Here is a 56,704-nt window from a genome sequence, read left to right on the forward strand (position 1 = left end):
GTACACGTCCGGGGTGTCGTCGGCGCGGTGCTGGACCTCGAAGAGCAGCCCCTCCTGCAGCGGGGTCAGCGGCAGGACCTCGGCGGCCGTCACCGTGGACTACCGCAGGAACTGGCGCAGCGCCGCCACCGGGGCCTTCGCCCCACCGGCCGACGGCTCGTCCACCTCGGCGGAGACGTTGCCGACCACCGAGCTCAGGATCTCGCCCGCGCGCACCGCGATGGTGGACAGCAGCGACGAGGACAGACCGTGCGTGTGCTCCGTCCCGCCCTGCAGATAGATGCCGGCCCGGATGCCCGGGGCGGTCTCCACCCGGTAGTCACGGCGGATCCGCAGCCGGCCGTTCTCGTCGGTCGGGCAGAGCCCGGCCAGGTCGCCGAGCAGCGGCCTCGGGTCGACCGGGTCGTAGCCGGTGGCGAAAACGGCCAGGTCTGCCTCGATCTCGACGCGGCGGTCGCTGGTCAGCGAGCGCACCGTGACCGCCACCTGACCGGCCTGCTCCCGCACCTGTTCCACCCGGGAGACGTTCAGCATGGTCAGGCGCTCACGGCCGTTGACCTTCTCCTGGTACGAACGCCGGTACAGCTCCTCGATCAGTTCCCCGTCCACCACCGAGTAGTTGGTGTTGGCGTGATAGTTCAGCAGCATCTGCCGGACCTCGGGCGAGGCGTCGAAGAAGTCGTCCACCGCGGCCGGGTCGAAGATGCGGTTGGCGAAGGGGCTGTCGTCGGCCGGGCTGTAGCCGTACCGCGAGAACACCGACACGATCTCGGCGTCGGCGAACCGCTCGTGCAGGAAGGCCGTCACCTCGGCGGCGCTCTGTCCGGCCCCCACCACCACGAACCGCTTGGCCGAGGCCGCGTCGATCTCCTCGACCCGGTGCAGCAGCTGGTGGTTGTGCCAGACGTGCTCGGAACCGGAGATGCCCTCGGGGAAGCGCGGTCGCAGACCGGTGCCGATCACCACGTTGCGCGCGCGGTAGGTGACCTCGCGGCCGTCGCCGTCGGGAGTGAGCTCGCGGGCGGTGACGTCGACCGCGACCACCTCGCCGTGACTGAGCACCGGCTCGAGCGCGACCACCTCGTGGCCCCAGTCGACCAGGTCGGCCACCCGCGCGGCGGCCCACTCCAGGTAGGCGTGGAACTCCACCCGCAGCGGGAAGAGCGTCTTGTGATTGATGAAGTCGACCAGCCGGCCGCATTCGTGCAGGTAGGCCAGGAAGCTGAACTGGCTGGCCGGATTGCGCAGGGTGACAAGGTCTTTGAGGAACGAGACCTGCATCGTGGCGTCGTCCAGCAGCATGCCACGGTGCCAGCCGAAGGTGGGCTGACGCTCGAAGAACCGCACCGCCACCCGCTCGGCGTCGCCGGCCCCGTCGTTGTGCTCCACCGCCGCGATGGCCAGCGCGAGGTTCGACGGGCCGAACCCGATCCCGATCAGGTCGTAGATCGGACGGTCCGGGTCGTCCACGGTTCCCGTGGCCGATCCGTCGGCAGACAGCGAGGTCATCTAGGTTCCTCCGGGACGCGCCGCGAGCCGGGCGCGTCGTCGCAGTGGGTGCACCGAGCATGGCCGGGCGTAGCGCCCGCATTACTTAGGTGAGGCTACCCTAATCGCTACCCGGAAGACATAGCCGAAGTGAGACAAGCCCGTTCCCCGAAGACCCTTGCCCGCCGACCGGCGCTCGGGTATTCGTGCGGGCTACTTCAGCCGCGGACCGAAGACCGAGTGCACGCCGGGTGAGAACAGCACACTGTCGGGGTTTCTCACTGCCAGGTCGGCGAAACCCGCGGCGCTCAGAATCTGGTCGTCGAACTGCTCCAGCACTGCCCGGTGCAACGGCCAGGTCTTGTGCGCGTTCGGCCAGTAGTAGCCGGACTGGTGCAGCCCCCAGCGCGCGGTCATCCAGTTCTCCGCCTCGGAGGGTGCTTCGACCCGGCCGCCGACCCGCACGGAGATCTTCGAGGTGGCCGTGTGCTGGGCGCCGCCCACTCCCGCGCGGCGCACGGTTGCGCTCGTGGCCAGTTTTCCTGCGTACGGACGTCGGGCGCAGGTATACGTGACCAGGTCACCTTTGCGCTCGTACCCCATGGAGGACCATAAGTACGGCAGTCGTGCGGCGCGGGCGACGAGAACCGGCACCAGACGTTCGGCGTCCAGACTCACGAACACGACCCCGCGCCGTCCTTTGTCGTCCACGGAGTACAGACGGACGTTTGTCTCGAGGAAGTCTCCGAAGTACGGAACGCCCGGCGAACCGAGCAGACCCACGCCGCGCATGCGGAAGGGCACCAGTCCCACGTAGGTCTGCCCCTCGATCACGTCGGGACGGACACCGGGCGGAAGGTAGGGCGCGACCCGCTCCGGATCGACGGCCCAGTGCAGGAACGTCAGGTCGGCCCAGGTCTGGGTGAACACGGTGCGCCCAACCCGGCGCGGGGCCAACGGCGTGACGGCCTCGATGTCCATACCGACGATGCTACGAGCCGGCCCGAAAGACCTCCCGGTGACCCGGCTCCTAGACCGCGATCGTGCCCCGGATCACGGCCACGGCCTCGCCACCGATCCAGTTCTGCTCCCCCAGAGCCACCGAGATCCGCCCGTCCCGGCCCCGGTGCCGGCCCTGGAACGCCTGATACCCGGACCCCAGCGCGATGTCCAGACCACTGAGCTGCACGTGCCGGGCCACGCAGGCGTTGCCGCTGCCGCAGACCGGGTCCTCGGTCAGGCCGTTGCCGTCGTCGAAGAACGAGCGCACGTGCAGGTCACCGGTCTCGTCCACGGCGTAGAGGGTGAAGTCGGGGGTGTGGGCCGCGAGCTCGGCGTAGGCCTGGCGGTCCGGCTCCAGCGAGTTCAGGTCGTCGATCGTGACCCGGGCGGTCAGCCAGCGCGGGCCGATCCCGATGATCGTCGGCTGGTCCGCCTTCACCCCGCCCAGGGTGCGGCGGAACAGCTCCTCGTCCGCGAACGGTTCCTCCGACACCGGTGCCGGGGCCGCGAAAGCCAGGGCACCCCCGTCCAAAAGCCGGAGTTCGACCAGACCGGCGGCACATTCCTGGACCCACGACGAACCCGGCTCGAGCAACCCCGCATCCAGGAGCGCGGCGCAGGTGCCGATGGTCGGGTGCCCGGCGAAGGGCAGTTCCCGGCTGGTGGTGAAGATCCGGGCCCGGTAGCCGGCCTCGGCCGTGGTGGGCGGCAGCACGAACGTGGTCTCGGACAGGTTGGTCCAGTTGGCCAGCCGCTGCATCTGTTCGGTCGACAGCCCTTCGCCGTCGAGGACGACTGCGACCGGATTCCCCCGGCCCGGCTGGGAAGTGAACACGTCGACCTGGGCGAATCTGCGCATGCTCACCACAGTGCCGTCGGCGGTGCTGGGGCGACACGGCCAATCCGGCGTCTCTGGCCTTGTGTCCGTCTTCACCGGCTGCTACTTTACCAATCAGTTGATTAACCAATCGGTGAAGTAAGGAGGGTCGTGGCCACCGACCAGCTCAGCCTGACCTTCGCCGCCCTGGCCGATCCGACCCGGCGGGCGATCCTGGCCCAGCTGATGGAGGGCGAGGCGACCGTGGGCGAACTCGCCGCTCCGCACGACATGACGCTCCCGGCCGTCTCCAAGCACCTGAAGGTGCTGGAGCGGGCCAACCTCATCTCCCGCGGCCGCACGGCGCAGTGGCGTCCGTGCCACCTGGAGGCCCAGCCGCTGCAGGAGGCGACCGGCTGGCTGGAGCGCTACCGGCAGTTCTGGGACGAGAGCTGGACCCGGCTCGACGCCCACCTCAAGGCCCTGCAGAACCCCGACCCGAAGGAGAACACCTGATGCCCACCCGTGAGCTCACCCTGACCCGCACCTTCGACGCGCCGCAGCAGCTGGTCTGGGACGCGTACACGGTTCCCGAGCAGCTCGCCCGCTGGTGGGGCCCGCAGGGCCTGCACACCCCGGTCGAGAAGATCACCGTCGACCTGCGCGAGGGCGGTGCCTTCAACCTGACCATGGTCGACGGCGAGGGCAACGAGTACCCCTCGGAGATGACCATCCGCTCGCTGCGGCCGATCGACGAACTGGTCTACGGCTGGGGCGGCCAGCGCGGGCTGGGCGGTGGCGAGATCACCGTGACCCTCAGCGACGACGGCGGAAAGACCCGGCTGGTGCAGCACTTCGTCGGTGAGGCCACCGACGAGATGTTCCCGATGATGGAGCAGGGCACCAACGAACAGCTCGACAAGCTGGTTGCGCTGCTCTCGTCCTGACCTTCCCGTGTCTTCCTGCCGGGCCGGCTCCTTCCACAGGTCACCGGCCCACAGGAAGGCCGGTTCGTCCACAGGCCGCGATTCTGTGGACAACTTTCGGGGCGGTCTCGGCGACCGGTCCACCCTTGGTCCCAGCGGAAGCTACCGGGGGAAGGACCTTTCGATGACCAACCACGAAATGCAGCGCTACCTCGACCATCTGGCCCAGCTGCCGGACTCGCCCGAGCTGGCCGACCAGGCCGACCGGGCCGAGGCCGGCCCAGGGGCGGCGGGCGTGCCGCAGATCCAGCTGGACGTGGCCTCGGGGGCGGGGCAGCGGCTGCGCCGGGTGCACACCAACGGTCTCTGGTGGGCCGGCCTGCCCGAGCTGTTCATCGATCCCCCGCCCGGCTACCACCCCGGCTCCGACCGCGGCTGGGCCCGCCTGGCGTTCCTGCTCGCCTCCGCCCTGGTCTGCCTCGGGCACGAGCTGCGCCGGGCCGAGAACTTCGAGATCCCGCCGCACCAGGACGTCTTCCACGAAGCACCGGTGCGCTTCTGGCTGGCCGGGGCCGAGCCGCCCGACGATGAACTGATCAGTGCCCTGGGCACACTGGTGCACACGGTGATCCGGGTGGAGTGCTCGCTCTGGGCCACCGAGCCGGACGAGAGCTGCCTGAGTCCGGTGGGCCCGGGCCCCCGCACCGGCTGACCGATGCCCCGCCCGCACCACCCATCGTGGTCGGGCGAACACTCACAGACTGGTACGCACCGCTGCTTCGTGGCATATTCGGGCGCTCGGGGACTGCAGACGCCACACGGCTGGGGGTCGCTAGTGAGGTTCGCTGTCACGCTGCGGGACGGGAGGGCGGCCGGTACCCAGACCGAGGCGCTCGTCGACGCACATCCGGAATCCGCGCTGGCGGCGCTGCTCCCCCACCTGCTGGCGGCGCTCGACGACGACACCGATCCGGCCCAGGCGGGGCGGCTCGCGGTGTGGGTGGACGGGCGGCGGGCCGAGGTGGCCGAGGCCGGGGACACGTTGCGCTCGGCCGGGGTCCGGCCGGGCTGTGTCATCGAGCTGCACGCACACGAGGAGCACCCCACGCCCCCGCCCACCGGGGTGGCCGAGATCCGGGTGGTGAACGGCCCGGGGGCGGGACGGGTGCACCGGCTGGGGCTCGGGCAGACGGTGATCGGTCACGAGGCGCCCGGGCTCGACCTGCCGGATGCGGACCTGCCGGCCGACGCGCTCACGGTGAGCGCCCGGCCGGGCGGTCAGGTGGAGGTGATTCCGGGCGCCGGCAGCACCTTCCGGCTCGACGGGCAGGAACGGGGCGAGCGGTGCGAGTGGCCGCACGGGGTGTACCTGCAGGTCTCGCAGACCGTCCTGGAGCTGACCGCGATCAGTGAGGCGGATGCCGACTTCCAGGCGTTCGAAGGCGGTCTGGGGCTGGAGTTGTTCCGGCACACCCGTTCGGCCCGGCCCCGCAGCGGCGCGCGGTTCGTCCTGCCCGCCCGCCCGGCCGGCGGCCGTTCGGTCCCGGGCCGGGAACAGCGGCGGCTGCTCGACCAGTGGCTGCGGGACCGGGAGAAGACGCGGGAAGAGATCCTGAGCACGCTGGCCCGGGAGACCCGCGAGCGACGGGAGGCCACGCCCGATCCGGCGGTCACGCTGCTGAGCGCGGTCGGGCCGGGACGCCGCCTGTGGGAACGACTTCCGCTCGACGACGACTGGCTGCAACTGCGGCTCGGGCTGGCCCCGCAACCGCCGCGCACGGTCATCGACGACCGCGACTCCGGAGCTCCGCTACGGGGCGGACCCACGCGTTTTCGCACGCAGCCGCCCGAGACCCTGCCCAGTCTGCTCGCCGATGTCCCGGTCACGCTGAACCTGCAGGCGGTCGGTGTGCTCGGCGTGGTCGGCAAACCGTCGGTCGCCTTCGGCACGACACGCTGGTTGCTGGCCCAGTGCGCGGCTTTCCACGCTCCGCGGGAGCTGCGGATCGCCGTGCTCACCGGGCACGACTACGCCGCCCGCCGGCGCTGGGAGTGGGTGTCCCGGCTGCCGCACGCCCGGCCGGACGAGGCCTCGGGGGTGTCGGTGCTGATCGGCAACGACCACGACTCGATCGAGCGGCGGCTGCTGGAACTGGGCAGCCTGATCGACGAGCGCCTGCGGCAGCGCCTGCCCCCGGGCCAGCGGGTGACGGCCTCGCCCGAGGTCGTCGTGGTCTTCGACGGCATCCGCCGGCTGTCCGAGGTGCCGGGCGTGCTGCCCCTGCTGGAAGAGGGCGCCAACGCGGGGGTTCACGCCATCTGCCTGGACGAGGACGAGCAGGCCCTGCCGGAGGTCTGCCGGGCCGTGGTGCTGTGCGACTCCGAGGGCGAGATCGCCTTCCGCCGGGCCCAGTCGCCGGTGCTGGACGGGATCCGGCCGGACCTGGTGGAGGCGGCCTGGGCCGAGAAGCTGTCCCGCTCGGTCGCGGCGGTACGGATGGCTGCGGTCAACCGGCCGCCCGACCCCGCCCCGCCGGCCGAGCCGTACGCCTGGCCGATCGGGTGGGACGACGTCGGTTACCCGGCCCCGTCCCGCCCGCCGACCTCCTGAAGGTCTGTCAGGGCTCCACCACGTTCTGCACCTCGGCCACCGGGATCAGCTCGGTGATCTCGTTGGCCAGCGGCGCGAGGTCACCCCCGCCGCCGTCGGAACCCACCCACTCGGCCGCCCACGCGGTGGACGCCTGCACCGGGTAGCCCCCGGGGTAACCGGTTGAGGCGCGGGTGAACTCGACCGTGCAGGCCCCGTCCTCGTCGAGACCGGGCGCGTACTCGCGCAACGCGACCTCGGGCGGGCAGAGCTTGTGCCCACCGGGCCAGTCGAGGTTGAGGCCGCCGGTGGTGGCGGTGACCTCGGCCCAGACCGGATCTGCGGCCCCGACCACCTCGGCCCGGATGAACCGCTCCCCGGCCTCGCCGCCGACCGCCTCCGGATCGGTGACCCAGAAGAACGTGGGCAGGCCGACCAGCGTGGCGTCGTCGGTGTCGCGGACCTTGGGGTTGCGTTCGATGTCGGGATCGGGGATCTGCAGGTTGTCGCGCGCGGCCTCGGCCAGTTCCTCCGGCGTCACCATCGGCGCGGGGACCGGGGCCCCGGCCCCGAAGGCGCGGTAGAGGAAGATCGACCAGTTGTCGTTCTCGCCGGCGATCGGGTTGTCGTCGCCGTAGTCCTCGGCGCCGAGGCCGTAGTCGACGTAGTCGCGCGGGTCCTTGCAGTAGGCCTTGTACCAGGACAGGTCCTGACCGGCCGCCTCGCGGGCGGCTGCGTCCTCCCAGACCTGGCGGGTGCCGTACTGGTCGAAGATGCCCGGGCTCTGTACGCCCCCGGTCACCCCGTCGTACCAGTCGAGCATGGCGGCCGCGTCCTGGTAGTTGCCGGTGGCCGGCTCCCACCAGCAGACCGGGTGCAGATTCACCGAGATCGTGCTGCCCCCGCCCTCGCCACCGCCCGGGGCGGCATTGCCGCTGAAGTGCACCTGCACCGACACCGAGTACCCCCCGGGCTCGACCTCGCCCGGGGTCTGGTCGGCCCGCGCCCCCGTGGCCGGGGCCAGCACGGCCAGCGGTACCGCGGCCACCGCCACCGCCGCCGCGAGGCGCCGGCCGCTCACTTCTGCCACCCCGAACAAGCCGGGACCTTCTTCTCGGGCCACGACGTGACCCGCCAGACCCCCTGCGCGAACTTCACTTTCATGCTGATCAGCACTCCTCCGGGAGGCGGCACGAGCACATGGCCGTTCTCGTCCACCTCGGCGGTGGAGTCGAAGTGGCAACCGGTCACGGTGGCGAGGTCTCCCCGGACCTTCACCGACGAGACGTTCACGACGAACCGGCCGGTGGAGCGACGGCCGGCGGCCTGCTGACTGAGGGCCCGTTCCCGGGCACTGCTCACCGCCTGGCCGGTGGCGACGGCAGCCAGGCCGTTCTCGTCGACCTGCCAGGTGTTGGACAACTGCACGCGCTGGGCCATGTACCCGACGACCGCCTCGACCGCGCCGCGGGCCTGCCGGGTGCGCGCCTTCACCTTGCCCTTCTCCACCCAGGCACCCTCGCCGGCCACGTCGGCCGGCGTGTAGGTGACAGCAGTGGACGCCGGGCTGGACAACGGGGAAGCGGTGGGTACCGGACCGCTCCCGGTGGGCGACGAGGTCGCGTTCTTCTCGCCCCCGCCCGAGCCGCTCGGGTCGTTCTCGCCGCTCTGGTCTCCGGCCTGGGACTCCGGGCCGGGACCCATCGCTCCGGACGCCTGCCCGGACTGGTATTCGGGCAGGTCGTACGGGTTGTCCGAACCGCACGCGGTGAGGCTCGCGAGGGACAGCACCGCTACCGCGAAGGCTGCGTATACCACGCCTGGAAGGCGCTTCATGCCAGCTCCGGCTCCTTCTGTACTCACAAGTAGGGCTTATCGCCCAGTCGACGCGAATCGCCGCATCAATCGTTTCCTAACCATGACATCCCGATTAGTGCATAAGGTGCCTCAAGATGGCATTATCGTCACGCTTCGTGGAGTGCCCAGAGCATTGGCGTCACGGGTGATCGCGATCAGCACCGAGGCGTGTCGGCTGCGTGATCGGAGCGCCCATCAGACCAGACCGGAAGATCAAGAACAAACCATTCGGTAACGATTCGGGCCGGGTGACCGAGGAGAGCTCTTGAGCACGCAGGAACGCACCGACGTCCGGGGCCGGGACTCGGCCGACGGCCGGTCCGGCGGCCGGCCCGATCCCGCGCGCGGGCGCCCCGCCACCGAGCGGCTGCCACGCCCCCCGGGCACCCGCCGACCCGGCCTGGCCGTGCTCGCGGTGCTCCTCATCGTTCTCGGGGCGGCCGTGGCCGGCCTGCTCGCGCTGCGGCTCGACGAGCGGCAGGACGTGCTGGTGGCGCGCACCAACATCGCGGTCGGGCAGCAGATCACGGCGGAGAACCTGGCCGTGGCCAAGGTGGCCTCGGACGGTGTCGCGGTGATCGCCGCCGACCAGGCCGACCAGGTGATCGGCCGGTTCGCCGGCTCCGAGATCCCCGGCGGGCGGCTGATCGACCCGGGCATGCTGGCCGCCGCCAGCCTGCTGAAGTCGGACAAGGCCGCGGTCGGGGTGCCCCTGGGCACCGGCCGCTACCCGGCCGGCGGGCTCGAGACCGGCGACGTCGTGCAGGTGGTGCGCGCGGTCGAGGGCAAGGGCGAGGAGGTCGCCGCCCGGGCCACGGTGAGCTCGGTGAAGACGTCCGACGACGGGGTCTTCGGTTCCGGCGGGGGCGAGACCTCCACCGTCGTGACCCTCATCGTCGGCCGGGACGAGGCCGTCCAGGTCGCCGCCGCGGCCGCCGCCGACCAGATCAGCCTCGTGCTTCTGGAACGCGGGGCCTCCACGAAGGGCAACTGATGTCGCTGGTCGTCCTCGTCTCCGCCAAGGGCGCGCCGGGCGTCACCACGCTCACCGTCGCCCTCGCCGCCCTGACCCCGGGCGCCGTCGCCGCCGACCTCGACCCGGACGGCGGTGACCTGGCACTGCGCTACCGCCGCCCGGACGGCGCACCGCTCGACGCCGAGACCGGCCTGCTCTCCCTGGTCGCCGGTCTGCGCCGGGACCAGCCCGGCCACCGCTGGCTGCCCACGGCCGCCCTGGGGGGCCCGGGGGCGCCGGGGGCCGACGGTCCGGGCCTGCCCGAGGGGCCGACCCGGCTGGAGGACCACCTGCAGGTCACCGGGGGCGGGCTGGACCTGCTGCTCGGCGTCAACGGCCCCGAGCAGGCCGGGGGTCTGGGCCCGCTGTGGAGCCCGCTGGCCCGGGCCCTGTCGGAGGCCGGGCGCACCGTGTTCGCCGACTGCGGCCGGGTCGGGCCGGCCTCGCCCACCATGCCGGTACTGCACCAGGCGGACGCGGTGATCGTGGTGGCCCGTCCGGAACTGGAGGAGCTGGCGCACCTGAGAGAGCGTCTGCGATTCCTGAACAGTGCAGTGCCAGGGCGGTTTGCGGGGCGTGCGCAGATCGGTGTGGTCCTTGTGGCGCCGGAGCGGGACCGCGCGGTGGCGGGCCGGACCGAGCAGTTGCTGCACTCGTCGGGGGTAGGCGTACCGGTGCTCGGCACGGTGGCGCTCGACCAGAAGGGGGCCGAGGCGCTACGTGGGATGAACCGCAGCCGACTGGCCCGCTCCACCCTGATCCGGTCGGTGCGCTCGCTGCTGCCCTCGGTCAGCCTGCTCGCAGGTTCGATCCCGGAACTGTCCGGCCCGGTCGAGGCTCCCCGCCCCAGCCGATTCACCACCCCACCCCAGACCTCACCCCAGGCTCCGACTCAGCCCCCCGCCCAGTCATCGGCTCAGTCACCCGGCCAGCCCTCGCCCCAGACCCCAGCCGGGAACTCGACCCAGACATCGACGCGGACATCAGCCCGGCCATCCGCGTCCCAGACCGCGAACCCGGCCGGGGCGTCCCCGCTCACCCCAGAGCCGGAGGTGAACCTCTTCGCCGAACCACGAGGCAAGGTCACCGTCCCGCCCGCGATCGCGCCGACCCCGATCCCGGCCACCGCGGCCACGATCAGCGCGACCACCGCCGCAGCGATCAGCCCGGCCCACCAGCCCAGCGAGGTCCACCCGACCAGCGCGGCCCACCGGTTCTCCTCGGCCCACCTCGGCGGCCAGGCCACCTCAACCGGCCCGGCCACCCCAGCCAGCCCGGCCGACCAAACCGACCAAGCCGCACCAGGCAGCCCGGCCCACCTGGCCGGCCAGGCAACCCCGGCCGGCTCGGCCTACCTCAGCACCCCAGCCCACCCGACCGGCCAGATCACCTCGACCAGCCCGGCCCACGAGGCCATCTCGTCCCGACCGAACGACCAGGCCACCCCGACCGAGTCGGCCTACCCGAGCACTCCGGTCCCCCCAACCGGGCAGACCACCTCGACCAGCCCGGCCCACGAAGCCTTTTCGCCCTACCAGACCGGTGATGTCACCACGACCGGCCAGGCCACCTCGATGGGCCAGGCCAGGCCGGATACCCCGGAAAACCTGACGAACCAGCCCCTCGCGGGACACCAGGCCAGCGCGGCCGACCCGTCGGACCAGACCATTGCGGCTCACCAGGCCCTGTCGAGTCATCAAGCCCTTTCAGGCCACCAAGCTCTCTCGGACCCCCCAGCCAGCCCGGCCACCGCAACCGGCCTACCTGCCCCGACCACTGCAGCCACCCCGACAACCGCAGCGACCTCGGACGGCCCGATCACCTCGCCTCCCTCGACCACAGCGGCCCTGGCACCGACCGACGTCGCCGCACACCCACGTCCTCAAATCGTCGAACTGCCCGCCACCGGCACAAGGCCGGCGCCGGAACTGCGCCCAGGCTCCCGGATCGGGGCTCGCCTCGGGAGCCGGAGCGAACGTCGAGCCCGGTCCCGGAACGAAACCACCTCGGAGACCACTGGCGAACAGACACTGCCGCTGCGCAGGCAGAACTCGTTCTTCGGCGACGCCCCACCGGTGGACGAAGACCCGAACCTGCTCCCCCTGACCGTCGCTCCCGGCGTGTACACCCCTGCCCCCGTCGAGCAGCAGCCGGAACCGGAGCCGGAGACCGTCGAGGCTCCCAAGACCACCCCTAGTGTGCGGGGTTTCGCCGGTCTGACCACTCCGCCGATCGCGACCCCGCACACCCCCGAGGCGCCGAGCCCGGCCCCGGACAACGAGGCCCCTGACGAACTGCGTCACACCCGCTCTCGCCGGGCTGCCTTCGGGCGCGACCCGGGCACGCTCCAGACCAGCGAACGTCGCCGGGCCAGGCGTCATGTGATGCCCTCGGAAGAGAACGAGAAGACGCACGGTAGCGCGGACTACGGAAATCAGGCCGGGGAGGGAACGCCGGTCGGGGGCACCTGGCTGCAGGAGCGCAATGCGGGCACCGACACGCCTGAACCGACTCAGGCGAAGCCCGCCAACAACGATGCCCTGGGTTGGGGCTGGGCCAAGGATCAGGGCGAGGGCACGCAGCCGCGGGCCACTCGCAACCTGACCGAGCCACCGGCCCCAGAACCAGCGGCCCCGGAGGACGAGCTCCCCCCGCTCCCCCGCCGCGACCCGAAACTGGCCGAGACCAGGGGTTTCCCGGAACCTTCACCCGAACGGCGGGACAACGGCACCGGCTGGATCCCGCCCGACGTACCGCCTTCCGACCTCCCGCTGCTGCCCTCCTCCGTGCCGACCTCGATGCCCACCCCCGTCTCCGTCTCCTCGGACTCCTCGTCCCTAGGGGCCTCCGAGCCGGCGACCGTGTCGTCGTTGCCGGTCGACCGCACCGACATCCTGCGCGAGATCCGTGACCGGGCCCGGCGTGGAACCGACGGTTCGGGCACCTGGGCCGGACACCTGCGTTCGGCCGGAACGCCCACGGAGAACGAAACATCCACGGACACGCCCAGTGACACCTCTGTGAGCGAAGCGGCCGGCCCGGTCATCGACTCCTCGGTGGAGGCAGCCCCGAAATCGACTGAGGACGACGACCGCGACACCGCAATCGTGCGCCTGGTCCGCGACCCGTACGAGCCGCCCGAGCGCTACGAGGGCGCCGCCGACTCGCCGGAGCCTCCGGAAGGAGGTCGCTGATGGCCATCGACCAACGGGTCGTACGCCGCCTCCGCGAAGAGGTGGCCGACCTCCTGGCCCAGCAGCGCCGCGAGGACGCCCTCACCGGGGCCGCCCCGATGAGCGCCGAGGACGAGCGCCAGTACGCCCGGGCGGTGATCGGCCGGGTGCTGGATCTGCATGCCCGCTCGGAACTCTCGCTGGGCCGCACCCCTCCGGAGGCGGACGAGGAGACCGAGCTCGCCGAGGGCATCCACGCCGCCCTGTTCGGTGTGGGCCGGCTGCAGCCGCTGCTCGACGACCCGCTGGTCGAGAACATCGACATCAACGGCTGTGACCAGGTTTTCGTCGGCTACGCGGACGGCCGGGAGGTGGCGATGCCCCCGGTCGCGGAGTCCGACGACGAGCTGATCGAGCTGGTCCAGTTGCTCGGCGCCTACTCCGGGCTGACCAGCCGCTCGTTCGACGTCGCCAACCCGCAGCTCGACCTGCGCCTGCCGGACGGCTCCCGGCTCTCTGCGGTGATGGGGGTCTGCCCGCGGCCGGCCATCTCGATCCGCCGTTCCCGGCTCTCCCGGGTGACGCTGGACCAGCTGGTGGCCAACGAGTCGCTCACTCCCGAGCTGGCCTCGTTCCTGGCGGCGGCCGTGCTGGCCCGCAAGAACATCATGATCGCGGGCGCCACCAACGCCGGTAAGACCACCATGCTGCGCGCCCTCGCCCACGAGATCCCGGCCACCGAGCGGCTGATCACCGTGGAGCGGTCGCTCGAGCTGGGTCTGGGCGAGTTCGCCGACCTGCACCCGAACGTGGTGCCGCTGGAGGAGCGCCTGCCCAACTCCGAGGGCCAGGGCGCGATCGGGATGGCCGACCTGGTGCGCCGCTCGCTCCGGATGAACCCGAGCCGGGTGATCGTCGGTGAGGTGCTCGGCGACGAGATCGTGACCATGCTGAACGCGATGAGCCAGGGCAACGACGGCTCCCTCTCCACGATCCACGCCAACTCGGCGCTGGAGGTGTTCAACCGGATCTGCACCTACGCGATCCAGTCGGCCGAGCGTCTGCCCACCGAGGCCACGATGATGCTGATCGCCGGGGCGATCGACTTCGTGGTGTTCGTCGAGCGCCGCAACGACTACGCCGAGGGCGGGCGGCTGCGCCGGATCGTGACCAGCGTGCGCGAGGTCAACGGGGTGGACGGCCGGGTGCTCTCGAGCGAGGTGTTCCAGCCCGGCACCGACGGTCGCGCGGTTCCGGCGGCCCCGATCGCCTGCATCGACGAACTGATCGCCGCGGGCTACGACCCGGCCGCGATGAGCAGTGTGCCCGCCCAAGGGGGGTGGCCGGGATGATCCAGGACCTGACCACCGGCCCGGTGGCGGCCGTGATCGCGGCCGGTGCCCTGGCCGGCGCCGGCCTCGCGCTGCTGCTCGACTCGATGCTGCGGCGCGAGCGCCACACCGGGGGCACCGACACCCGCACGCTCTCCGACCGGACCGTGCGCCGGCTGCGCGGTTTCGGCACCCGGCTGCCGATCGCCGTTCTCGCCGGGGTGTTCACCCTGCTGATCACCGCCTGGCCGGTGGCCGCGATCGCCGCCGTGACGATGATCCTGGCCTGGCCCGCGCTGATGGGCGGGGCCCGGCAGGAGCGGCAGCAGGCCGACCGGCTGGAGGCCCTGGCCCTGTGGACGGAGTCGCTGCGGGACACGATCGCCGGTGCGGTCGGTCTGGAGCAGGCGGTGATCGCCACCTCCCGGGCCGCCCCGGCGCCGATCGCCGACGAGATCGTCACCCTGGCCGACCGGTTGCGGGTGCGGGTGCCGCTGCCGACCGCGCTGCACCGGCTGGCCGACGACCTCGACGACGCCAGCGCCGACCTGGTGGTGGCCGCGCTGCTGCTGAACTCGCGGCTGCGCGGGCCCGGGCTGCGGCACGTGCTGACCAGCCTGTCCGAGTCGGTGCGGGCCGAGGTGGAGATGCGGGGCCGGGTCACCGCCGGCCGGGCCGCGACCCGGCGCAGTGTGCAGATCGTGGTCGCGGTGACCCTGCTGTTCGTGCTCGGGCTGCGCACCTTCAACCCGGGCTACGTGCAGCCCTACCAGAGCCCGGCCGGGCAGGTCGTGCTGGCGATCGTGGTGGGCTTCTTCGCCGCGGGCTTCTTCTGGTTGAAACAGCTGGCCGCCTACGACCTTCCGGAACGCTTCATGCACAGCGGCAACGCCACCACCGACCCGATGACCCGGGGGGTGCCCCGATGATCGCGATCGTGCTGGCCGGGGCGCTGGCCGGGACCGGGCTGCTGCTGCTGGTGCTGGCCTTCGCCCGGCCGGCCATGCGCGGGTCCGGTGCGCCGGGCACGCTGGCCGCCCTGGACGCCGAACGCCTCAAGGCCGTCGGCGTCGCCCAGACCCGGACCACCACCAACAGCGGTAGTCGGCTCACCTCGTCCGTAGGCCGTCAGATCCGGCGGCAACTGGAGCTTTCCGGGGTGCGGCTGCCTGCGGGGTTGCGCGCCGACCTCTCCCTGATCGACCGCCCGATCGAGACCCACCTGGCCTACAGCCTGCTCGGCGCGGCGGTCGGCGCGGCCGTGCCGTTCGTCCTCGGCAGCCTGGTGGTCGGGCTCCTCGGCGGGCTGCCGGTGACCACGCCGGTGTTCCTGGGCCTGAGCGGGCTGGTGATCGGCACCTTCCTGCCCACCCTGCAGGCCGGGCAGCGGGCGGCGATCCGGCGGCGCGACTTCCGCCACGTGGTCGGCTCGTTCCTCGATCTGGTGGCGCTGAACCTGTCCGGCGGGCGGGGCGTTCCGGAGGCCCTCAACTCGGCCTCCTCGGTCAGCGACGGCTGGGCGATGGTCCGGCTGCGCGACACCCTGGCCATCGCCCGGCTGCAGGGTGTGACCCCGTGGTCGGCCCTGAGCCGGCTGGGCGAGGAGACCGCGGTGGCGGAGCTGAGCGACCTGGGCGCGGCTCTGGAACTGGTGGCGGACGACGGGGCGAAGGTCCGGGAGTCCCTGGCCGCGCGAGCGGCCTCGATGCGTCGTCGAGAAATGGCCGACGCGGAGGGCCGGGCCCAGGCCCGGTCCCAGTCCATGCTCATCGCCCAGCTCCTGCTGGCGGTGGGCTTCCTGATCTTCCTGATCTACCCGGCGATCGTCCGGGTCCTGAGCGGAACCTGAAGCAACGCGATGAAGGAGACTCCAGATGAAGAGCGGACCTTTCCGCTTCGACCCGGCCACTGCGGCGGGGTACGGGGAGATGGTGATCCGGGGCCGGATCGACGCCGCACGCAGCCGGGTGGTGCGCGGACCGCGCGACCGGGGTGCCTCGGTGGTGGAGTGGGTGGTGATCTCGGCCCTGCTGGTCGGGATCGCCGCGGCCGTGGGCGCCGTGCTGCTGGAGAAGCTGCGGTCGAAGGCCGACAGCATCAACCTCGACGGTGGCACGCCCTAAGCGGTGTCCGGGCCGGCCGGGACCGGGGTGCCAGCACGATCGAGCTGGCGCTGTACATGCCCCTGCTGCTGTTCGTCATCTTCGCCACCGTGCAGGCCGCTCTGCTGTTCCTGGGCAACCAGGCGGCCTCGGCGGCGGCCCGGGAGGCGGCCCGGGTGGCCCGGACCACCCAGGACGCCGGTGCGGCCGAGGCGCGCGGCCGGGCCTACGCGGCGCAGGTGGGCCAGGGCGTGATCGAGGGTGTGACGGTCCAGGTCTCCGCGGTCGGGGCGGACGAGGTGCGGGCGGTGGTGACCGGTCGCGGCGTGCAGGTGGTGCCCGGCATCCCCGGCCTGCGGATCGAGCAGGTCGTGCAGGGACCGGTCGAGGAATTCCGGCCGGACCTGTGAGAATCCGGCTGAGGAACCCGCGCCCGGGCCACCGGTGCGCCGAGACCGGCTCGATGTCGGTCGAGATCGTCCTGATCACCCCTCTGCTGGTGGCCTTCCTGCTGCTGGTGGTGGCGTTCGGCCGGTACGTGGCGGTGCGCGGTGAGGTGGAGGCGGCGAGCCGGGACGCGGTCCGGGCGGCGTCGCTGGAACGTGACCTGGGCTCGGCCCGGGCGGCGGCCACGCAGACCGCGAACGCCTCGCTGGGCGGGCGCTGGACCTGTGAGGCGGTCGGGCTGAGCGGTGAGTTCGTCGCGGGCGGCACGATCGAGACGGAACTGAGCTGCCGGGTACCGGTGGACGACCTGGGACTGCTGGGCCTGCCCGGCACGGTCTCGGTACGCGCCTCCAGCTCGGCGCCGCTGGACATCTACCGGCGCACCGGCGGTGCCCCGTGAGCAGACAGCTTCGGTTCAGCGGTGACGACTCCGGTCAGGCAACGGTTTTCGTGGTGGCGTTCGCGGTGGTGCTGCTCGTGCTGGCCGGACTGGTGGTGGACGGCGGGCTGGCGATCAACGCCCGCCAGCGGGTGACGGACGACGTGGAGCAGGCCGCGCGCGCCGGCGCCCGCGAGATCCAGGTGGACACGCTCCGCGAGAGCGGGACGGTCCTGATCGACCCCGAGGCGGCCCGGGCCGCGGCCGGTGAGTTCCTCGCCGCCCGCGACTACCCGGCCTCCGGGGTGACCATCTCGGCCGACACCGAGCAGGTGGCGGTGCGCGCGACGATCGAGCAGAAGACCGCACTGCTGTCCCTGATCTTCTTCAACAGTTTCACCGTGACCGCCCAGGGCCAGGCCCGGCCCGCGGTGGGCATCACCGGGGAGGGCTTGCCATGACGGCGCATTCCGCGGACCGGGCGGCAACGGGTGCCGGCCGGTTCACCCAGCAGGCGCGGGACTCCGGCCCCGCGCCCCGGCGTTCCCGGGTGGGCGCCGTGTTCTCCGCGCTCGCCCTGCTCGCTCTGGTGGCCGGGGTACCGGTGGGGTTGTACGTGCTCGCCGCCCCGCTGCTGGCCGACGGCAGGCTGTCCGAGGAGCTGACCCTGTCCGGCACCCTGGGCATCGCCCAGGTGCTGGCGGTCCTGGTCGTGGTGGCCGCGCTGGCCTGGCTGCAGTTCGTGATCTGTGTGCTGGTCGAGCTCGGGGCCGCGCTGCGGGGCGGGGTGCTGGCCGCACCGGTGCCGTTGTCCGGGCCGAGCCAGCGGCTGGCCCGCTGGCTGGTCGGCTCGATGCTGCTGGCCGGGGTGATGGCCGGGCAGATGGGGGTGGCGCAGGCGGCGACCCGGCCGGACCTGGGCGCGGCCCGGTCCGACACCGTGGTCTCCAGCCAGCAGGCCACGTACACCGACCCGGACACGTTCTACGTGTTCGACGCCAACACCGCACCGCCCAAGGCGGTCGAGGCCGAACCGGTCAGCCACGTGAGCAACCGGCAACTGACCGCCCGGCAGGCCGCCGCCGAGGCGGCGAACGCCCGGCGCAACGCGGCCCAGGCCGACCGGGGCTCCCCCGTCTCGGCCAGTCAGCTGAGCCGCGACGAGCTGGCTCTGGACGGGCACAAGGTCTACGTGGTGGAGGCGCCGACCGGCCGACACCACGACACGCTCTGGGAGATCGCCGAGCGCCACCTCGGTGACGGCCGGCGCTACCACGAGATCTACCGGCTCAATGAAGGACGTCTGCAGCCGGACGGTCGCACCCTGCACCTTGCGCGGTTGATCCAGCCGGGTTGGCGGCTGATCCTGCCCGAGGACGCGGTCGGGGTGACGCGCTGGGTGGCCGACCGCACCCCGCCGCGCGAGCGAGCCGCAGATCCGACTCCGCAGCAGGACGAAAAGCCCCGGGGGGAAGAGGAAAGCCGAGGCAGCGGGAACAGCAACGGCGGCGCAGCCGGTCCGGCCACATCGACCAACCGCCCGTCCGCCACCCGCACCGCCACCACGGCTCCGTCCAGCACAGCCCCTTCCAGCACGGCCCCGACCAGCACCGCTCCCTCCAGCACGGCCCCGACCAGCACAGCTCCGTCCAACACCGGTTCGGCACCTAGCGTCTCGCCGTCGGCTACTTCACCCACGGGACGCATCGCCAGCGCGGGCGACCCCAATTTCCTTCCCCCGCAACACCCCGGTGTGGCCACGCAGGGCCAGGGCGTCCTACCGAGCGACCCCACTCCGCCCCGAGGCACCTCCACCGCCCGGCCTTCCACGAACACCACAACGACCCCGCCCACCAGCACCGCCCCGCCGACGAACACCGCCACCGGCGCAGCACCCGGTGGCGCCGGCGCGGCCACCACTACCCGCGCCCCCAGCGCAACTGGGCCCAACAGCAGTACCGGCGCACCCTCGTCCTCAAGCAGTTCCAGCACCACCAAGGCCGCCCCACCGACCGCGATGGAGACCACAGCCCCCACACCCCCGGTAGCCACGCCCAGCCAGAGCCTCAGCACCGCAGACGGTTCCGACCTTCCCGCCGAGCTGATCGGTGCCGGCCTGGTCACCGCGGCCCTGCTGGGCACCCTGCTGCTGATCCGCCGCCGTCGGCGGGGTGGGCAGGACCAGCCCGGCGAATTCGAACGGGACACCGAGGTCTGGCTGCGTACCGGTGCCGACGCCGACCGCGGCGCCCTGCTCGACCTCGCCCTCCGGTCGCTGCCCCGGGCCTGCCGTGAGGCCGCCTTACCCCTGCCCCAGGCCTACGGCGCGGTGGTCGACGACGAGGGCCTCGACCTCCTGCTGACCATGGCCCATGCTTCCGCTCCCCCGCCCTGGGCCGCCCTGGACGATGGCTTGCGCTGGCGCCTGACTTACGACGACGCCCAGCATCTGGTGGCCCACGGAGACAGCGCCTATCCGCTGCTGGCCTCGGTCGGCCGTGACCACCTGGGGCGCGACGCACTGATCAACCTGGGGGCGGCGGCCGGACCGGTCGCGGTGATCGGCAGCCCGGGCATGGCCGCCGCCGTGGTCCGCGCCCTGGCCCTCGGTCTGGCCGGGAACCCCTGGTCGCGGGGCATCGAAGTGCTCACCGCCGATCTTCCCCCGGCTCTGCCGGCCATCGCCGCGGGTCGGCTGATTCCCGTCGCCGGCGCGAAAGCCCTTACTGAGCAACTGGAACAAGGGTCGACCCGGATGCCCCGCACCGGCCCCGTCCAGATCCTCACCGGTGGCCCCGCTCCCGGCAGCCGTCCCGAACGAGTGGCCATCTACGGCGCTCCGCTCAACGTGCAGACCGCCTCCCGGCTGCAGACCGTGGTCGCCCGCGGCGCCGACCTGGCCGTCCTGGTCACCGGTGAACTGCCCGGCGCCCGCTGGCGCCTGCAGGTGGACGACTCCGGAGTGCTTACCTGTGACGAACTCTCGCTGCAGGTCACGGCGAACCGACTGGGCGACGGCAGCATCGAGCGCCTGCACACCCTGTTCGTCTCGGCCGGCACCCCCGACCTACCGGTCGCCACCGGACCCGAGGGCGAGCGGGTGGTGAGCGCCGACCTGCCCGAGGGCGTGGTCGAGACCGACGACATCACCTGGTCCCAGTCCACCGTCCGGGTGGCCGTTCTCGGCGAGGTCGAGGTGCACGCCCCCGGGCGGATCGACCCACGCCGCCTGGTGGTGGCCGAGGAGATTTTGGCCTACCTGGCCCTGCACCCGGCCGGTACCCACCCCACGGTGCTCGGCTCGGCGATCTGGCCGCGCGGCGTCACCGCCGACGTGCGCGACGACATGCTGGCCGAGGTCCGGGAGTGGCTGGGGCCGGACGAGTCCGGGCAGCCCCGGCTGCGCGAGGGTTCGGACGGCCGGCTCCGGCTGACCTCCGACGTACCCTGCGACTGGGACGTGCTGCGCACCCTGATCGACCGGGCCGACCGCGCCGGGCAGGCGGGCGACCAGACCCGTGAGCGCGACCTGCTGATCCGGGCGCTGCACCTGGTGCGGGGCCCTCTGGTCGGCGGGATCGCGCACGGCACCTACACCTGGCTGCCCCGCACCGGGGTGGAACGCCAGGCCGAGCACCTGATCCTGGACGCGGCCGGCCGGCTCTGCCGGATCACCTCGGAAGAGGGTGACCACCTGGCCGTGGAGCAGGCCGCGACGGCCGGGCTGCGGGCGGTGCCGCACGCGCAGAACCTGTGGCGCCACATCATTCGCGCCGAGTACGCCCTGGGCGGGCCCGGCCGACTGCACGACGTGGCCGATCACGTCCGCTTCGTCCTGGCCTCCTCCGGGGTGGACATCGAACCCGAGACCGCAACGTTGATCGAGCACCTCGCCGGTAGCGCTCAGACACAGAGTGGCGCCTATTGACCCACGGACCGTGACGGACAGTGACAGACGGGGGAACTTTTCCTGCGAATCGGACACAGTGAACTTTGAACCACTACAGTCCCTTCCGTGCCGACGCCCCGCGCTCTGACGCCTGCCCGCCGACTCCCCCTGATAGCCGCAGTACTGGCCGTGGTCCTGGCCATCGGAGGTTCCGCCTACGCCCTGGGAACGGGCGAGGCCAAGACCACCGCTACCCCCAGCGCGGCCGCCGCCGGCGCGAAAGGTGTGGAGCGGAAGGTGAAGATCGGCGTCTTCCGGGGTACCTCGCCCTGGGAGGTCGACCAGTTCGGCGACTGGCTCGGCCGGGACGTGCACTACGCGGTCGACTACTCCACCCGCACCACCTGGAAGGAGATCGCCGACCCGGAGTGGATGCTGAGCACCTGGGAGGGTTCGCCCTACCGGATGGTCTACGGCGTGGCCATGCTGCCGATCGGCAAGGGCGACAAGTCCACGATCGCCAAGGGTGCCAAGGGCAAGTACAACAAGCACTACCGGGAGCTCGCCAAGAACCTGGTGAAACACGGCCAGGGTGACGCCATTCTGCGTCTGGGCTGGGAGTTCAACCACCCCTCGTACCGCTGGCACCCGACCAGCCAGAAGCAGTTCGTCACCTACTGGCGCAAGATCGTCAAGACCATGCGCTCGGTGCCGGGCGCGTCCGGGCTGCAGTTCGACTGGAACGTCAACAACGGCAACCAGAGCAAGCCGAACTTCGACCCGACCAAGTACTACCCGGGCAACAAGTGGGTGGACTACATCGGCGTCGACATCTACGACATCTCCTGGCCGCACTACCCGTACCCGAAGAACTGCGGGAAGGCCTGCCGCCTGAAGCAGCAGAAGAAGGCCTGGAAACTGGTCACCGGCCAGCAGTACGGCCTGAACTTCTGGGCGGACTTCGCGCGGCGCAAGGGCCGGCCGATGGCCCTGCCGGAGTGGGGCGTCTGGAAGCGCAAGGACGGTCACGGCGGCGCCGACAACCCGTACTACGTCACCCAGATGCACAAGTTCATCAACAACCCGAAGAACAAGGTTGCCTACCACGCCTACTTCGAGTTCAGCGCACCCAGCGGCGACCACCGGCTCTCGGCGATGAAGAACTCGGGTAAGCGGTTCAAGAAGTTGTTCGGCTAGTCAACTGAACCGGCCGTAGCCGGCGACCGTCCGGCTGGCCTTGTACCCCGAGCAGGAGATGGTCGACCGGTAGGCCGGCCGGATCCGCTTGGTCAGCGCCCCCTTCACCGGCGCACTGCTGTCCCGGGTGTTGTTGATCAGCTTCGGGAAGCCGGACAGAGCGGTGCTGACCACCTTGTTCCCGGAACCGCTGACGTGGTTGCCGATCACCGCGGCGTCGTAGTTCTTCACGTACTGGGCCCCGGCCGGGGCCCGCACCACCTGCTGGGCAATCAGGTTGTTGCGGACCTCGACCCGGCGGCTGGCGTATCCCACGATCACGCCGGCCGCCGAGCGGGCGATGGTGTTGCGGCGGATCTTCACGTCGGCCGCCCCGGTGGCCGCGGTCGGGCCGGCCGCCTTCACCGCGGCCCCGTTCTCGGAGTTGAAGATGATGTTCCGCTCGATCACGCCCGGGCCGGAGTTGTAACCCGGCATCAGGTAGATGTTGTGGAAGTTCATGAACGCGCCGCCGACCGCGTCGTTGTCGTGGATGCAGTTGTCGGCGATCCGGTAGGCGCGGGGCATCCCGTTCTTCACCGAGGAACTGACCATGATGTTGGAGACCCCGACGGAGCCCCAGACCTCGGCGTCGACGAACTCCCAGCCGGTGCCGCCGTCGAACTTGACCAGGAACTCCTTGCGCCCACCGGCCGGGTTGTGGGTCACGTTGATGCCCGAGACCTTCCAGTAGTCGGCGTTCTCGAGCTGCAGCGTGCCCTTCAGCAGCACGCGCTCACCCGGCGCGGCCTGCAGCCGGATCGGCGCCCCGGCCCGTCCGGGCCGGGCCCCGTAGCCGGCCGCCCCCACGTAGGTGCCGCCCTTCACCAGGATGGTGTCACCGGGCTCGGCCAGTTTGATCGCCTTGGTGATGGTGGCCAGCGGTTTGTGCGACGAGGCGAGCCGGGTGGTGCCGTCGTGCCCCTCGGGTGCGACCAGGATGGTCTGCCCCAGCACCTTGCTGCCCGCCCGCTCCGCCGCCGGCCTCGCGGCCACGTCGGCGTGCGACGGAAGCGCCAGCAGCGCAGCGGATACGGCGGATGCTGCGGCGACCGTGAAGCCGAGGAACAGGGCGCGAGGGTTGCGTCGGGTCAGCACACCCCTTTGCTCGACCCGATCTGACCCCCGCTTGAGTGACGCCCGAGTAGCCCCGCCCCGAACGGAGCAGTTATCAGAAACCGCGCCGCAGGATCACCAGTGCGCGGTCGTCGCCCTCCTCGGTGCGGATCGCTCCGGTGATGTGGGCGGCGGCGCCCTCCACCCCGCGCGCGATCAGCGGATCGGCCCGTCCCACCAGTCGGTCGATGCCCCGCCCGACGTCGACCCCACGACTCTCCACCAGGCCGTCGGTGAAGAGCATCAGGGCGTCACCGCGTTGCAGCCGTCCGGTGACCGCCGGGTAGACCGCATCCTCGATCACCCCCAGCGCAGGCCCCTGTTCGCCGTCCAGCACCTCCCACCGACCCGATCCGGCGTGGTAGTGCGCGACCGGCGGATGGCCGGCCCCGCTCACCGAGAACAGCCCGGTGGTCAGGTCGACACTGACGTGAACCGCGGTGGCAAAAGCCTCCTCGGTGCCGAACTGGGTGCCCAGGCGCACCACGTGCTGGTTGGCCGCGGCCAGGAAGCCGGCGGCCGGCACGGCGTCGAGCAGGGCGCCCATCGCCCCGGCCAGCAGCAGGGCCCGGGCGCCGGCCTGGTAGCCGTTGCCGGAGACGTCGACCAGCACCACCTCCAGCCGGTCGGGCCGGGGCTGGGCGGTGAGCAGGAAGTCGCCGCTGAAGGAGTCGCCGTAGGCCGGGCGCAGATCGGTGTCGAACCGCCAGCCCTCGGGCAGTCGGGGGCTGACCGACCGGATCAGCATCTCGTTGCGCAGATCGATCAGGACCGCGTCGGCGGTGGAGGCGTCGCGCAGGCCGGAGTCGGCGGCGTCGCGCTCGCGACGCTGGATCCAGCCGAGCAGGACGGCGCCCAGTGAGACGCCGGTGACCGGCACCAGCGACCAGAACTGCTGACCGGTGAGGGCCAGCACGACGGTGACCACCACCCCGATCAGCGCGGCATCCCGTACCAGGTGACGCGGGCGCACCACGGCCGAGCCGAGGATCAGGAAGAGCCCGACGCAGGCGGCCGGCAGCAGGACCGGGGCGTGCTGGGCGACCAGGGCGAAGCCCAGGGCGGCGACGACGTTCAGCCAGATCCGGCCCGGGCCGGGGTAGCTGCCCTCGTCGACCCAGCGACGGGTGGAGGAGGCGACGCGACGGGCCCGGCGGCCCAGGTCGCCCGGTCGCGCGGTGGAGGTCATCGCCGACCGCCGCGGTGCGGGAATGCGAACGGGCCCTTTACCCGGACTTCTGCCCGGACCTTTGGCCGGGCGCCCGGGTGCCGGGACACCAGGCCGTGGTGACCTGGGCCCGGGCAGCCGGGACGAGCCGTGGTTCAGCGTGACCATGCCCCGATCCTAGCCACACTGTAACCACTTGACCACGATGAGTAATCGTGAGGTGTCTGAGGCCCAGTGGGCGTTTCGGGTAGTACTGGCCTACTGGGTGTCGGCCCTACTGGGCGCCGGTCTCGGACTCGGGCAGGGGCGGCAGGACGCCGGTGGTCTCGTACGAGCTGAGCTGGTCGATCCGGCGGGCGTGCCGCGGGTTGCCGCTGAACGGCTCGGCCAGGAACGCCTCGACGAACCCGGTGGCCTCCTCGAGGGAGTGCATCCGGCCGCCGACCGCGATCACGTTGGCGTCGTTGTGCTGACGGCCCAGCTTGGCGGTCTCCAGGCTCCAGGCCAGGGCGGCCCGGACTCCCTTGACCTTGTTCGCCGCGATCTGCTCACCGTTGCCGGAGCCGCCGACGACGACGCACAGGGTGCCCGGCTCGGCCGCCACCGCCTCGGCCGCCCGCAGGCAGAACGGGGGGTAGTCGTCCTCCGGGTCGTACTGGTGCGGCCCGTGGTCGACGATCTCGTGACCGGCCTCGGTGAGGTGCTTGGCCAGATGCTGCTTCAGTTCCAGACCCGCATGGTCGGATCCCAGGTGCACGCGCATGAGGAACAGTCTGGCACTCCCGCCCGGGGGCAGGAGTGCCGGACTGGCCGAAGGCTCAGACGTCGAACTGCGGAGATTCCGTCCGGGTGCGCTTGAGCTCGAAGAAGTAGGGGTTGGAGGCGACCAGCAGGGTGCCGTCCCAGAGCTTGCCGGCCTCCTCGCCGGTGGGCACCCGGGTGATCACCGGCCCGAAGAAGGCGGTGCCGTTGAACGCCACCACCGGGGTGCCGACGTCCTGCCCCACCTTGGTGATGCCCTCGGCGTGGCTGGCCCGCAACTGCTCGTCGTACTCGTCGCTGTCGGCGAACCGGGCCAGCTCGGCGGGCAGGCCCACCTCGGCCAGCGCGGTGGAGATCACTACGGAGTAGTCCTCCTCCTTCTTGTAGTGGATCTGCGCACCCATCGCGTCGTACAGCGCCTTGACGTACTTCTCGCCGTGCAGCTCACGGGCGGCGATGATCACCCGCACCGGGCCCCAGCCCCGGTCCATCAGGTCGCGGTAGACCTGCGGCAGGTCGTCCTTGCCCTCGTTCAGCACCGAAAGGCTCATCACGTGCCAGTTCACGTCGACCGGGCGGACCTTGCCCACCTCGAGGATCCAGCGCGAGGTGGCCCAGGCGAACGGGCAGAGCGGGTCGAACCAGAAGTCGGCGGTGCTGCGTTCGGTCATCGCAAAGGGCTCCTCGACGCGAAGGGCTGTAGTCAGGCGGCTACAACGCGCCCGGTGCCCGATCTCATCCCCGCACACCCGCGCAGCGCCCCGGGGTCCCGGGTGAGAGGATCCGGCTTGAGCAAAATCCGACCGAGGAGGACCCTGTGCCCGGTACGAACCTGACCCGGGACGAGGCGGCCGCCCGCGCCGCCGCGTTCACGGTGCAGTCGTATGACATCGATCTGGACCTGACCACCGGCGCCGAGACCTTCCGCTCCGTCACCACGGTGCGGTTCACCGCCACCGACGAGGCCCCGGGCCTGTTCATCGACCTGATCGCCCCCACGGTGCACGAGGTCGTGCTGAACGGGAACCCGCTCGACGTCGCCGAGGTGGTCAGCACCGCGCGCATCGCGCTGCCGGGTGTGACCGCCGGTGCGAACGAACTGCGCGTGGTCGCCGACGCCGAGTACATGCAGACCGGTGAGGGCCTGCACCGCTTCGTCGACCCGGTCGACGGCGAGACCTACCTCTACACCCAGTTCGAGGTGGCCGACGCCCGGCGGGTTTTCGCCTGCTTCGACCAGCCCGACCTCAAGGCCACCTACACCTGGACGGTGAAGGCGCCCAGCCACTGGCAGGTCGTCACGGTGGCCTCCGCGGTCGAGCCGGAGCCCGCGGCCGAGGGCACCTCGGTGTGGCGGTTCGCCCCCACCGAGCTGATGAGCCCCTACGTCACCGCCCTGGTGGCCGGGCCCTACCACCGCGTCACCGACGAGCTGACCGTGCGCGACGGCCGTACCGTCCCGCTGGGCGTGTTCTGCCGTAAGTCGCTGGCCGAGCACCTCGACGCGGACAACGTCATCGCGATCACCAAGGCCGGGTTCGCCTGGTTCGAGGAGACCTTCGACTGCGACTACCCGTTCCCCAAGTACGACCAGCTCTTCGTCCCCGAGTTCAACGCCGGGGCGATGGAGAACGCGGGCGCGGTGACCATCACCGAGGTCTACGTGTTCCGCTCGCGGGTGCCGCAGGCCCTGATCGAGCGCCGCGCGCTGACCATCCTGCACGAGCTGGCCCACATGTGGTTCGGTGACCTGGTCACCATGCGCTGGTGGGACGACCTGTGGCTGAACGAGTCGTTCGCCGAGTACGCCAGCACCCGCTGCCAGGCCGAGGCCACCGAGTGGGCCACCTCCTGGACCACTTTCAGCAGCGCCGAGAAGTCCTGGGCCTACCGCCAGGACCAGCTCAGCTCCACGCACCCGATCGTGGCCGACATGCGCGACCTCGAGGACGTGGAGGTCAACTTCGACGGGATCACCTACGCCAAGGGCGCCTCGGTGCTCAAGCAGCTGGTGCACTGGGTCGGCCAGGAGGACTTCGACGCCGGGCTGCGCAAGTACTTCAAGACCCACGCCTGGGGCAACACCACGCTGAAGGACCTGCTCGGGCACCTCGAGGAGACCAGCGGCCGCGACCTGGACAGCTGGTCCAAGGCCTGGCTGCAGACCGCCGGGGTGAACACCCTGCGCCCGGTGATCGAGACCGGCGAGGACCGGGTGATCACCCGCTTCGCCATCGCCCAGGAGGCCACCGCGGAGTACCCGCACCTGCGTCCGCACCGGCTCGTGGTCGGTGGCTACGACGTGGTCGAGGGCAAGCTGCGCCGCACCACCCGGATCGAGCTGGACGTCACCGGTGCGCTCACCGAGGTGCCGCAGCTGGTCGGCTCGGCCCGGCCGGACCTGATCCTGATCAACGACGAGGACCTGGCGTACACCAAGATCCGGCTCGACGCCGGGTCGCTGGACACCGCCACCGGGCACCTGGCCCACTTCGAGGACTCCCTGGCCCGCACCCTGATCTGGGGCGCGGCCTGGGACATGACCCGCGACGCGGAGCTGCCCGCCCGCTCGTTCGCCGACCTGGTGCTGGCCAACATCGCCTCGGTCGACGACCCGAGCGTGGCCCAGACCCTGCTGCGCCAGCTCTCGGCCACGCTGGAGTCGTACGTCGCCCCGGAGTTCCGCGAGGCGACCACGGCGGCGGCCGCCGAGAAGCTGTTCGCCCTGCTGAAGACGGCCGAGCCGGGCAGCGACACGCAGTTGCTGCTGGCCCGCTCGTTCGCCGCGCACGCGAGCACGCCGGAGCAGCTGGCCTCGATCCGGGCCCTGCTGTCCGGTGAGCTGAGCATCGACGGGCTGGCCGTGGACACCGAGATGCGCTGGAGCCTGCTGATCGCCCTGGTGGCCGGCGCGGTGGCCGGTGAGGCGGAGATCGACGCCGAGCTGGCCCGGGACGACACGGCCACCGGCCGGGTGCACGCTGCGGCGGCCCGCGCCGCGGTGCCCACGCCGGAGGCCAAGGCGGCCGCGTTCAAGAGCGTGGTGGAGGACGGCGACCTGCCGAACACGGTGCAGCAGGCCGTGATCGGCGGCTTCAACCGGGTGCACGACCGCTCGCTGCTGGCGCCCTACGTGGCACCGTACTTCGCGGCGCTCACCAAGGTCTACGCCGAGCGCACGAGCGAGATGGCGGCCCAGATCGCGACCGGGCTGTACCCCTCGGCGCAGCCGGTGAACCACGTCCTGGCCGCTACCCAGGAGTGGCTGGACGCCTCGGAGGCCGAGCCGGCGCTGCGCCGGCTGGTGGTCGAGGGCCGCGACGCGGTGGAGCGCGCCGGGCGTGCGCAGGAGCGTGACCTGCAGGGCTGAAAAGCGTTGTAAAGCCCACTGCACCAACTGGGGACGTCCGTGGCCGGCCGGCCACGGACGTCCCCAGTTCGGTTCTGGTCGGCTACCCGAACAGTTCGAGGAACCGGTCCTGCGACTGCGGCATGTCGGTGAGCATGTGGTTGCCGTTGTCACCCACGTCGAACTGGAAGTACGCCTGGTAGGCCACGTTGTTCAGTGGATCGTCGATGAACTCGTGCATCCGCTCGATGAAGTACGGGTTGTCGCCGCCGCCGTGCCCGTCGGTCACCGTGCGGTCCCACAACCCCCACTCCGGCAGCGTCAGCGGCTTTCCGTGTTCCGCGGCGAACCGGGACCAGTGCTTCAGGCCGAACTGGGCGTTGTACACGTCGTCCCAGGCCTTCTTCTGGTGCTGCAGGCGGCAGTCCGCGTCGCAGTCGGCCGGGTACGGATAGGTGCCGTCGGCCCAGGAGATGTCGTAGACGTCGGCCCCCACGTAGTCCACGTAGGCGTCACCCGGGTAGAAGACCGCACTGTTGTAGTTGTTCCCGCCGCTGCTGACATTCCAGTCGAACTGCAGGTTCTCGGCCCCGGGCACGGCACGCATGGTCTTGACCACCTGGCGCCAGTAACCGATGAAGTCCTCCCGGTCGTCCGGGTGCCAGCGCCAGGCCCCCAGGTTGAACTCCCAGCCCAGGCGCAGGATCGCATCCTCCTGGCCGTACTCGACCAGGTTCCGGGCGAGCCGGCGGTAGTAGCGGTTGTAGTCCCCGTCGGCCCCGGCGGCCAGGCTCACCTTCAGGTGCTTGGCCTCGGGCAGCATGGCCAGGCCGTAGACGATCCGGTAGTCGTGCTTCTGCCAGGCCTTCAGCTGGTCGTAGGGGTTGGCGATCTCCTTCCAGGTGGAGCGCAGCGAGAAGTCGACCACGTAGTCGACGTCCCGGCCCAGCCAGTCGCCGAACTCCTGCACGTCCTCCGGCGAGGTGCTGCGGAAGACGCCGACTTTCACGTCCTTCTCCACCCCGGTAGCGGTGGGCACCGGCTCATTCGTGATCGGCGCACTCGTAGGCTCGGTCTCGGCCGGCCGCAACACGACGTAGACGCCGGCGCCGACCGCCACGACGACCACCAACAGCAGGGCTACCAATGAAAAAACGCGCTTGGAACTCACGACCTACGCAATCTCCGGTGGGGCCGCGTCGTCGACGGTGATCCGGAACTCCGCGGCGAGCAGGGGGGCCAGCTGGCTCAGCTGGGTGGAACTCACTGTGGTGCCCGCGAGCTGAGAAAGCCCGGTGATCCGGTGCAGTTCGGCGCCGCGCAGGTCGACCTCTTCGAGCTCGGCCCGCTGCACGTCGAGGGTCGGCACCGAGGTCTGCAGGAAGGCCACCGACCGGGCCTTCGCATCGGCCAGGTCGAGTTCCTCGATGGTGCAGCGGGTGAAGGCGACGTCGCGCAGCGTGGCTCCGCGCAGGTTCAGGTAGGTGATCTTGCAGTCGACGAAGTGCACCGAGCCCCAGCTGTTCTCGTACATCTCCGCCGAGCCGATCCGGGACCCCTCGACCCGCACGTCGCGCCAGTCGCCCCGCCCGGCCCGCAGCGAGGGCAGGCGGGCCTGCGAGATCACCGTGTCGCGCAGCCGGGTGGAGCGCAGGTCGGCCTCGTCCACCCCGACGTCGGTGAAACTGCACTCCATCACCACGGCGCCGGACAGGTCGACCGCGTCGGTCTGCAGCCCGGCGAACGCCAGGCCGTCGATCCGGGCACCGGGCTGCAGGTCGGCCTGGTCTCCCGATTCCAGCCCGGTGAGCCGGATCTCGCCGATCCGCGGGCCCGGCTGCCTACTGCGCCGGCGCTGAGAACTCACTCCGGCTCGACCCAGTCGTTCGGGTGCAGCTTGGCGTCGACCGTGCGGATCAGGCTGGTCACCCGGGCCGAGTCCATCAGCTCGTCGAGCAGCACCGGCTGGCCCACCCCGTCGGCCATCGGCACCCGCCAGTTCGGGTACTCGTCGTTGGTGCCGGGCTGGTTGATCGTGCGGCGGTCGCCCACCGCGTCGGCCAGCTGCACCCCGATCAGCCGGGCCGGGGTCATGGTCAGGAACACGTGCAGCGCCTCGACCTTGTCCCGCTCGGTCGGGCCGACCTTGAGCAGGCCGAGCTTGGTCAGCTGGTCGAGCACGGCCTGCCGCTCGGCCGCGTCGATCGCCGCCTCCTGCTCGTAGGGGCGGGTGAGCAGGCCCAGCCGCTCCCGCAGCTCGATGTGCTCACCGGCCAGGTACCCGGCCGTGGGCGGCAGGTCGTGGGTGGTGACGGTGGCCAGGCAGAGCTCGCGCCAGGCGCTGGGCGGCAGCGGCATGCCGTCGCCCTCGTAGTCCCGCTCGAACCACAGGATGCTGGTGCCCAGGACCCCGCGCTCCTTCAGGTACTCGCGGGCCGAGGCCTCGACGTTGCCCAGGTCCTCGCCGATCACGAAGCAGCCCGCGCGGTGCGCCTCCAGGGCGAGCACCCCGATCATCGCCTCGTGGTCGTAGCGCACGTAGGTGCCGTCGGCCGGGGTGTTGCCCTCGGGCACCCACCAGAACCGGAAAAGCCCCAGGATGTGGTCGATCCGGAGGGCGCCGGCATGACGCAGCAGGGTGCGCAGCATGTCCCGGTAGGGCCCGTAGCCCAGCTCGGCCAGCCGGTCGGGCCGCCACGGCGGCTGCGACCAGTCCTGCCCCTGCTGGTTGAACGCGTCCGGCGGGGCGCCCGCCGTGACGCCTCCGGCCAGCACGTCGGCCAGGGCCCAGGCGTCGGCACCGTCGGGGTGCACCCCGACCGCGAGGTCGTGCACCACGCCCACCGACATCCCCGCGTCGCGGGCCACCTCGGCCACCCCGGCCAGCTGCTGGTCCAGGCACCACTGCAGCCACATGTGGAACTCGACCCGGTCGGCCATCTCCTCCCGCACCTGCTTGACCGCCGCACCGCGGGGGTCGTGGAAGTGCGTGGGCCAGTCGGCGGCAGGCAGGCCGTAACGCTCGGCCAGGGCGCTCCAGACCGCGAAGTCCTCCAGCCCCTGCCCCTCGCGCTGGCAGTACGCCTCGAACGCGGCCTGCCGCTCACGGCTGCGCGGGAACTCGAAAACCGTCTGCAGAGCGGTGTTCTTGGCCTCCCAGACGGCGTCGCGGTCGAGTTCGCCCGGGTCGGTGTTCAGCGCCCGCAGCGCCTCGGCCTGCCACTCCAGGATGGCGCGCTCGGTGCTCGGCAGGTAGCCGACCTCGAGGATGTCCTCCACCCGCAGGTAGACCGGGTTGAAGAAGCGCCGGGTGCTGGGCAGGTAGGGCGAGGGCGTCATCGGGGCCACCGGCTCGGCCGCGTGCAGCGGGTTCACCAGCACGAAGTCGGCCCCGCCGGAACGGGCGCTCCAGCCGGTCAGCTCGGCCAGGTCGGCCAGGTCGCCCAGACCCCACGAACGGGACGAGCGCACCGAGTACAGCTGGGTCATGAAGCCCCAGGCCCGGCTGTCGGCCACCGAGGGCGGCAGCTCGATCTGCCGCGGGGTGACGATGTAGGGGCGGAACGCCTCGACCGAACTGGCCGTGGGGTTCTCACTGCCGGGGTAGCGGGCCTGCGGCTGGTAGCGCGCCCAGAGCGTGTGGTAGCCGAGCGGGATGTCGCCCAGCACCACGTAGTTCACCCGCCGCACGGTGTGCCCGTCGAACGTGGCCCGCGCCTCTTCCGGCTGCTCGGCCGCCAGGGGCAGGGTGAGCAGCGTGCCGTCCTCGGTCTCCAGCTTCACCTCGACCCGGTGCAACGGCAGGTCGGAGTCGATGTGCACCGGGATGACGGCCTGGTCGCCCTCGCGCACCACGGTCACGTCCGGCAGCATCTTCTCCCACGGCCGGCGGCGCACCTCCTCCAGCGCCGCCCGCACGTCGTGGCCGGTGCGCACCGGGATGTCCAGCGCCTCCAGCACACCGCAGAGGGTCTTGGTGGACACCGCGACGGTGTTGCCCTGCCAGTCCTTGAACTCGGTGGCCACGCCGAGTGCGGCGGCCAGGTCGGCCAGTTCCTGCGGGGCGGTGGCGGTCAGGTCGAGCCGGCCGTCGACGAGGGCGGGCCGGGTGACGATGTCGTCGTCGTGGTCCGGGTTGTCGTCCGGGCCGGTCCGGCCGCCCAGGGCGATGCCCGCGGGTGGGGTGGGGGCGCTGACGTCGTAGACCGACCCCTCGTCGTCCGGTCCGACGATCGAGTCACGGCTGTCACGGCTGTCACGGGAAGGGCGCTGGTCGGTCACCGTTGTGCTTCCGTCGCGTTCGTCGGGGTCTGCAATGTTTTCGATCGGGCTCTCGCCGGTGAATCCTGCCAGACATCGCGCACGCACGGTGGGGCGCCGCCACGCCCCGTCCCCCTCGATCCTCCGGGCGAGGTCCCCTTACTGTGTGTTCATGAGTTTCCCGGCACTGCGTCTGGACCTGGTCGAGGAGTTGCACGGGCAGCCGGTGGCCGACCCCTACCGCTGGCTCGAAGACGCCTCCGACGAGCGCACCGAGCAGTGGTCGCAGCAGCAGGACGAGATGTTCGGCGCCGCCGCCCAGGACTGGCCGGGGCGCGAGCAGGTGGGCTCCCGCCTGCGCGAACTGCTGGGCGCGGGCGTGGCCGGGGTGCCGATCTGGCGGGGTGAGCGGATCTTCTCGATGCGCCGGGAGCCGGGGCAGGAGCACAGCGTCCTGTACGTGCAGGACGGCCCCGACGCCGAACGTCGCGCCCTGGTGGACCCGGTGGCGATCGACGCGAGCGGCACCACCACGCTGGACGCCTGGCAGCCCGACCGTGAGGGCACCCTGTTGGCCTACCAGCTCTCCGAGGGCGGCACCGAGGAGAGCGTGCTGCGGATCATCGACGTCGCCACCGGCGAACTCGTCGACGGGCCGATCGACCGGGCCCGCTACTCCCCCATCTCCTGGATCCCCGGGGGCCTGCCCGACGAGGAGAACCCCGAGAGCCGGGTCCCTGCCTTCTACTACGTCCGGCGGCTGCCGAAGGAGCAGGTGCCGGCCGGGGAAGAGCAGTACCACCGGCGGATCTGGCTGCACCGCCTGGGTTCCGACCCGGAGAAGGACGTCCAGGTGTTCGGCGAGGGGCACGACGCCCGCACCTACTTCGGCGTGGGGCTCTCCCGCGACGGGCGCTGGCTGATCGTCTCGGCCTCGGTGGGCACCGCCCCGCGCAACGACGCCTGGATCGCCGACCTCAACGCCCCCGGCGCACACGTCTCCCCCGAGTTCACCCCGATCGCCACCGGTCTCGACGCGCAGTTCGGCGCGCACGTCGGGCGGGACGGCCGGCTCTACGTGTTCACCGACCTGGACGCCCCGCGCGGCCGGCTCGCGGTCACCGACCCGAGCACGCCCGGCCCGGAGCACTGGCGCGACCTGATCCCGCAGCACGACGGGGCGGTCCTGCAGGACTACACCGTGCTCGACGGCGAGCAGCTGATCGACAACCCGCTGCTGCTGGCCAAGTGGACACGGCACGCGGTCTCCGAGATCAGCGTGCACGACCTGGACTCGGGTTCGCGCTACCCGGGGGCGTCCGGCACGGTGACGCTCCCTGGCGTCGGTTCGGTGGGAGGCCTGGTCTCCCGGCCCGAAGGCGGGCACGAGTGCTGGTTCAGTTACACCGACCACGTCACCCCGCCGCACGTGTACCGCCTCGACGGTCTGACCGGCCGGCTCGAACTGTTCGCGGCCCCGCCCGGCACCGTCGAGGTGCCGGAGGTGGTCACCCGGCAGATCGAGTACCCCTCGGCCGACGGCACCGTGGTGCGGATGTTCGTGACCTGCCGCGCCGATCTGCTCGACGACCAGGGCGTGCCCTCCTCGCCCCGGCCCACGATCCTCTACGGCTACGGCGGTTTCGGCGTGCCGATGACGCCCGGCTACTCCGCGACCATCCTGGCCTGGGCCGAGGCCGGTGGCGTGTACGCGGTGGCGAGCCTGCGCGGGGGCAGCGAGGAGGGCGAGGACTGGCACCGCGCCGGGATGCTCGGGCACAAGCAGAACGTCTTCGACGACTTCCACGCCGCGGCCGAACACCTGATCGACAACCAGTGGACGTCGGCGAGCCAGTTGGCGATCAGTGGCGGCTCCAACGGTGGCCTGCTGGTCGGGGCCGCGCTGACCCAGCGTCCGGAGCTGTACCGGGCAGTGGTCTGCTCGGCCCCGCTGCTGGACATGGTGCGGTACGAGAAGTTCGGGCTGGGTGCCACCTGGAACGTGGAGTACGGGTCGGCGGACGATCCTGAACAGTTCGGCTGGCTTCTCGCCTACTCGCCGTACCACCAGGTGCGTGAGGGCGTGGACTACCCGGCCACGCTGTTCACCGTCTTCGACGGCGACACCCGGGTCGACCCGCTGCACGCCCGCAAGCTGTGCGCGGCGCTGCAGCACGCCACCAGCGCCGACCCGGGCGAGCGGCCGATCCTGATCCGCCGGGAGAAGAACGTGGGCCACGGTGCCCGGGCGCTGTCCCGGTCGATCGCCCTCTCCACCGACACCATGACGTTCCTGGCCCATCAGACCGGTCTGACTCTCACCTGACCTCACCTGACCTCACCTGACCCGCTGGTCCCCCGATCCACCTATAGAGGCTGTGAACCCCCGACGGTTCGTCCCGAATTCTCCGGAAGCGGGTTTCACCGTCGAGGGTTGCCGCCGCTAGCCTCGGCCGAATGTTCGCCGCTCCACTCGCCGCCGCCTCCGCCCACCTGGGCGCTCTGGTTGCCACGACGACGCCTACCCCGGTCCCGAGCGGTACCGGGGATCCGTCGGCCACCCCGAGCGCCACCGCTACCGCCACCCCGTCCCCCTCACCCACCGGTTCCTCGCTCAGCGAGATCACCGGTGGCCTGCTGAACGCAGCCCAGCAGGGGGCGGCCAGCCAGACGTGCGACCGTGACGACTTCTCGATCTGCGGTGTCACCCTGCGCCTGACCGGCAACGACCGGCTCGGCCAGTGGCTGGACTTCCTGATCGGCGGGCCGCTGCGGGTGGCCTTCATCATCCTGATCGGCTGGCTGGTCCGGAAGATCGTGCACCGGCTGATCGGCCGGCTGTCCGACCGGATCGCGGCCGGCACCACCGCCCCCGGCCAGAGCACCACCGGCGAGGCCGCGGCCGAACATCCTCAGGACGCGGAGGTGCGCCGGGCCGCCCCACCGCCGGTCACCCGCCGCCTGGCCCGGGCCAAGACCCTGGCCCAGGTGCTGCGCAGCATCACCTCGGTGATCATCTTCATCGTCACCGGGCTGACCGTGCTGGGCGAACTCGGCATCAACATCGCACCGCTGCTGGCCGGCGTCAGTGTGATCGGCGTGGCGCTGGGCCTGGGCGCGCAGAGCGTGGTGCGCGACATCCTGGCCGGCATGTTCATGATCCTCGAGGACCAGTACGGCGTGGGTGACTCGGTGAACGTGGGCGAGGCCAGCGGCGTGGTCGAGGCGGTGGGCCTGCGGGTGACCCAGCTGCGCGACATCAACGGCACGGTCTGGTACGTCCGCAACGGCGAGATCCTGTCGGTGGGCAACTCCTCGCAGGGCTGGTCGCGCGCGGTGATCGACGTGAACGTGGGCTTCGAGGAGGACATCGACCGGGTCGAGGAGATCCTCGAGGACATCGCCCTGGACCTGCGGGCCGACCCGCGCTTCGCCGACGTGATCATGGAGGACCCGGAGGTCTGGGGCGTCGAGACGGTGACCCAGGACAGCGTGGTGGTGCGGATGGTGATCAAGACCTATCCGGACCAGGCCCCGCCGGTGGGCCGCGAGATGCGCCGCCGGATCCGGGTGCGCTTCGCCCGCGAGGGCATCTGGCAGCACTCCACCACCCGCACGATGATCGTCAACCAGGGCGAGGCCGTGCCCTCCAGCCGCCCGGACTACGGCAGCGCCGAGGCCACCACCCCGGCCCCGCCGTCCGACGCGGGCAGCCCGACCGCCGGCGATTCCAGCTCCAAGCGGCATCCGGAGGAGCGCGAGCTCGGGCGTTAACTACGCTGAACTGCCATGACGTACGCCGAGCGACCCGCCGCCCGGGCCGGCGTAGTGCTCTGGCGCAGCAGTGCCCCCGCAGAACCGGCCAGGCAGCCGTCCCTGATCCTTCCGGACGGCTGCCTGGATCTGCTTTGGGACGGGAAGACCCTGCGCGTCGCCGGCCCCGACACCAAGGCCCACCTGCACGTACCCCGCGGCGACGAGAACTTCGTGGCACTGAGGTTCGCCGCCGCAACGGGCCCGGCCGCGCTGGGGATCTCGGCCGCCGAGGTGGTCGACCAGTACGTACCACTGGCTGATCTCTGGGGCACGCGACGCGCCTGGCTGCTGGAAGAACAGATCGCCCAGGGCGGAGCAGCAGCACTGGAGCAGTGGCTTCTCACCGCCCCCGCCCCGGCCGACCCCCTGGGCGGCAACGTCTTCCGCATGGCCCAGACCGGCCTGCCAGTGGCGGAAATGGCCGAGCACACCGGTTTCAGCGCCCGCCAGCTACAGCGCCGCAGCAAGGAACTGTTCGGCTACGGCCCCGGCCACCTGCTGCGGGTACTACGCCTGCAACGAGCCCTGGCCCGCGCCCGCGCCGGACAGCCCCTGGCCGGGGTGGCCGCCGACGCGGGCTACTGCGATCAGGCTCATCTCTCCCGCGAGGTGCGGGCCCTCACCGGCCGTACCCCGGGCGAACTGGTCAGCTGAGAGCCGCGAACAGGTCCACCTGGTTGCCGTCCGGATCGCGGACCACCGCATAACGCTGGCCCCACACCGCGTCCCACGGTTTCAGCTGCCCCTCGTACCCCGCGTCCAGCATCGTCTTGAAGGCCTCGTCCACCTCGGCCGGCGAGGCCGCCTCGAAGGCGATCGCCGACTGGGTGGCGCCCCGCTCCGGTCGCTTCCAGTCCGGCTCGAACGAGCGGATCGTCTCCTCGGTGTCGAAGGCGAGCTGAACCCCGCCCCCGATGTCGGCCTGGACGTGCGGCTGGGCCCCGGCCTCGTCCGGGTGCGGCAGGTCCAGGCCGAGCAGCCGGTAGAAGGTCAGGCTGGCCGCCATGTCCGAGACCACGAGTTCGATGACTGCGAGTCGTAGCTTCATGACCTCGACGCTACGACCGCCGGGCCACGCCCGTCTTGGATCCTTCGGACACCACGCCTACTGCCCGATGCGACGGTAGGCGCGCACCCCCAGCGTCGCGAACACCATCACCAGCACCACCTGGCTGACCAGGGCGTAGGGCAGGGAGTGGGTGGCGGCCCAGCCCACTCCCTCGATCTCCTGACCGGTGAACAGCTCCCGGGCCGAGGTCGCCACCGCCGACACCGGGTTCAGCTCGGCCAGCCAGCCCAGCCAGGTGGGCATGGTGCGCGGGTCGATGAACACCGTGGAGAGGAACCCGACCGGCCAAACCAGGATCTGCACCCCCATCAGCGCCTCCGGCGAGCCCGCCTTCACCCCCAGGAAGACCCCCAGCCAGAGCACCGAGAACCGCAGGGTGAGCAGCAGACCGTAGGCCGCGAGCGCGGGCAGGAGCCCGTTCTCCCAGCGCCAGCCCAGGGCGAACCCGGCCAGGCTGAGCGCCGCCAGCTCGACCACCGACGTCATCAGGTCGGCCAGCACCCGGCCCAGCAGCACCGACCCGCCGGAGATGGGCAGCGAGCGGAAGCGGTCGGTCACCGTCTTCGTGGCGTCCGAGGCGAGGGCCGTCATCGTCGCCTCGATGCCGAACATCATGTTCAGCGCCAGCACCCCGGGCAGGACGAAGACGAAGTAGTCGGCGGTGCTGCCCGCCACCGCGCCGCCGAACAACGCCCCCATCATCAGCAGGAGCATCACCGGGAAGAGCAGGGCCACGGCGAACTGGCCGGGCTGCGCCCGCCAGTGCAGCACCGTGCGCCCGGCGATCACCACGGACTCGCGCAGCAGACTGGTGGAGCCGAAAGCGGTTGCCGTGCTCATCAGTTCATCACCCCCAACTGGTTCCCGGCGTCGTGCAGGTGCAGGTACACGTCTTCCAGAGTGGGCTCGCGCAGTTCCCACTTCGGCTCCCCCACCAGCTGTTTCAGGTCCGACGGGGTGCCCCGGGCGATCACCTTCCCCTCCTTCAGGATCACCACGTCGTCGGCCAGCGAGTCGGCCTCCTCGAGATACTGCGTGGTGAGCAGGATCGCCACCCCCTGCTCGGCCATGGCCCGCAACTGCGCCCACAGGTCCCGCCGGGCGTGCGGATCCACCCCGGTGGTCGGCTCGTCCACGAAAAGCACCTGGGGCGTGGTGATCATCGAGGTGGCCAGGTCCATCCGGCGGCGCAGGCCACCGGACAGCTTGCCCACCACCCGGTCACCCACGTCGCTCAGGCCGGCCCGCTCCAGCAGCCCGGCCGCGTGCTCGCGGGCCTCGGTCCGGCTCATCCCGGCCAGCTTCGAGAACAGTTCCAGGTTCTGCCGCCCGGTGAGCACCTCGTCGAGCGCGGCGTACTGCCCCACCAGCCCGATCGATGCGCGGACCTGACCGCCCTGGGTGGCCACGTCGTACCCGGCCACCCGCACCTCCCCCTCGTCCGCCACCAACAGCGTGGTGAGGATCCGGATCATCGTCGTCTTACCGGCCCCGTTCGCCCCCAGCAATGCGCACACCCGCCCGGCCCGGACGGTGAGATCCACCCCGTCCAGCGCCGGCCGTTCGGCCTTGGGGAACTGCTTGCGCACTCCCCGCGCCTCGATCCGGACTTCCGACTCGGTCATCCCCAACCCCTTTCGGTCCGATCCAACGTACATTGTAATTTACAACGTAAGCAAGCCCTTAGGATCATCCCATGGCGAAGCGAGCGGAGCGGAAGGGTGACCCGGTCAAGCTGATCGGCCTGCTCTGGCGCCCCACCGTGGGCAGCGGGCGGTCCGGGCTCACCCCCAAGCGGATCACCGACGCCGCCATCCGCCTGGCCGACGCCGAAGGGCTCGACGCGATCACCCTGCGGCGGGTGGCGGAAGAGCTGGGGGTAAGCGCGATGACGCTGTACCCCTACATCGCGGGCCGGCCCGAGCTGATCGAGCTGATGTTCGACGCGGTGGCCGGTGAGGTCTACGCCGGTATCGAAAGGCCCGCCCAGAAGGCCGACTGGCGCGACCGGGTCCGGCACATGGCCACCGCCAACTGGGAGCACCACCTGCGCCACCCCTGGACGGTGGAGGTGCGGGCCGGTCGGCCGATGCCCGGGCCGGGGGTCACCGGGAAGTACGAGACCGAGCTGACCGCGCTCGACGGCATCGGGCTGACCGATCTCGAGATGGAGTACACGCTCACCTCGCTGCTGGCCACGGTGTCGGCCCTGGCCCGCGAGGAGATCGAGCTGGAGCGCCGGCGGCGTGAGACCGAGCAGAGCGACCTGGACTGGTGGACGGAGGTGTCACCGCTGCTGGCGAAGGTGATGAGCGACCACGACTACCCGGTGGCCGGGCGGGTCGGCAACTCGCTGGGCGAGAGCACTAACCAGTACGCCGATCCGCAGGGGGCCCTGCGGCACACCACCGACCTGATCCTGTCCGGCCTGGCGGCACTGCTCCAGGGCCGATAGGCGACACTGGGGGCATGGCGGAACCGGAGAGCCCCAGCACCACGAACGTGACCTTCTACGAGGCGGTCGGCGGGCGGGAGACGTTCGCGAAGCTGGTTCACACGTTCTACCAGGGCATCGCCCAGGACCCGGTGCTGCGCCCGATGTACCCCGACGAGGACCTGGGCCCGGCCGAGCAGCGCATGCTGATGTTCCTCGAGCAGTACTGGGGCGGCCCGACCACCTACAGCGAGCAGCGCGGCCACCCCCGGCTGCGCATGCGGCACATGCCCTTCCAGGTCAACTCCGACGCCCGCGACCGGTGGCTCAAGCACATGCGCGCCGGGGTGGACAGCCTCGACCTGCCGCCTGCCTACGAGTCGATGCTCTGGGACTACCTGGAGCGGGCCGCCTTCAGCCTGCAGAACACCCCGGACTGACCTGCTGGGCGCGAGACCCCTCAGGACCCCAGGAGCGAAGCCGTCCGGGCCAGCACGTGCCCGCGGGTGGTGCTCAGCCGCCACCACGGCCCCGCCGAGTGGAGCGTTGACGCGTCTTCAATTTCCGGCGAAGCCTCCACCGAAGCCGCGCGGCCCAGGAATCCGAACGTCTCGGCCGCGAAGGCGACCCCGGCGGGCACCGCCGGACCTTGGGAACCCAGCAACGAGCGTCCCCAGACAAGCCCGCGAAGCCGAGCCACTGCCGCGGATCCCGACCCGCTCGGCACCCCCGCCGCGACCTCCTCGATCCCCGCGCGCGCAGCGTCGCGCAGCAGAGCCAGCGGCACCATGCCCTCGAGGTTCCAGCCCGAACGCGGCGGCGCCACCCCCGCCCAGCTGGCGTTGGTGGCCGTGGTGGGTGGGACCGGCAGCTCGATCGGCCTGCCCACGCTGCGCGGGGTGGGCCGGGCGCCGGCCATCAACCGGTCGATCCGCGCGAACCGGTCGCTGAGCGCGCTCAGCGGCACCGTGGCGTCCAGTTCGGTGGGCTCGGCCAGCGACAGCACCCGCAGGGCGAGCACCGTCGGCCCGCCCCCGCCGTGCAGGGCGCAGGCGTACATGGCCAGCACCTCGCCCGCGCCGACCAGGCGGATCGCCCCGCCCTCGTCGATCTGCCGGGCGCGGCCGACGAACGTGCGCAGATCGGAAAGGGTGGCCAGATCAGGCAGCAGCAGGTTCATCGGGGGGCCGCCGCCTTCTCCCGCCGCCGACGCCAGCGGATCGGTTCGTCCAGCCACTCCAGCAGTTTCTTGCGTTCCAGCTCGGCCAGGCGCCGGGGCCTCTGGGCGGCCAGGTCGAAGGCGAACAGCGTGGTCTCGGCCCGGGCGTAGACCACCGGCGGCCCCTCGGGCCCCTCTTCCAGCACCTCGTAGCCCAGTTCGAAGTCGGAGGCCCCGATCCGGGTCACCCACAGGTCGATCGCGACCGGAGCGGCCCGCCAGGTCAGGGGCACGAAGTACTCGATCTCCTGCCGGGCCACCAGCAGCCCGGTGCCGGCCCCGGCCGAGAGCCCGCCCTCCAGGAAGTCCGGCTCGAGCGCGGACACCCGGGCCTCTTCCAGCAGGCGCAGCAGCATCACGTTGTTGACGTGGCCGTACACATCGCTGTCCGACCAGCGCAACGGGACCATTTCTCGGTGGCGAGGCACCCGTCCATCGTCCCTCATCGGCCCGAGTGGCCTGGGTCACACGAAATTGGTGGTCAAGGGGCGCGCCGGGTGACCGATGCAATGACAGCACCCCGGACCGGGTGCCGGGAAGGAGGAGGGGCCTGGCCGGCGCCGGTCCGTGGGTTGCGAAGACCCTTCAGAACATCAGAACGATGGACGACGGCCCGCCTGGGTGGGCGGGTCACCCCGAGGCATCGTCCCCGACCGAGCCCGACACCGAGCCCGACACAGAGCTCGACACCGACACGGCCAGGCGGCCGTGGGTGGACATCTCGGCCAGCCGGGTGATCCCCAGCGGCGCCTGCCCGAACGGCAGCGTCTCGGTCAGCTGCGGGCGCAGCGCCCCGGCGTCCAGCAGCGCGATCAGGTCGGCGTGGGCCCGCTGCACCAGCTCGGGCTCCCGTTCGCGGTAGAGCGCGGAGTTGACGCCCAGCACGGTGAAGTTGGCCGCCCGCACCTGCTCCGGCGCCACCGGGACGGCCTGCTGCGAGGCGAAACCGGCCACCACGATCCGGCCCTCGAAACCGACCAGCCGCCCGGCCTGCTCGAACGTCGGCCCACCGACCGGGTCGAAGACCACCTGCACGCCCTTGCCACCGGTCAGCTCGCGCACCGCGGCCTCGACGTCCTGACGGCTGCGGTCCAGCACCACCTGAGCGCCCAGCCCCCGGACCAGCTTGAACTTCTCCTCCGACCCGACCACCGCGACCACCTTGGCGCCCGCCGCCAGGGCCAGCTGCACCGCCGCGCTGCCCAGGCCGCCCGCCGCCCCGTAGACCAGCACCCACTCGCCCACGTGCACCGAGGCCCGGCGATAGAGCCCCAGCCAGGCGGTCAGGTACGCGATGTGGAAGACCGCCGCGGGTTCGTCGTCCAGCGCGGTGGGGGCGGGGAACACGTCCTGGTCCCGGGCCAGCGCGAACTGGGCCAGCGAACCGCTGGGCAGCGTGGTCTGCCCAACGACCCGCTCGCCCAGCCGGTACTGCGACACACCCGCCCCGACCCCGACGATCTCCCCGCACAGCTCCAGCCCCGGGGTGAAGGGCGGTGGCGGAGCCTGCAGCGAAAGGCCCTGCGCCAGAGCGGCGTCGGTGAGGCCCAGGCCCGCCGCACCGACCTGGACCAGAACCTGCCCGGGGCCGGGTGAGGGCACCGGAACCTCTTCCAGCCGCATCACCGCCGCCGGTTCCCCGGCCGCCGTGACCCGCCAGGCCGGCATGGTGCGGCCGGTACCGCCGGAGGTCTCGGCCAGGGTCTCGGTCCGGGTCTCGGTCAGGGTCGTCGACGCCTCGGTGCTCATCAGATCCTCCGGTCGCACAAGACCCCGGCTGCTGTCCGGGATCGACCGGAACACACTGAACCGCCCGGCTACCCGCCGGGTCAACTGCCCCGGCGGGTAGCGAGCGGCTACTTCGGCCCAGGCCTCTAGCCCAGGCCTCCGGCCAGACCCACGCCGCCGTCGAGGGTCAGCGTCTGCCCGGTGATCCACGAGGCGTCGTCGCTGGCCAGGAACGCCACCGCGGCCGCCACGTCGTCCGGGTGCCCGAGCCGGCCCAGCGGGTACCCCTCGATCACCCGGTCCTCGCGGCCCTCGTACAGCGCCTCGGCGAACTGCGTCTTGACCACGGCCGGAGCCACTGCGTTGACCCGGATCCGGGGCGCCAGTTCCAGCGCCAGCTGCGAGGTGACGTGGATCAGCGCCGCCTTGCTGGCCCCGTACACCCCGATGCCGGGCGACGGCCGCAGCCCGGCGATCGAGGCCACGTTGACGATCGCGGCGCCCTCCCGCGAGCCCAGCCCCAGCTTGCTCACCTCGTCGGTCCACGACAGCGCCGCGATCACGTTCACGTCGAAGACCTTGGCCGCCGCCCCGGCGTCGACGCTGCTGGTCGGGCCGTAGACCGGGTTGATGCCGGTGTTGTTGACCAGCACGTCGAGCCGGCCGAAGGTCTCCATGGTGCGCCGCACCGCCTCGGAACGGTGCTCGGCGTCGTCGGCCCGGCCCGCCACGCCCACCGCGACCTCCGGGCCGCCCAGCTGCTCGACCGCCTCCTCCAGAGGGCCGGCCTTGCGGGCGGTGACGCACACCCGGGCCCCCTCGGCGATCAGGCGCCGGGCGATGGCCAGGCCGATACCCCGGCTGGCCCCGGTGACCACCGCAACCCGGCCCTGGAACCGGCGGCTGGCCAGCCCCTCCGGAGCCGGTTCGGACTGACTGGACTGTTCGGACTGCCTCTTGCCGTGAAGTTCCGTCTCCTCGTCGAGACGCATCTGCCCCTCCTCGTCCGGTGAGTGCATCCTCGCGCTCGGAACCAGTGTGCCTTGACTGAGCGCTCGTTCATGACATGCTCCCGCCATGGCGACCCGCTCGGCGATGAGCTGGACGGACGACGAAGGCGGCCCGGACCGGGCCGGGGACTCCTCCCAGCGGCTGGTCCAGGCCGCGATCGAGGCCTTCGCCGACCGGGGCTTCCACGCCACCACCACTCGTGACATCGCCACCCGGGTCGGGCTCAGCCCGGCCGCGCTCTACGTCCACTTCCCCTCCAAGCAGGCCCTGCTGGCCGAGATCAGCGTGGTCGGCCACGAGGCGGCCCTCGACCTGGTCGAGCGTTCGGTCGCCGGGCCGCCCACCCCGCTGGCCCGGCTCCAGTCGGTGATCCGGGCGTTCACCGCCTGGCACGCCGAGCGGCACCGGGTGGCCCGGGTGGTGCAGCACGAGCTGACCGCCCTGGCCGAGGCGGACCGGCGGCGGGTACTCGGGATCCGCCGGCAGATCGAGGCCGTGGTGGAGGCCCAGCTCAGCGCCGGCAACGCGAGTGGTGAGATGGACGTGCCCGACACCCGGGCGGTGGCCCGGGCCCTGCTCTCGCTGAGCGTCGACGTGGCCCGCTGGTACGACCCCCGGGGCAGCCGCAGCGCCGCGCAGATCGGGGAGCTGTACGCCGACCTGGCCACCCGCATGGTGAGCGCGCCGGCCGTCGGCGGGGCAGCATCACCAGCAGCATCAGCAGGTCAGCACGAAGGAGAACCGAAGTGACGAGCAGAGACCGGGCGCGCGACGCACTGGCGGCGATCACCGGCGTGGACGCCGAGAGCCCGGTGGCCGAGGCCGGGACGGTCGCCACCACCGACCTGGTGGCCAAGCTCGACGTGCAGCCCGACGGGGAGGACCGTTTCCTCGGCCACAACTTCCACTCCCCCAACGGCCGGATCTTCGGTGGCCAGGTGCTGGCCCAGTCGCTGGCCGCGGCGGCCAAGACGGTCGAGGCCGACCGCCCGCCGCACTCCTTCCACGGTTACTTCCTGCGTCCGGGTGATCCGCAGGTGCCGATCGAGCTGGCGGTGGAGCGGCTGCGCGACGGCCGCTCGTTCAGCGCCCGCCGGGTCCAGGCGGTGCAGCACGGCAAGCCGATCCTGTCGATGATCGCCTCGTTCCAGACCGCCGCCGAGGGTCTGGACCACCAGTCCCCGATGCCCGAGGTGCCCCGCCCGGACGAGGTGCCCTCGTTCCGCGAGCGCCTGGCCGAGGCCGGGCACAGCGTCCGCGGCCTCGGGCCCCTCCTGGCCTCCCAGCCGTTCGAGCTGCGCCACGTCCAGAGCCCGCTGTTCCTCGGCCCGGGCCCGGAGAAGACCGCCGAGCAGGCGGTCTGGATCCGGCCCACCGGCCCGCTGCCGCCCGGCCCGCTGCTGCACGCCGTGGTGCTGGCCTACGTCAGCGACTACACCGTGCTCGAGCCGACCCTGCGTGCCCACGGCCTGGCCTGGGCCACCCCGGGCATGAAGACGGCCAGCCTCGACCACGCCATGTGGTTCCACCGCCCGGCCCGCTTCGACGACTGGCACCTGTTCGTCGAGGAGAGCCCCTCCGCGTCCGGCGCCCGCGGGCTGGGCCTGGCCCGGATCTACGCCCTGGACGGCACGCTGGTGGCCACCCTCGGACAGGAAGGCATGTTCCGGGTGCCGGAGTGACGCTGTTCCACCCCGATGTCCGGCTGGCCGTCGGGGTGGCCGTCCTGATCGGCCTGACCTGGCTGGTGCTGCGGATCGCCCAGGTCCCGCTGGGCTGGGGCCCGGCCTGGGCGGTGATCCGGGGCGCTGCCCAGCTGGCCCTGGTCGGGCTGGCCCTGCGCGGGGTCTTCGACGCCCCGCCCTTCGTGGTGCTGGCCCTGGCGGTGATGCTGACCATCGCCGTACGCACCGCCGCGGGCCGGATCAAGGCCCTGCCCCACGCCCTGCCCGCCGCAGCCCTGGCCTGCACCACCGCCGCCGTCGGCACCCTGACCGTGATCTTCGCCCTGGGCATGCTCGAGCTCTCCGCCCGCTACCTGGTGGCCCTGGGCGGCATCGTGATCGGCGGCACCATGCTGGCCGCCACCCTCACCGGCCGCCGGCTGGCCGCGGGCCTGGAGTCCGAGCGCGACGAGATCGAGGGTCTGCTCGCCCTCGGCGCCACCCCGCGCCAGGCCACCGCCCGGATCTGCCGGCGCAGTGTGGCCGAGGCGATGATGCCGGTGATCGACCAGACCCGGACCACCGGCCTGGTCACCCTGCCCGGCGCCTTCATCGGCGCCCTGCTGGGCGGGGCCGACCCGATGGACGCCGCCCGCTTCCAGCTGGTCGTGCTGGTGGCGCTGATCAACGCCCAGGCGATCAGCGGCGTCATCATCGCCCACCGGCTCGGCGCACCCGCACAGCTCCCGACCCCGACGGGGTGAGGTGGGTGTGAGGCGCCCCCACTAGGATTTGGGGCACTTCGCACAAGGGAGAACCGATGTCGCGCACCGAGGAAATCAGCTCAGACGTCAAAGCGGTGAGTGCGGCGGCCGACGAGGCGCGCAACCGCGCCGAGGAGGCCCTGGAGTACGCCCGCGGCGAGATCGACCTGGCCCACGAGCACGGCTGGGACGGGGTGGGCCAGTCGATCAGCATCGCCGGGGAGGCCCTGGAGAAGATCGTCGAGGAGCTGGCCGGCAGCGGTGACGTCTTCGAGAACGCCGCCCGGACCCTCGACGTGATCAGCGAGCGGATGAGCCACAACGAGGTCGCCGAGCAGCTCGGTCTGGCCCGCGCCGAGCTGGACACCGGTCGTGACACCTTCCTGGGCACCGCCGAGCTGATCAACGAGGCCCTGACCGGCGCCGAGCAGGCCGAGCACCAGGCCCTCGGCACCCGGCTGAACAACCTGCGCGAAGAGGTGGAGAAGCTCTCCGAGCAGCTCCAGCAGCACTGCGCCGAGATCGACTCCGAGCAGGAGCAGGCCCAGAAGATGGGCCAGCAGGAGGGCGAGGCGGAGAGCCGCAAGCGCGACGAGAACGAGGAGAAGAACGACAACGACGAGCCCAAGGACGACGGTGGCGGCTCTTCGGGCAAGCCGGCCTGACCGAAAAGGCGGCCTGACCGAAAAGGCGGGTTGACCGAAAGGGCAGGCCTACTCCGGTTCGTCCCTGATTCGTCCCTGAACTGCAACCGTTGTTTTCCCGCTGCTCAGCGCGCTGTGCGAAGGTGGCAGCGTGTCCCTGCCCACCGATGTCCCAGCCGCACAGCCTGATTCTGTGCCGGAGGAGCCAGTGCCCGCTCCCGCCGATCCGGACGCCCGCCAGCGGGGCCGGGGCGCCCTGATCGGCCGGGTGGTCCTCGGGGTGGCCTCGGTCGTGGCCGTCTACCTGCTGGTCCAGCGGGTCGACTTCGCCGACCTGTGGCAGCGGCTGCGCGACACCGACCCGGTCTGGCTGAGCGTGGCGCTGCTGTTCTCGATCCTGCCGGTGGTCGGCAGCGCGGCCGGGTTCCTGGCCTTCTCCCCCGGCCGGATCCCCTTCGGCCAGATCACCCTGGTCCAGCTGGCCACCTCGTTCGTCAACCTGATCACTCCGGCCAGTGCCGGCGGGCTGGCGCTGAACGTGCGCTACCTGACCCGCAAGGACGTCCCGGTGGCGGTGGCGGTGGCCGTGGTCGGACTCGTCCAGACCATGTCGGTGCTGGTCACCGCGGTCGCCATCACACTGCTGCTGGCCCTGTCCGGCCGCAATATGTCCGACGCCCCGCACGTGCCCTGGCTGGCTGTGGCCATCGTCGCCGGGGTGGTGCTGGCTGCAGCGTTGTTGCTGCGGTTCTGGCCGTGGGGGCGGGCCCTTTTCGTGAAACACGTGGTGCAGCCGTTCCGTGAGGCCGGCCCCGAACTCCGGCACATCGTGACCAGCAAGAAGCGGCTCGCCCTGGCTGTGGTGGGGCACCTGGCTGTGACCCTGGGCTTCGTTGCGGTGCTCGCGGCCTCGCTGGCCGCCTTCGACCAGAGCGCTCCATTGATCCTGATGGCTGTGGTGGTGATCGGGGGCTCGGCCATTGCCGGGACAGTGCCGGTGCCCGGAGGTATCGGGGCCGCCGAGACCGCCCTGTTCCTCGGCCTCACAGCAATCCAGGTGGACGAATCCGCCGCCCTTTCGGCCGCCCTGCTCTTCCGCGTGGTCACCTTCTGGATCCGGGTGCCGATCGGCTGGGTCGCCCTGGTCGTGCTGCGGCGGCAGAACGCGGTCTGAGAATCCCGACAAACAACGGACGCCCTCGGCCACCTTTTCGGTGACCAAGGGCGTCCGTTGTTTTGGCTCTTCGGCTCTGAAAGATCAGTCGCGCGTGAGCTTGCGGTGCGTGACCCGGTGCGGGCGCGCCGCGTCCTCACCCAGACGCTCGATCTTGTTCTTCTCGTACGACTCGAAGTTACCCTCGAACCAGTACCAGTTCGCCGGGTCCTCCTCGGTGCCCTCATAGGCCAGGATGTGCGTGGTCACCCGGTCGAGGAACCACCGGTCGTGGGAGATGACCACGGCGCAGCCGGGGAACTCCAGCAGGGCGTTCTCCAGCGAGCCCAGCGTCTCCACGTCGAGGTCGTTGGTCGGCTCATCGAGCAGCAGCAGGTTGCCCCCCTGCTTCAGGGTCAGCGCCAGGTTCAGCCGGTTGCGCTCACCACCGGACAGCACGCCCGTGGGCTTCTGCTGGTCCGGGCCCTTGAAGCCGAAGGCCGCCACGTAGGCCCGCGAGGGCATCTCGACCTGGCCGACCTTGATGTGGTCGAGGCCGTCGGAGACCGTCTCCCACAGCGTCTTCTTCGGGTCGAGCCCGCCGCGGTTCTGGTCGACGTACGAGATCGAGACGGTGTCGCCGACCCGGACCTCGCCGTCGCTCGGCTGCTCCAGCCCGACGATGGTCTTGAACAGCGTGGTCTTACCCACACCGTTCGGGCCGATCACGCCGACGATGCCGTTGCGCGGCAGGGTGAACGACAGGTCCTTGATCAGGTCGCGCTCACCGAACGCCTTGTGCAGCTTGTTGACCTCGATGACCTGCGAACCCAGCCGCGGGCCGGGCGGGATCTGGATCTCCTCGAAGTCGAGCTTGCGGGTCCGCTCGGCCTCGGCCGCCATCTCCTCGTAGCGGGCCAGACGCGCCTTGCTCTTGGTCTGCCGGCCCTTGGCGTTCTGCCGCACCCAGTCGAGCTCGTCGGCCAGCCGCTTGGCCAGCTTGGCGTCCTTCTTGCCCTGGACCGCCAGACGCTGCTGCTTCTTCTCCAGGTAGGTGGAGTAGTTGCCCTCGTAGGGGTAGGCCCGGCCGCGGTCGAGCTCGAGGATCCACTCGGCCACGTTGTCCAGGAAGTACCGGTCGTGGGTGACGGCCAGCACGGCGCCCTTGTACGAGGCCAGGAACTGCTCCAGCCAGTGGACGCTCTCGGCATCCAGGTGGTTGGTGGGCTCGTCGAGCAGCAGCAGGTCGGGGGCCGACAGCAGCAGCTTGCACAGGGCCACCCGGCGGCGCTCACCACCGGAGAGCACGCTCACGTCGGCGTCGCCCGGGGGGCAGCGCAGCGCGTCCATCGCCTGCTCGAGCTGGGCGTCGAGGTCCCAGGCGTCGGCGGCGTCGAGCGCCTCCTGCAGCTCGCCCATCTCGGCCAGCAGCTTGTCGTAGTCGGCGTCAGGGCTGGCCATCTCTTCCGAGATGGCGTTGAACCGGTCGAGCTTGGCCTTGATCTCGCCGACCCCCTCCTCGACGTTGCCGAGGACGGTCTTCGACTCGTTCAGCTCCGGTTCCTGCATCAGGATGCCGACCGTCGCCTCGGGATCCAGCCGCACGTCACCGTTGGACGGCTGGTCGATCCCGGCCATGATCTTGAGCACGCTGGACTTACCGGCCCCGTTCGGCCCGACCACGCCGATCTTGGCGCCGGGCAGGAACGACAGCGTCACGTCATCGAGGATGACCTTGTCGCCGTGCGCCTTCCGGGCCTTCCGCATGGTGTAGATGTACTCAGCCACGCACCACAGGCTATCCCAGCCCGAGCCTTCCCCCGTCCGCCCACACGCTCACCCGCCGTGGACCGGCCTGCCGATCTGGCAGGGTGGCGACGTCGGTCGTCCCATGAATCCGGATCATGTCCTAGAGTCCGGCAGCGAGGAGGACACTCAGCCATGTCAGCGCAGTTCGGTCTGGACTGGGTCTACGGGGTCTCACCGCTGGTGACGTTCCGGATGATGACCCGGCTGGAACATCTCACCGAGAAGGCCCGGCAGCTCGGGTACGAGGACTTCCACGTCCTGGAGCTGAGGGAACGGGCCGGGGCCTTCCGCCAGGTCTCGGAGCGCCAGGCCTCGGACATCATGCCCGCGCGCCGCTTCTTCGGCGGCAAGTCGATGATGACCGAGTCCCTGATCTGGCAGCAGTCCGCCTGGAACGGGGCCCGGGAGGGCGAGTACACCGTCGAGCTGGCCGCCGCCCCGCAGGTCACGATCGTCGGCCAGCTGGGCCTGGAACCGGCCGGCACCGTCGGCACCCGCTTCTGGATCGCCGTCCAGCTGGAGACGCACGGCCGCCTGGGCCGCAAGGGCGGCCCCGAGGTGGCCGCCTCGCTGAGCGCCCGGCTCGAGGAGGAGCACCAGTTCCGGCTGCAGTGGCTGGAACGACAGGTGCCGTACGGGATGTGACGGCCGGGTGTGACAGCCAAAATGTGACGGCCAAAATGTGACGGCGGGTGGGCGCCGGTAGCTTCGGAACCGTGACCAGCGCAGACCTCACCGATGAGCCCGTTGCCCGCCAGCAAGCCGCCGACTGGTACCGCTCCGCCGTCACCTACCAGCTGTACATCCGGTCGTTCGCCGACTCCGACGGCGACGGCCTGGGCGACATCGGCGGCATCCGGTCCCGGCTGCCCTACCTCGCCTCGCTCGGGGTGGACGCGATCTGGATCAACCCCTGGTACCCCTCCCCCCAGGCCGATGCCGGCTACGACGTGGCCGACTACCGCAACATCCACGCCCCCTTCGGCGATCTGCAGCAGGCCCGCGCGCTGATCGAGGAGGCGCACGCGGCCGGGCTGAAGGTCCTGCTCGACGTGGTGCCCAACCACACCTCCGACGAACACCCCTGGTTCACCGCCGCCCTGGCCTCACCCCCGGGCTCACCCGAGCGCGACCGGTTCGTGTTCCGGCCCGGCTCCGGACCGGACGGCGACGAGCCCCCCAACGACTGGCAGTCCGTCTTCGGCGGGCCGGCCTGGCACCGGGTCGAGGGCGGGGAGTGGTACCTGCACCTGTTCGACGTGAAGCAGCCCGACCTGAACTGGGACAACCCCGAGGTCCGGGCCGAGTTCGAGAGCGTCCTGCGGTTCTGGTTCGACCTCGGCGCCGACGGTTTCCGGATCGACGTGGCGCACGGCCTGATCAAGGATCCGGCGCTGCCCAGCCTGAACCTCAGCCAGCAGCAGATCCTCGCCCGCGTGAAGGTTCCCGACCACCCCTACTGGGACCGGCCGGGTGTGCTCGACGTCTGGCAGGAGTGGCGTGCGGTCGGCGACTCCTACGACCCGCCCAAGGTGTTCGTGGCCGAGGCCTGGGTGGAGAGCTCCGCCCGGCTGGCCGAGTACCTGCGGCCCGAGCGCCTGCACACCGCCTTCGACTTCGAGCTGATGCGCGCCCGCTGGCACGCGAAGGAACTGCGCGAGACGGCCCGCATCTCGCTCGAGGCCCACGACTCGGTCGGCGCGCCGGTGATGTGGACGCTCTCCAACCACGACGTCACCCGCCACGTCACCCGGCTCGGCCGGCCCCAGCAGCGCACCTCCGGCAGCAACGCCCCGGAGTTCCCCCAGGGCGAGACCGACGTCGCGCTCGGCACCCGCCGGGCCCGGGCGGCCATCCTTTATGCACTCGCACTGCCCGGCGGCGTCTATCTCTACCAGGGCGAGGAACTAGGTCTGCCCGAGGTCGAGGACCTGCCCGAGGAAGTGCTGCAGGATCCGACCTGGGAGCGCTCGGGCCACACCGAGCGCGGTCGCGACGGCTGCCGGGTTCCGCTCCCCTGGCAGCGGGGTGGGCCTTCTCTCGGATTTGGGGACGCTCTTGGCTGGCTTCCCCAGCCGGCCTCCTGGGGTGAGTTGTCGGTCGAGGCGCAAGAGGGTGATCCCGGCTCGATGCTCGCGCTCTACCGCGAGGCCCTCCGGCTGCGCCGTGAGCTGCCCCAACTCGGCCACGACGGCGGGCCGCTGGTCTGGACCGGCGAAGAGGATCAGGTGCTCGGTCTGGCCCGGGGCAACGGGTTCGTGTGCGTGCTCAACACCGGTGCAGTTGCGGTCCCGCTGCCGCCCGGCAGGGTTGTCCTGTCGAGTTCACCCCTCGAGGGTGAGCTGCTGCCGCCCGACGCGGCGGCGTGGATCCTGGCCGACCAGGACTAGACCAGGACTAGACCAGGACTAGACCAGGACTCATCAGGACTGGCCCAGGGATCGCCGACTCGATCGCAGGAAAGGGGTGAACCATGACCGTTCTGGACGAGACGACCGTTCTCGATCCGGACAGTACGCTCCCCCAGAAGCGAACACTGTCCCAGCCAGACACGCAGCAGACTCTGCCCCCGGCCGAGCCCGACCCACCGCTCGAGCCACCCAGCCCGGGCGGGCCGGGGCCGGCGCCCGCTCCTCCCATCCCCACCCCGGACATCCCGGGGCCGGGAACGGACCCGGCGCCACCGCCGCCGGGCCGTCCGGAGCCTGCCTTTCAGGTGTGAGTAAGGCTGCCTTCCAGGTGTGAGTAGCGCTGGACCGAGCCGCGGCGAGGAAGAGCCGGGCCGTTCTCCACCTTGTCTGCCCCAGACGGTTCACTTGCTCATGGCGGCGGGCGAGGCGGATGGATCCGGACGGCCGATCGAGCGCCTTGGCCGTAGGGAGGGTCCAGAGCCGACTCAGGTGCCCCTGGCGTCGAGACCGACGCCGGGGGCACTGCCGGTTTGCAGACCGCCCGAGCGCAAGCCCCCGAGACCGCCTCAACTAGGGTGGAGCCCGTGTCCGCCGCTCCACCCTCCTCCCCTGAACGCCTCGTCGTCGCGGGCATCGGCGCAGACGGCTGGCCCGGCCTGTCCCCTGCCACCCGCGAAGCCCTAAGCCAGGCCGACGTTGTGTTCGGCGGTGATCGCCAGCTCGCCCTGCTGCCTCCCGAGGTCACTGCCCGGCAGGTGCCCTGGCCCAGCCCCCTGCTGCGCGCCCTGCCGTTGCTGCTGGTCAAGACCCCCGGCGCTCACAAGGTGGTGCTGGCCAGCGGCGACCCCACCTTCTTCGGCATCGCGACAACCATCGCCCGCGTGGCCCCCGGCTTCGACCTGACCGTCCTGCCGCACCCCTCCAGCGTCTCCCTGGCCTGTGCCCGCATGGGCTGGGCCCAGCAGGACGTCGAGGTGATCAGCCTGGTCGGGCGTCCGGCCGCCACCCTGCAGCCGAGCATCTCCCCGGCCCGCCGGCTGCTTGTCCTGGTGCCCGGCGAGGAGTCTCCGGCGGTGGTCGCGGATCTGCTGCGCAAGCGCGGTTTCGGCCCCAGCGAACTCACTGCCCTGGGCAACCTCGGTGCGCAGGACGAGTTCCGTGTCACCGCAACAGCCGACGAGTGGCCGAGCGAAGGTTTTCCCGCGCACGCTCCGTCCGGCTCCAAGGCCCTCTGCGTGCTCGCCGTCGTCTGCTGCCCCGGCACTGCACCACTCAGGCTGTCGCGCACCCCCGGACTCCCCGACGAGGCATACGAGAACGACGGGCAGCTCACCAAGCGCCACGTCCGTGCGGTCACGCTCTCCACCCTGGCCCCCGAGCCCGGCGAACTGCTTTGGGACGTCGGTGGCGGCGCGGGCAGCATCGGCATCGAGTGGCTGCGTACGCACCCCTCCTGCCGGGCCGTCAGCATCGAGCGCGACCCTCAGCGGGCCCAGCGCATCGCCCGCAATGCCGAGCTGCTGGGCGTCCCCCATTTGGAAGTGAGAACCGGTGAGGCGCCCGCCGAACTGACCGGAATACCCACCCCCGACGCGATTTTCGTAGGTGGCGGGCTCACCGCCCCCGGACTGCTCGAGCACTGCTGGGAAGCACTGGCGCCCGGCGGGCGGATGGTCGTGAACGTGACCACCCTCGAATCGGAAATGCTGCTGGCGCAGGCCAGATCACAGTACGGCGGCGTCCTCGCCAAGATCGAGATCGCCAAGGCCACGGCCATCGGGCGATTCACCGGCTGGCGGCCCGCTATGCCGGTCACCCAGTGGAGCGCCTGGAAGGCAGTGGAAGCAGCGACATGACGGTCTTTTTCATCGGCGCCGGCCCGGGCGCCGCCGACCTTCTGACCATCCGCGGGCTGCGGATCCTGCAGAAGGCCCCGGTCTGCCTCTACGCGGGTTCCCTGGTCCCGGAAGAGCTGCTGGCCGACTGCCCGCCCGGAGCAAGGCTTGTCGACACCGCGAACCTCGATCTGGACCTGATCGTGGCCGAACTGCACCAGGCCCACGAGCGCGGCGAAGACGTGGCCCGGCTGCACTCCGGCGACCCCTCGGTGTTCAGTGCCGTCGCCGAGCAGATGCGACGCCTCGACCAGCTCAAGGTGCCGTACGAAATCGTGCCCGGCGTGCCTGCCTTCGCCGCAGCCGCAGCCGCCCTCAAACGCGAGCTCACCGTTCCCGGCGTGGGCCAGTCGGTCATCCTCACCCGGATCGCCCGCCGCGCCACTGCCATGCCCGCCGGACAGGAACTCGAAGCCCTGGCCGAGAGCCGTTCCACCCTGGTGCTTCATCTGGCCGTCCAGGAGATCGACAGCGTGGTCAGCACGCTGAGCCCGATCTACGGCCAGGACGGCCCCGTTGCCGTGGTCGCCCGGGCCAGCCGCAACGACGAGCAGATCCTGCGCGGCACCCTGGCCACGATCGCCGATCAGGTGCACGCGGCCGGGATCAGACGCACCGCGGTCATCGTGGTCGGCCCCGTCCTGACCGCCGGCGACTTCCCCGACAGCCACCTCTACTCGAGTGAAAGGTGCCGCGCCTAATGCGGAAAGTACTGCTCATCGGGGTCGGGGCCGGCGACCCCGACTACGTCACCGTCCAGGCCATCAAGGCCCTGAACACGGTGGACGTGTTCTTCCTGATCGACAAGGGCAGCGCCAAGGACGACCTGATCCAGCTGCGCCGCGAGATCTGCGAGCGCCACATCAGCGGAACCTCGGGCACCGACTACCGTTTCGTCCAGGCCACCGACCCCGAGCGCGACCGCACCGCCGCCGCCTACGGCGAGGCGGTGAAGGACTGGCACCACCGACGCGCCGAGATCTTCGAGCGGATGATCGCCGAAGAACTCGAGGAGGACGGCGTCGGCGCCATTCTCGTCTGGGGCGACCCCTCGCTCTACGACGGAACCATCCGCATCGTCGAGGAACTGACCGCCCGCGGCAACGTCGCCTTCAAGTGGGACGTCATTCCCGGAGTAAGCAGCCTGCACGCCCTCACCGCCCGCCACCGCATCCCGCTGAACCGGATCGGCGAGCCCATCCACATCACCCCGGGGCGACTGCTCGCCGAGGGAATGCCCGCCGGGCAGGACAACGTGGTGGTCATGCTCGACGGCGAGTGCGCCTTCACCCAGGTCACCGACCCCGACGTGGACATCTTCTGGGGCGCCTACCTGGGCACCAGGGACGAGATGCTCTTCTCCGGCCCGGTGACGGAGGTCGGCCCGCAGATCGTTCAGGCTCGCGCCGAGGCCCGGGAACGCAAGGGCTGGGTCATGGACACCTACCTGTTGCGGCGGCGCAGGGCCTGATGAAGGTCCTGATTCTGGGCGGCACCGGCGAAGGTCGCCTGCTGGCCTCAGAATTGATGACGGGTGGCCTCTCGGTGGTCTCGTCGCTCGCGGGACGCGTTTCGTCGCCTCGGCTTCCAGTGGGCGATCTTCGCGTAGGAGGGTTCGGCGGGGCGGCCGGGCTGGCCGAGTATCTACGGACCGAGGGAATCTTCGCCGTAGTCGACGCAACCCACCCCTTCGCCGAACGCATCACGGCCAACGCGGCCGCCGCCTGCCGCACCACCGAGACCCCTCTGCTCGTCCTGCACCGACCCGCCTGGCACCCCGCCCCGGGCGACAACTGGACTCTCACGCCGGACATCCCCGCAGCCGCAGCCCAGATAGCCCCCCTCCCCCCACACACCAACGTCCTCGTCACCACCGGCCGCCAAGAGACCTCCGCCTTCGCCGGCCTCCCCCAGCGGTTCATCATGCGGGCCGTGGAACGGCCGGACGGCGAACTACCGGACCACTGCGAGATCCTGCTCGATCGTGGCCCTTTCACCCTGGAAGGCGAGCGGAGACTCTTCGCCGCCAAGGACGTCCACAAGCTCGTGACCAAGAACAGCGGCGGACCGATGACGGCGGCCAAGCTCACCGCGGCCCGTGAGCGGGGCATCGAAGTAATCATGGTTCAGCGCCCGGCCCTGCCGGAGTCGGTGGAGACCGTGGACGACGTGGGCGCGGC

At 71.3% G+C, this 56,704-nt stretch carries 54 protein-coding genes (2 of these 54 only partly in view); 32 read left to right on the top strand and 22 right to left on the bottom strand.

Annotated elements, in window-relative coordinates; all coding sequences use genetic code 11:
* The 4 genes from QSK18_RS23115 to QSK18_RS23130 all read right to left on the bottom strand — a co-directional run.
* On the bottom strand, positions 1–93 hold the 5' end (the start) of the coding sequence (locus QSK18_RS23115) for a condensation domain-containing protein (protein ID WP_285623153.1). Its footprint begins 5,373 nt before the window's first position; the window shows 93 of its 5,466 coding nt (coding positions 1–93); the start codon lies at positions 91–93; the stop codon falls past the left edge of the window.
* A 6-nt stretch (positions 94–99) separates the two neighbouring features.
* The gene (locus QSK18_RS23120; protein ID WP_232809973.1) at positions 100–1,509 is read right to left on the bottom strand and encodes a lysine N(6)-hydroxylase/L-ornithine N(5)-oxygenase family protein; all 1,410 of its coding nucleotides are present in this window, start codon (positions 1,507–1,509) and stop codon (positions 100–102) included.
* Positions 1,510–1,701: 192 nt separating this feature from the next.
* The gene (locus QSK18_RS23125; protein ID WP_232809972.1) at positions 1,702–2,469 is read right to left on the bottom strand and encodes a YqjF family protein; all 768 of its coding nucleotides are present in this window, start codon (positions 2,467–2,469) and stop codon (positions 1,702–1,704) included.
* A gap of 49 nt (positions 2,470–2,518) precedes the next feature.
* Positions 2,519–3,349: a PhzF family phenazine biosynthesis protein gene (locus QSK18_RS23130; RefSeq protein ID WP_232809971.1), complete on the bottom strand. Its 831-nt coding sequence runs from the start codon at positions 3,347–3,349 to the stop codon at positions 2,519–2,521.
* A 129-nt stretch (positions 3,350–3,478) separates the two neighbouring features.
* Here QSK18_RS23130 and QSK18_RS23135 point away from each other — a divergent pair, with 129 nt between their 5' ends.
* From QSK18_RS23135 to QSK18_RS23150, 4 genes are all read left to right on the top strand, one after another.
* A complete protein-coding gene (locus QSK18_RS23135) occupies positions 3,479–3,823 on the top strand; it encodes an ArsR/SmtB family transcription factor (protein WP_232809970.1) in 345 nt (114 codons plus the stop codon).
* Complete coding sequence (locus tag QSK18_RS23140) at positions 3,823–4,254, top strand: SRPBCC family protein (RefSeq protein ID WP_285623158.1); 432 nt, start codon at positions 3,823–3,825, stop codon at positions 4,252–4,254. Before QSK18_RS23135 ends, QSK18_RS23140 begins: the two co-directional genes overlap by 1 nt.
* Before the next feature lie 163 nt (positions 4,255–4,417).
* Positions 4,418–4,945, top strand: a complete 528-nt coding sequence (locus QSK18_RS23145; protein WP_232809968.1) for a hypothetical protein — start codon at positions 4,418–4,420, stop codon at positions 4,943–4,945.
* 123 nt (positions 4,946–5,068) lie between these two features.
* Complete coding sequence (locus QSK18_RS23150; protein ID WP_285623162.1) at positions 5,069–6,844, top strand: hypothetical protein; 1,776 nt, start codon at positions 5,069–5,071, stop codon at positions 6,842–6,844.
* Between the two features lie 7 nt (positions 6,845–6,851).
* On the opposite strand, the gene QSK18_RS23155 is transcribed toward QSK18_RS23150, so the two are convergent.
* The gene (locus tag QSK18_RS23155; protein WP_232809966.1) at positions 6,852–7,904 is read right to left on the bottom strand and encodes a hypothetical protein; all 1,053 of its coding nucleotides are present in this window, start codon (positions 7,902–7,904) and stop codon (positions 6,852–6,854) included.
* Positions 7,901–8,659 carry a hypothetical protein gene (locus tag QSK18_RS23160; RefSeq protein ID WP_285623165.1) on the bottom strand — a complete coding sequence of 253 codons (759 nt, stop codon included), beginning with the start codon at positions 8,657–8,659 and terminating at the stop codon, positions 7,901–7,903. Before QSK18_RS23160 ends, QSK18_RS23155 begins: the two co-directional genes overlap by 4 nt.
* A 286-nt stretch (positions 8,660–8,945) precedes the next feature.
* Between QSK18_RS23160 and QSK18_RS23165 the strand changes: the two genes are divergently transcribed.
* Genes QSK18_RS23165 through QSK18_RS23205 form a run of 9 tightly spaced genes read left to right on the top strand, consistent with a single transcriptional unit; the run spans position 8,946 to position 17,588 of the window.
* Positions 8,946–9,674 (top strand): SAF domain-containing protein, encoded by a 729-nt coding sequence (locus QSK18_RS23165; protein ID WP_232809964.1) that lies wholly within the window; start codon positions 8,946–8,948, stop codon positions 9,672–9,674.
* Positions 9,674–12,889 (top strand): CpaE/TadZ family protein, encoded by a 3,216-nt coding sequence (locus QSK18_RS23170; RefSeq protein WP_285623168.1) that lies wholly within the window; start codon positions 9,674–9,676, stop codon positions 12,887–12,889. The genes QSK18_RS23165 and QSK18_RS23170 overlap by 1 nt, the downstream gene beginning before the upstream one ends.
* Positions 12,889–14,220 (top strand): TadA family conjugal transfer-associated ATPase, encoded by a 1,332-nt coding sequence (locus QSK18_RS23175; RefSeq protein ID WP_232809962.1) that lies wholly within the window; start codon positions 12,889–12,891, stop codon positions 14,218–14,220. The genes QSK18_RS23170 and QSK18_RS23175 overlap by 1 nt, the downstream gene beginning before the upstream one ends.
* Positions 14,217–15,128 carry a type II secretion system F family protein gene (locus QSK18_RS23180; RefSeq protein ID WP_232809961.1) on the top strand — a complete coding sequence of 304 codons (912 nt, stop codon included), beginning with the start codon at positions 14,217–14,219 and terminating at the stop codon, positions 15,126–15,128. The genes QSK18_RS23175 and QSK18_RS23180 overlap by 4 nt, the downstream gene beginning before the upstream one ends.
* Positions 15,125–16,048, top strand: a complete 924-nt coding sequence (locus QSK18_RS23185) for a type II secretion system F family protein (protein ID WP_232809960.1) — start codon at positions 15,125–15,127, stop codon at positions 16,046–16,048. Before QSK18_RS23180 ends, QSK18_RS23185 begins: the two co-directional genes overlap by 4 nt.
* Before the next feature lie 25 nt (positions 16,049–16,073).
* Positions 16,074–16,322 carry a hypothetical protein gene (locus QSK18_RS23190; protein ID WP_232809959.1) on the top strand — a complete coding sequence of 83 codons (249 nt, stop codon included), beginning with the start codon at positions 16,074–16,076 and terminating at the stop codon, positions 16,320–16,322.
* Entirely contained in the window at positions 16,208–16,711 is a 504-nt protein-coding gene (locus QSK18_RS23195; protein ID WP_285623175.1) for a TadE/TadG family type IV pilus assembly protein, read from the top strand. The genes QSK18_RS23190 and QSK18_RS23195 overlap by 115 nt, the downstream gene beginning before the upstream one ends.
* A gap of 53 nt (positions 16,712–16,764) precedes the next feature.
* Positions 16,765–17,148, top strand: coding sequence for a TadE/TadG family type IV pilus assembly protein (locus QSK18_RS23200; RefSeq protein WP_232809957.1), 384 nt, complete (start codon positions 16,765–16,767; stop codon positions 17,146–17,148).
* Entirely contained in the window at positions 17,145–17,588 is a 444-nt protein-coding gene (locus QSK18_RS23205; RefSeq protein ID WP_232809956.1) for a pilus assembly protein TadG-related protein, read from the top strand. Before QSK18_RS23200 ends, QSK18_RS23205 begins: the two co-directional genes overlap by 4 nt.
* 820 nt (positions 17,589–18,408) lie before the next feature.
* Here the strand turns inward: QSK18_RS23205 and QSK18_RS36005 are convergent.
* Entirely contained in the window at positions 18,409–18,834 is a 426-nt protein-coding gene (locus tag QSK18_RS36005) for a pentapeptide repeat-containing protein (protein WP_352396627.1), read from the bottom strand.
* A 1,639-nt stretch (positions 18,835–20,473) separates the two neighbouring features.
* Here QSK18_RS36005 and QSK18_RS36010 point away from each other — a divergent pair.
* Entirely contained in the window at positions 20,474–21,055 is a 582-nt protein-coding gene (locus QSK18_RS36010) for a bacterial transcriptional activator domain-containing protein (protein WP_232810177.1), read from the top strand.
* An 87-nt stretch (positions 21,056–21,142) separates the two neighbouring features.
* The gene (locus QSK18_RS23215) at positions 21,143–22,213 is read left to right on the top strand and encodes a glycoside hydrolase family 26 protein (protein ID WP_285623254.1); all 1,071 of its coding nucleotides are present in this window, start codon (positions 21,143–21,145) and stop codon (positions 22,211–22,213) included.
* On the opposite strand, the gene QSK18_RS23220 is transcribed toward QSK18_RS23215, so the two are convergent.
* The 4 genes from QSK18_RS23220 to QSK18_RS23235 all read right to left on the bottom strand — a co-directional run bounded on the left by QSK18_RS23220 (position 22,214) and on the right by QSK18_RS23235 (position 25,969).
* On the bottom strand, positions 22,214–23,350 hold the full coding sequence (locus QSK18_RS23220) for a DUF1565 domain-containing protein (protein ID WP_232809954.1): 1,137 nt from the start codon (positions 23,348–23,350) through the stop codon (positions 22,214–22,216).
* Positions 23,351–23,423: 73 nt separating this feature from the next.
* Positions 23,424–24,557, bottom strand: coding sequence for a PP2C family protein-serine/threonine phosphatase (locus QSK18_RS23225; RefSeq protein WP_232809953.1), 1,134 nt, complete (start codon positions 24,555–24,557; stop codon positions 23,424–23,426).
* Positions 24,558–24,810: 253 nt separating this feature from the next.
* A complete protein-coding gene (locus tag QSK18_RS23230; protein WP_232809952.1) occupies positions 24,811–25,299 on the bottom strand; it encodes a ribose-5-phosphate isomerase in 489 nt (162 codons plus the stop codon).
* A 55-nt stretch (positions 25,300–25,354) separates the two neighbouring features.
* Positions 25,355–25,969 carry a mycothiol-dependent nitroreductase Rv2466c family protein gene (locus tag QSK18_RS23235; RefSeq protein ID WP_232809951.1) on the bottom strand — a complete coding sequence of 205 codons (615 nt, stop codon included), beginning with the start codon at positions 25,967–25,969 and terminating at the stop codon, positions 25,355–25,357.
* A 146-nt stretch (positions 25,970–26,115) separates the two neighbouring features.
* On the opposite strand from QSK18_RS23235, the gene pepN reads away from it, so the two are divergent.
* Positions 26,116–28,668, top strand: a complete 2,553-nt coding sequence (gene pepN / locus QSK18_RS23240; protein ID WP_285623259.1) for an aminopeptidase N — start codon at positions 26,116–26,118, stop codon at positions 28,666–28,668.
* An 82-nt stretch (positions 28,669–28,750) separates the two neighbouring features.
* On the opposite strand, the gene QSK18_RS23245 is transcribed toward pepN, so the two are convergent.
* Genes QSK18_RS23245 through malQ form a run of 3 tightly spaced genes read right to left on the bottom strand, consistent with a single transcriptional unit; the run spans position 28,751 to position 32,928 of the window.
* Positions 28,751–29,818 (bottom strand): glycoside hydrolase family 26 protein, encoded by a 1,068-nt coding sequence (locus tag QSK18_RS23245; RefSeq protein WP_285623262.1) that lies wholly within the window; start codon positions 29,816–29,818, stop codon positions 28,751–28,753.
* A gap of 3 nt (positions 29,819–29,821) precedes the next feature.
* Positions 29,822–30,514 carry a pentapeptide repeat-containing protein gene (locus tag QSK18_RS23250; RefSeq protein ID WP_285623265.1) on the bottom strand — a complete coding sequence of 231 codons (693 nt, stop codon included), beginning with the start codon at positions 30,512–30,514 and terminating at the stop codon, positions 29,822–29,824.
* Positions 30,511–32,928, bottom strand: a complete 2,418-nt coding sequence (gene malQ, locus QSK18_RS23255) for a 4-alpha-glucanotransferase (RefSeq protein WP_285623268.1) — start codon at positions 32,926–32,928, stop codon at positions 30,511–30,513. Before malQ ends, QSK18_RS23250 begins: the two co-directional genes overlap by 4 nt.
* A gap of 151 nt (positions 32,929–33,079) precedes the next feature.
* Here malQ and QSK18_RS23260 point away from each other — a divergent pair, with 151 nt between their 5' ends.
* The 3 genes from QSK18_RS23260 to QSK18_RS23270 all read left to right on the top strand — a co-directional run bounded on the left by QSK18_RS23260 (position 33,080) and on the right by QSK18_RS23270 (position 37,377).
* The gene (locus tag QSK18_RS23260) at positions 33,080–35,233 is read left to right on the top strand and encodes a prolyl oligopeptidase family serine peptidase (RefSeq protein WP_285623271.1); all 2,154 of its coding nucleotides are present in this window, start codon (positions 33,080–33,082) and stop codon (positions 35,231–35,233) included.
* A 131-nt stretch (positions 35,234–35,364) separates the two neighbouring features.
* Positions 35,365–36,681: a mechanosensitive ion channel family protein gene (locus QSK18_RS23265; protein ID WP_285623274.1), complete on the top strand. Its 1,317-nt coding sequence runs from the start codon at positions 35,365–35,367 to the stop codon at positions 36,679–36,681.
* Between the two features lie 15 nt (positions 36,682–36,696).
* On the top strand, positions 36,697–37,377 hold the full coding sequence (locus tag QSK18_RS23270; protein ID WP_285623277.1) for a helix-turn-helix domain-containing protein: 681 nt from the start codon (positions 36,697–36,699) through the stop codon (positions 37,375–37,377).
* Here the strand turns inward: QSK18_RS23270 and QSK18_RS23275 are convergent.
* Genes QSK18_RS23275 through QSK18_RS23285 form a run of 3 tightly spaced genes read right to left on the bottom strand, consistent with a single transcriptional unit; the run spans position 37,370 to position 39,417 of the window.
* Positions 37,370–37,771 carry a VOC family protein gene (locus tag QSK18_RS23275; RefSeq protein ID WP_232809943.1) on the bottom strand — a complete coding sequence of 134 codons (402 nt, stop codon included), beginning with the start codon at positions 37,769–37,771 and terminating at the stop codon, positions 37,370–37,372. The genes QSK18_RS23270 and QSK18_RS23275 overlap by 8 nt on opposite strands.
* Positions 37,772–37,828: 57 nt before the next feature.
* Positions 37,829–38,632 carry an ABC transporter permease gene (locus tag QSK18_RS23280; RefSeq protein WP_285623284.1) on the bottom strand — a complete coding sequence of 268 codons (804 nt, stop codon included), beginning with the start codon at positions 38,630–38,632 and terminating at the stop codon, positions 37,829–37,831.
* Positions 38,632–39,417, bottom strand: a complete 786-nt coding sequence (locus QSK18_RS23285; protein WP_232809941.1) for an ABC transporter ATP-binding protein — start codon at positions 39,415–39,417, stop codon at positions 38,632–38,634. Before QSK18_RS23285 ends, QSK18_RS23280 begins: the two co-directional genes overlap by 1 nt.
* Positions 39,418–39,488: 71 nt before the next feature.
* On the opposite strand from QSK18_RS23285, the gene QSK18_RS23290 reads away from it, so the two are divergent.
* Entirely contained in the window at positions 39,489–40,247 is a 759-nt protein-coding gene (locus QSK18_RS23290) for a TetR/AcrR family transcriptional regulator (protein ID WP_232809940.1), read from the top strand.
* 14 nt (positions 40,248–40,261) lie between these two features.
* A complete protein-coding gene (locus tag QSK18_RS23295; RefSeq protein ID WP_232809939.1) occupies positions 40,262–40,666 on the top strand; it encodes a globin in 405 nt (134 codons plus the stop codon).
* Positions 40,667–40,686: 20 nt separating this feature from the next.
* Here the strand turns inward: QSK18_RS23295 and QSK18_RS23300 are convergent, their stop codons facing one another.
* The 4 genes from QSK18_RS23300 to QSK18_RS23315 all read right to left on the bottom strand — a co-directional run bounded on the left by QSK18_RS23300 (position 40,687) and on the right by QSK18_RS23315 (position 44,165).
* The gene (locus QSK18_RS23300; RefSeq protein ID WP_285623291.1) at positions 40,687–41,406 is read right to left on the bottom strand and encodes a DUF8185 domain-containing protein; all 720 of its coding nucleotides are present in this window, start codon (positions 41,404–41,406) and stop codon (positions 40,687–40,689) included.
* Positions 41,403–41,873 carry an acyl-CoA thioesterase gene (locus tag QSK18_RS23305; protein ID WP_285623302.1) on the bottom strand — a complete coding sequence of 157 codons (471 nt, stop codon included), beginning with the start codon at positions 41,871–41,873 and terminating at the stop codon, positions 41,403–41,405. The genes QSK18_RS23300 and QSK18_RS23305 overlap by 4 nt, the downstream gene beginning before the upstream one ends.
* A 202-nt stretch (positions 41,874–42,075) precedes the next feature.
* Positions 42,076–43,194, bottom strand: coding sequence for a zinc-binding dehydrogenase (locus tag QSK18_RS23310; RefSeq protein WP_285623305.1), 1,119 nt, complete (start codon positions 43,192–43,194; stop codon positions 42,076–42,078).
* Positions 43,195–43,319: 125 nt separating this feature from the next.
* Entirely contained in the window at positions 43,320–44,165 is an 846-nt protein-coding gene (locus QSK18_RS23315) for an SDR family oxidoreductase (RefSeq protein ID WP_232809935.1), read from the bottom strand.
* Between the two features lie 85 nt (positions 44,166–44,250).
* Between QSK18_RS23315 and QSK18_RS23320 the strand changes: the two genes are divergently transcribed.
* The 5 genes from QSK18_RS23320 (at position 44,251) to QSK18_RS23340 (ending at position 48,430) form a co-directional block, all read left to right on the top strand.
* Positions 44,251–44,934: a TetR/AcrR family transcriptional regulator gene (locus QSK18_RS23320; protein ID WP_232809934.1), complete on the top strand. Its 684-nt coding sequence runs from the start codon at positions 44,251–44,253 to the stop codon at positions 44,932–44,934.
* Positions 44,931–45,866, top strand: a complete 936-nt coding sequence (locus tag QSK18_RS23325; protein WP_232809933.1) for an acyl-CoA thioesterase — start codon at positions 44,931–44,933, stop codon at positions 45,864–45,866. Before QSK18_RS23320 ends, QSK18_RS23325 begins: the two co-directional genes overlap by 4 nt.
* The gene (locus QSK18_RS23330) at positions 45,863–46,612 is read left to right on the top strand and encodes an ABC transporter permease (protein ID WP_232809932.1); all 750 of its coding nucleotides are present in this window, start codon (positions 45,863–45,865) and stop codon (positions 46,610–46,612) included. The genes QSK18_RS23325 and QSK18_RS23330 overlap by 4 nt, the downstream gene beginning before the upstream one ends.
* A 56-nt stretch (positions 46,613–46,668) precedes the next feature.
* Positions 46,669–47,277, top strand: a complete 609-nt coding sequence (locus QSK18_RS23335) for a hypothetical protein (protein WP_285623321.1) — start codon at positions 46,669–46,671, stop codon at positions 47,275–47,277.
* Positions 47,278–47,449: 172 nt separating this feature from the next.
* Positions 47,450–48,430: a lysylphosphatidylglycerol synthase transmembrane domain-containing protein gene (locus QSK18_RS23340; RefSeq protein WP_285623324.1), complete on the top strand. Its 981-nt coding sequence runs from the start codon at positions 47,450–47,452 to the stop codon at positions 48,428–48,430.
* 84 nt (positions 48,431–48,514) lie between these two features.
* On the opposite strand, the gene ettA is transcribed toward QSK18_RS23340, so the two are convergent.
* Positions 48,515–50,197, bottom strand: coding sequence for an energy-dependent translational throttle protein EttA (gene ettA, locus QSK18_RS23345; RefSeq protein ID WP_285623326.1), 1,683 nt, complete (start codon positions 50,195–50,197; stop codon positions 48,515–48,517).
* A 153-nt stretch (positions 50,198–50,350) separates the two neighbouring features.
* Here ettA and QSK18_RS23350 point away from each other — a divergent pair, with 153 nt between their 5' ends.
* From QSK18_RS23350 to QSK18_RS23375, 6 genes are all read left to right on the top strand, one after another.
* Positions 50,351–50,863 (top strand): DUF2505 family protein, encoded by a 513-nt coding sequence (locus QSK18_RS23350; RefSeq protein ID WP_232809928.1) that lies wholly within the window; start codon positions 50,351–50,353, stop codon positions 50,861–50,863.
* A 71-nt stretch (positions 50,864–50,934) separates the two neighbouring features.
* Positions 50,935–52,608 carry a glycoside hydrolase family 13 protein gene (locus QSK18_RS23355; protein ID WP_285623335.1) on the top strand — a complete coding sequence of 558 codons (1,674 nt, stop codon included), beginning with the start codon at positions 50,935–50,937 and terminating at the stop codon, positions 52,606–52,608.
* 605 nt (positions 52,609–53,213) lie between these two features.
* The gene (cbiE, locus tag QSK18_RS23360) at positions 53,214–54,485 is read left to right on the top strand and encodes a precorrin-6y C5,15-methyltransferase (decarboxylating) subunit CbiE (RefSeq protein WP_285623338.1); all 1,272 of its coding nucleotides are present in this window, start codon (positions 53,214–53,216) and stop codon (positions 54,483–54,485) included.
* On the top strand, positions 54,482–55,225 hold the full coding sequence (cobM, locus tag QSK18_RS23365; RefSeq protein WP_232809925.1) for a precorrin-4 C(11)-methyltransferase: 744 nt from the start codon (positions 54,482–54,484) through the stop codon (positions 55,223–55,225). The genes cbiE and cobM overlap by 4 nt, the downstream gene beginning before the upstream one ends.
* The gene (gene cobF / locus QSK18_RS23370; protein WP_232809924.1) at positions 55,225–55,995 is read left to right on the top strand and encodes a precorrin-6A synthase (deacetylating); all 771 of its coding nucleotides are present in this window, start codon (positions 55,225–55,227) and stop codon (positions 55,993–55,995) included. The genes cobM and cobF overlap by 1 nt, the downstream gene beginning before the upstream one ends.
* A protein-coding gene (locus tag QSK18_RS23375; RefSeq protein WP_232809923.1) for a cobalt-precorrin-6A reductase crosses the window boundary here: on the top strand, positions 55,995–56,704 show its 5' portion. The gene runs 34 nt beyond the window's last position; the window shows 710 of its 744 coding nt (coding positions 1–710); the start codon lies at positions 55,995–55,997; its stop codon lies beyond the right edge, outside the window. Before cobF ends, QSK18_RS23375 begins: the two co-directional genes overlap by 1 nt.

Origin of the sequence: Kineosporia sp. NBRC 101677, assembly GCF_030269265.1 — a bacterium.
GTDB lineage: Bacteria > Actinomycetota > Actinomycetes > Actinomycetales > Kineosporiaceae > Kineosporia > Kineosporia rhizophila.

Coding starts and splice junctions, on each gene's coding strand:
- QSK18_RS23160 (WP_285623165.1), bottom strand. CDS start 8,659: ATGAAGCGCCTTCCAGGCGTGGTATACGCAGCCTTCGCGGTAGCGGTG.
- QSK18_RS23125 (WP_232809972.1), bottom strand. CDS start 2,469: ATGGACATCGAGGCCGTCACGCCGTTGGCCCCGCGCCGGGTTGGGCGC.
- QSK18_RS23275 (WP_232809943.1), bottom strand. CDS start 37,771: ATGAAGCTACGACTCGCAGTCATCGAACTCGTGGTCTCGGACATGGCG.
- QSK18_RS23140 (WP_285623158.1), top strand. CDS start 3,823: ATGCCCACCCGTGAGCTCACCCTGACCCGCACCTTCGACGCGCCGCAG.
- QSK18_RS23335 (WP_285623321.1), top strand. CDS start 46,669: ATGTCGCGCACCGAGGAAATCAGCTCAGACGTCAAAGCGGTGAGTGCG.
- QSK18_RS23130 (WP_232809971.1), bottom strand. CDS start 3,349: ATGCGCAGATTCGCCCAGGTCGACGTGTTCACTTCCCAGCCGGGCCGG.
- QSK18_RS23290 (WP_232809940.1), top strand. CDS start 39,489: ATGGCGAAGCGAGCGGAGCGGAAGGGTGACCCGGTCAAGCTGATCGGC.
- QSK18_RS23185 (WP_232809960.1), top strand. CDS start 15,125: ATGATCGCGATCGTGCTGGCCGGGGCGCTGGCCGGGACCGGGCTGCTG.
- QSK18_RS23265 (WP_285623274.1), top strand. CDS start 35,365: ATGTTCGCCGCTCCACTCGCCGCCGCCTCCGCCCACCTGGGCGCTCTG.
- QSK18_RS23190 (WP_232809959.1), top strand. CDS start 16,074: ATGAAGAGCGGACCTTTCCGCTTCGACCCGGCCACTGCGGCGGGGTAC.
- QSK18_RS36010 (WP_232810177.1), top strand. CDS start 20,474: ATGCTGGCCGAGGTCCGGGAGTGGCTGGGGCCGGACGAGTCCGGGCAG.
- QSK18_RS23180 (WP_232809961.1), top strand. CDS start 14,217: ATGATCCAGGACCTGACCACCGGCCCGGTGGCGGCCGTGATCGCGGCC.
- QSK18_RS23145 (WP_232809968.1), top strand. CDS start 4,418: ATGACCAACCACGAAATGCAGCGCTACCTCGACCATCTGGCCCAGCTG.
- QSK18_RS23175 (WP_232809962.1), top strand. CDS start 12,889: ATGGCCATCGACCAACGGGTCGTACGCCGCCTCCGCGAAGAGGTGGCC.
- QSK18_RS23235 (WP_232809951.1), bottom strand. CDS start 25,969: ATGACCGAACGCAGCACCGCCGACTTCTGGTTCGACCCGCTCTGCCCG.
- QSK18_RS23285 (WP_232809941.1), bottom strand. CDS start 39,417: ATGACCGAGTCGGAAGTCCGGATCGAGGCGCGGGGAGTGCGCAAGCAG.
- QSK18_RS36005 (WP_352396627.1), bottom strand. CDS start 18,834: ATGCGTCCCGTGGGTGAAGTAGCCGACGGCGAGACGCTAGGTGCCGAA.
- cobM (WP_232809925.1), top strand. CDS start 54,482: ATGACGGTCTTTTTCATCGGCGCCGGCCCGGGCGCCGCCGACCTTCTG.
- QSK18_RS23170 (WP_285623168.1), top strand. CDS start 9,674: ATGTCGCTGGTCGTCCTCGTCTCCGCCAAGGGCGCGCCGGGCGTCACC.
- QSK18_RS23225 (WP_232809953.1), bottom strand. CDS start 24,557: ATGACCTCCACCGCGCGACCGGGCGACCTGGGCCGCCGGGCCCGTCGC.
- QSK18_RS23270 (WP_285623277.1), top strand. CDS start 36,697: ATGACGTACGCCGAGCGACCCGCCGCCCGGGCCGGCGTAGTGCTCTGG.
- QSK18_RS23280 (WP_285623284.1), bottom strand. CDS start 38,632: ATGAGCACGGCAACCGCTTTCGGCTCCACCAGTCTGCTGCGCGAGTCC.
- QSK18_RS23300 (WP_285623291.1), bottom strand. CDS start 41,406: ATGAACCTGCTGCTGCCTGATCTGGCCACCCTTTCCGATCTGCGCACG.
- QSK18_RS23260 (WP_285623271.1), top strand. CDS start 33,080: ATGAGTTTCCCGGCACTGCGTCTGGACCTGGTCGAGGAGTTGCACGGG.
- QSK18_RS23295 (WP_232809939.1), top strand. CDS start 40,262: ATGGCGGAACCGGAGAGCCCCAGCACCACGAACGTGACCTTCTACGAG.
- QSK18_RS23120 (WP_232809973.1), bottom strand. CDS start 1,509: ATGACCTCGCTGTCTGCCGACGGATCGGCCACGGGAACCGTGGACGAC.
- QSK18_RS23200 (WP_232809957.1), top strand. CDS start 16,765: ATGTCGGTCGAGATCGTCCTGATCACCCCTCTGCTGGTGGCCTTCCTG.
- QSK18_RS23350 (WP_232809928.1), top strand. CDS start 50,351: ATGTCAGCGCAGTTCGGTCTGGACTGGGTCTACGGGGTCTCACCGCTG.
- QSK18_RS23230 (WP_232809952.1), bottom strand. CDS start 25,299: ATGCGCGTGCACCTGGGATCCGACCATGCGGGTCTGGAACTGAAGCAG.
- QSK18_RS23315 (WP_232809935.1), bottom strand. CDS start 44,165: ATGCGTCTCGACGAGGAGACGGAACTTCACGGCAAGAGGCAGTCCGAA.
- cobF (WP_232809924.1), top strand. CDS start 55,225: ATGCGGAAAGTACTGCTCATCGGGGTCGGGGCCGGCGACCCCGACTAC.
- QSK18_RS23310 (WP_285623305.1), bottom strand. CDS start 43,194: ATGAGCACCGAGGCGTCGACGACCCTGACCGAGACCCGGACCGAGACC.
- QSK18_RS23320 (WP_232809934.1), top strand. CDS start 44,251: ATGGCGACCCGCTCGGCGATGAGCTGGACGGACGACGAAGGCGGCCCG.